The following is a 49,232-nucleotide window of genomic DNA, read 5'->3' on the forward strand; positions in this document are numbered from 1 at the left end:
AGCCTCATGTATGCCTCATTTTTATCTATCGAATAAATGCCAAGATCTGCGATAAATGCCCCCGGTAGATTTGTCTCATAACCTACCTTGGGGATGGGTTGAGAGGGGTGCGGGGTAGCGGTATCGTGAACCGGATAAAAATGTAACCCAGGCAAGGGAGCTAGATATGAGCGAGCAGACCATCGGTACGACATGTGTTCAGGGCGGCTATCACCCGGGAGACGCGGAGCCGCGCCAGGTGCCCATCTACCAGTCCACCACGTGGAAGTATGACACGTCCGAGCACATGGGCAAGCTGTTTGACCTGGAGGAGTCTGGCTATTTCTACAGCCGTCTGCAGAACCCTACGTGCGATCTGGTTGCCGCCAAGATCTGCGAGATGGAGGGCGGCACCGCTGCGATGCTCACGAGCTCGGGCATGGCTGCGAACTTCCTCGCGATCTTTAACGTGGCCGGCGCCGGCGATCATGTGGTCGCAAGCTCGGCCATCTACGGCGGTACCTACAACCTGCTTGCCCATACCATGGGTCGTATGGGCGTTACCTGCACGTTCGTTGCCCCCGATTGCACCGATGGGGAGCTCGAGGCAGCCTTTGAGCCCAATACCAAGCTCGTCTTTGGCGAGACGATCGCCAACCCCGCCCTTGCCGTGCTCGATATAGAGCGCTTTGCCAAGGCCGCGCATGACCACGGCGTGCCGCTGATGGTCGACAACACCTTCCCGACGCCCGTGATGTGCCGTCCCTTTGAGTGGGGGGCCGATATCGTTACGCACTCCACCACCAAGTACATGGATGGCCATGGGGCCTGCCTGGGCGGCGTGATCGTCGACCACGGCCAGTTTGACTGGATGGCCCATGCGGACAAGTTCCCGGGTCTCACCACGCCCGATGAGAGCTACCACGGCGTGACCTATGCCGAGAAGTTCGGTCGCGAGGGCGCCTTCATTACCAAGGCAACCGCTCAGCTCATGCGCGACCTCGGCCCCATGCAGAACCCGCAGGCGGCGTTTTTCCTGAACAGCTCGCTCGAGAGCCTGCATGTGCGCATGCCGCGTCATTGCGAGAACGGCCTGGCTGTTGCCAAGTTCCTGCAGAGCCATCCCAAGGTGCGCTTCGTGAGCTATCCGGGTCTGGAGGGCGATAAGTACTATGACCTGGCTCAAAAGTACATGCCCAACGGCACCTGCGGCGTTGTAAGCTTTGGCTTTAACGGTGGTCGCGCGGCGGCCGAGACCTTTATGAAGAGCCTCAAGCTCGCTCAGATCGCCACGCATGTGGCCGACGCCCGCACTTGCTGCCTGCATCCCGCTAACGCCACGCACCGCCAGATGAACGATGAGGAGCTTATCGCCTGTGGCATCTCTGCCGACATGGTGCGCCTGTCGTGCGGCCTCGAGGACACGGCCGATCTGATTGCCGATCTTGAGCAGGCGCTCGAGCAGTGCTAGGCTAGCGTTCGTGCAAGGCGCCGATGCCGGCAGAAAGCTTCGGCGACCTTTAGCTCCGATACCGTAGGCGGGGCCCCAATCGCGACTGTTTGCAGGCGATTGGGGCCCCGTTTTTGTGTTGCTCCACTCGAAAGGATGGATATGGAGAAAACCGCAGAGCAGCTGCGCCGCGAACACATCGCTCTTGAGGGAGACACCCATGGCAAGAACAAATGGGCGATTCTGTTTACGGTGCTCATCATGACGTTTATGGTGTGTCTGGATTCGGCCGTCGTGACCGTGGCGCTGCCCGTGATGCAAAAGGAGCTGGGCGTGGGCCTCGATCGCATTCAGCTGGTAAGCTCGGTTTATCTGCTTGCGGCTTTGCGGTGCGATGCGGCTTTGTGGTGCGATGCGGCTTGTGGGGCGGGCGGGGGTCGGTCCGTGGTAGACTATCGAACAACGTTTATTAATCGCGCGGTATCGTTGCCGTGAGAAGGGGTTGCGCCATGCAGGAGCTTGAGGACCGTATTCGCCATGACGGCATCGTAAAGGCCGGTAATGTCCTTAAGGTTGATGCTTTCCTCAACCACCAGTGCGACGTTGAGCTGTTTGACCACATGGGCGCCGAGTGGGCCCGTCTGTTCGAGGATGTCGAGATTAACAAGATCCTTACGATCGAGGCTTCGGGCATTGGCATGGCCTGCATCGCAGCCCAGCATTTTGGCGGCGTGCCGGTGGTCTTTGCCAAGAAGGCGCAGTCCATCAACCTCGACGGCGAGCAGTATGCCACGACCATCTACTCCTTTACCAAGCAGAAGGAGTATCCGGTCATCGTTGGCAAGCGCTTCCTGTCCGAGGGCGACAAGGTCCTGATTATCGACGACTTCCTGGCCAACGGATGCGCGCTCGAGGGTCTTATCAAGATCTGCGAGGCTGCGGGTGCCGAGGTGTCCGGCATTGGCATTGCGGTGGAGAAGGGCTTCCAGGGCGGTGGCGATAAGCTCCGCGAGCGCGGCTTCCGTGTTGAGAGCCTGGCCCGTATCGCCGATATGGACTGTGAGAACGGCGAGATCACCTTCGCCTAAGCGCGCAACACAAGCGATTGGTATGCGATGTGACAAAGGGACTGTCCCTTTGTCACATTTTTTGTATGAGGGGAGGTGTTGATATGGATGAGAACAAGATGGGATGGCGTGAGTATGCGCGCTATGCCGAGATGTCGGTCGAGGAGCTGGCGCGCGATTGCGAGATGCAGGTGTTTCTCGCGACGGGTCCGGGTGGGCAAGGCGTGAACACGACGGACTCGGCGGTGCGCATGAAACATATCCCTACGGGGATTACCGTGACGGCGCGCGAGAGTCGCAGTCAGTTCCAAAATCGTAGCTGCTGTTTGCGTAAGCTACGCGCTGAGCTTGAGCGTCGCGGGCATCCACCGCGTCGACGCGTAAAGACCAAAGTGCCTCAGCGCTCTCGCCAGCGCAGACTTAATGATAAGCACTTCAACGCCATTAAAAAGGCCAACCGCCGCAAGCCGGGCGGGGAGGGGTGATGTTCTCGATAAGTTGCGGTGAAATAGGGGCTGTTTTGCGGGTTGGACGCCAGACTTGGAGGGCGCCGGGTAGGATGTCGACTTCGATGCGCGAGGCGATAACAGGTTCGCCGTCGGCCTGGATGGGGTAGTCGGGCTCCTCAAAGGTAAGCTCGGCATGGCGGCAGCGGCGCATGCAAACCGGCGGCAACTTGGTATGGTGGCCGTCCTTGGCCGAAAGGAACATGGGAAGCGCGACCGCGCGCGGAACGGGGCCGCAGGCGTAGCAAACGTCGAGCATGCCGTCGCACGGGTCGGCGTCGGGACAGATACGATAGCCCGAGCCATAGGTGGGGCCCAGCTGAATCGCCATGATGATCGCCCTCACGCGCTCGGCGGGCGCGCCGTCAAAGCTGACTGACATGGGGTAGTTGCGATAGCGCAGGCCAAACTGTTCAAGTCCCGAGAGGGTGTAGAGCGGAGCGCCGGTGAGGCCCGTCTTTTTGCGCAGCTCGGTGGTGCCCAGGCCGATGGCGGCGTCAATACCGACGGAGAGCGTCTGGTCGTAGTACTCAACGGTAGCCTCGCCGCTACCGCTTGCGGGGTTCCATGAGCGAATGCGACCGATGTCCTGACGCTGCAGCTCGCAGGTGAGCAGCGCGCCAAAATCCTTGCCGGAGAAATTTTCTATACCGAGCGTTTGGGCAAAATCGTTGCCGGAACCCACGGCTAGGATGGCAAGAGCGGGGCGGGGGTCCTCCTTTTGTGCCATAAGCCCGTTGACGACCTCGTGGATCACGCCGTCGCCGCCAAGGGCGATAACGGTGCGATAGCCCTGAGCCTGTGCGGCCAGCTCCTTGGCGTGCCCCATACGCTCGGTCAATACCAGGTCAAACTGGGATGCGCGTGCAGTCATGTCCAAAAAGCGTTGCAGGCGCTCGGCAACTTCGCGCGCCGCACCCGATTGGGCGGCTGGGTTGGCGATGATGAGCGTGCGACCAAAATCAGTTGCGTGCATGGGCGACTCCCGGCGTATGGCGTGACGGTGCGGTCGCGCTCGGGTCGAATTGCCCCCCGATTGTGGCTGCACGGCGAATACTTACGTCTACTCTATCAGGTCGTTGTGGCGCTCGATAGCATCCGCTACCGTACCGCCCTCATCCACTATAAGCGAACGGCGCTTGGGTGAGATGATGCGCTGGGCAGGGTACACGCCGCGGTGTCCGCCGGCGAGATAGCTGATAAAGGCCACGATGACAAAGAACCCGGCGGCCGTGCCGTGGAACAGGTCGATGGCCATCATGCAGGTGGTGATGGGCACGTTAAGGCCGGCACAGAACACGCCGAGCATGCCGAGAGCCGCCAGAAAACTGGGGTCGAGCCCGGTAAGGCAACCGATCCAGCCACCGAGTGCCGCACCGATGCCAAACAGGGGCGTGACCTCGCCGCCTTGGAAACCGGCACCCAGGGTGAGTGCCGTTACGACGAGCTTGATGACGGCGTCGGCGAGGGTGGTGTTGCCGGCAAACCCGGCGCCCGAAAGCCACGTGGAAAGGCCGGCGTAGTCCCAGGCGTCGAGGAGGGCATAGACAGCCAAAACCACGAGTGCGCCTATAAGTGCGCGAACGAGGTAATTGGTGATAAAGCGACCGTACAGGCTCTTGACGGTTCGAACCGACCAGGCAAAGAGGCGTGCCGTCAGACCGAAGATAATGGCGCTGATAACAACGATAACGACCGTTTTGGGCGTCATGGCGGGAACGCTGGCGATGGCATTCGCTTCGTACTCGGTACCCAGGGCGAGTGATGTAAAGTAGCCGGTAAACGAGGCGACCAGGCAGTAGATCCCTGCGGTGTAGTCGATCTTGCCGATAAAGCACATCTCCATGCCAAAGAAAGCTCCGGCAAGGGGAGAGCCGAATACGGCGCCAAAGGCCGACGAGATGCCGGCGAGCATGAGGTCGTGGTGGTCATGCTTTTTGAGGTGGGCGAGGCTTGAGATGTTGCTGGCGATGGTGCCGCCAATCTGCACCGCGGCTCCCTCGCGACCGGCCGATCCGCCCGTTAGGTGCGTGAGCGTGGAGCAGACGAAGGTGAGGACGGCCATGCGCTTATGGATGAGGCGTGTGCCCAGAGCGGAGTCGATGACCAGGTTGTTACCGCGTTTGGCGGCAAGACCGTGGTTTTTGTACGCCCATGCGGTGGCAACGCCCACAACGGGAAGCAGCGCGTAAATCCACGTATGGTGCTCGCGATAGTCGGTCGCGATATTCAACGAGGCCAAAAACGCCCAAGCGGCAACGCCCATAGCGAGCGAGACGATGACGACGAGTACGAGCAACTTAGCGCTCGCGAGTAGGTTGTGGGCATTGCGGCGCGTGTCGGCAGCCAAGAGATGCTCGGAGCGGGTGAGCTGTTGCCTGCCTGCCATGATGACGTCGTTCAGGGAGAAAAAGCCGCCGTCGTCGAGCGGCTGGGAATGATCCTGCGCCTCGTTTGCGCTTTCGGGTTTGTCGGTAAAAGCCATACGTTCCTCTTTTAGGTTGCAACACGAGCATTATAGAACGTGCCAAACGTGACAAACCGGCAGGTTGGTTTCGGTTCTGTTTCGCGGCTTGCGGCCGACAGATGTATTCGAGAACGTGGGTCGTTTCGCCGTCGTGCGGCAGGGGATTATACTGAGACAAGCATAAAGAATTGGCGCCCCCGTTGTGCGCTGTGGCATTAAGAGGTGCATATGGCAGAGAAACTCATTCCGCTGGAGGACGCGCAGTCGATTGTTCTGTCGCACGTTGCTCCGACCGATCTCGTCGAGATTCCCGTGTGGCAGGCCGCCGGTCTTCCCTTGGCCGAGGACGCGGTGGCCGATATCGACATTTCGCCGTTTGCCAACAGCGCTATGGACGGATATGCCGTGCGCTCGGCGGACTTGGTGCAGGCATCTGGCGAGGCGCCCGTGACGCTTTCTGTCGTGGGGCACGAGGCGGCGGGCCATGTCTTTGAGGGCGCAATCGGCGCGGGCGACACGGTTCGTATCATGACGGGCGCGCCGGTACCCGAAGGTGCCGATGCCGTGGTGAAGTACGAGATCGTCGATGTGCTCGACGGTGACGGCAACGAGGGTTCGCGTGTGAGATTCTCGGCGCCGGCCAAGGTGGGGGAGAACGTTCGATCGGCTGCTGAGGAAGCGCATACTGGCGACGTCGTGATGTACGCTGGAGAGGTTGTGGCTCCGGCGGGCGCCGGCTTGCTGGCGAGCGCCGGGTATGCGAGCGTGAAGGTGCATGCCACGCCGCGCGTGGGCATTATCTCGCTGGGGACGGAACTGGTCGCACCGAGTAACGTGCCGGCGCGCGGGCAGATTCGCGACTCCAACTCGTCGGCGTTGATGGCCGAGGCGCTCGATGCAGGAGCCGAGCCCGTGTTCTACGGCATTGCGCCCGATGATGAGCAGGCGATTGCCGAGTTGGTGCATCGCGCCGCGCAGGAGTGCGATTTTGTCATTACGAGTGGTGGCGCCTCTGCGGGTGATTACGACTATGTGACGGCGCTCGTTCGGCGCGAGGGCGAGGTGCTGTTCGACCGCATCTCGATGCGTCCCGGCAAGGCCATCACGTTTGGCCTGCTGGGGGGCAAGCCATATTTGGGACTTTCGGGCAATCCCGCGGCGGCGTATGTGGGCTTTGAGATGCTCGCCCGCCCGGCGATCCGCAAGATGCGCGGCTTTGCCGAGGGCCTGCGTCCCGTGCAGCAGGCGAAGCTCACACACGGCGTGAAGAAGCGACAGCATCGCCGCTTCTTCGATCGTGCCACGGTTTTGCGCGACCCCGAGACCGGTGAGCTGTTGGTGACCGAGGCCAAGACGCAGAATTCGGCGCTGCTCGGCACGATGCAGCGGGCCAACTGCCTGCTGCGTATTGACGAAGGCCCGTGTGACCTCAAGGCGGGCGACGTCGTGGATGTCGTGCGTGTCGACTTGCCTGAGGGCACGGTGCTATAGGAGGAATGCTATGGAGCTGAAGATATCGATTGTGACGTGCTCGGATACGCGCGATCTTGCCCAGGACGAGGCGGGTGCTGCGCTCGAGGAACTCATCGCGGCGCAGGGCTGGACGGTCGCCTCACATGTGGTCGTGCGCGACGACGTCAGCGAGATCGGTGATGCCATTGTGGAAGCGGCCGATGAGTGCCACGCCAATGTCGTGCTCACCTGCGGCGGCACGGGCCTTTCGATGCGCGACGTGACGCCCGAGGCGACGCGTGCCGTCTGCGACCGCGATGTACCGGGTATTGCAGAGGCAATCCGTGCGTACTCTATGACCAAGACGCGCCGCGCTATGCTTTCGCGCGCCGTGTGCATGCAGCGTGGGCATACGCTTGTCATCAACTTTCCGGGATCAACGAAAGCGGCCCGCGAAAGCTGGGAGGCTGTGAGCGACCAGCTGGAGCACGCAGCTCAAATGACGGCGGGCGGCGGGCACGCCAAATAAGCGCATTACCTGCGGCGGAGTGACCTTACGGGCTGCTCCGCCTTTTTTATGCAGCGACAGTGCGGGCCGTCTCGTGGTTATCGGTAAAAGAAAGTTATTAGACGAGAAATATTTATCACAAACACTATTCGCGCAAAAGTATAATCTAGTAACAGAATAAAGCTTGCGGCGGGGTGCCCGGGCGTAGCGTTCGAAAGGGTTGAACATGTTCGATACGGTTTCTCGTCGCGGGTTCGTTTCACTTTCCGCTGTCGCCGCTGCCGGCCTTGGGCTTGCCGGCTGTTCCGGCAACAAGACGTCTGGGCCGACTGGCTCCGATGCCGGCTCCGCCAAGATTTCGTCCAAGAAGGCTGTCGAGCTGCAGGTCTTTGCTGCCAACTCGCTCGAGAAGGCCCTGCCCGAGGTTCAGAAGCTCTATACCGACCAGACCGGCACCACGTTTGCCGACACGCAGTTTAAGGCTTCCGGCGACCTTGTCGAGCAGATGCGCGCCGGTGCCGCGGTCGACGTGCTCATCACCGCTTCCAAGGGCACCATGGACGACGCCGAGGCTGCCGAGCTCGTCGACGCCGACACGCGTGAGGACATGTTCGTCAATGACCTCGTGATCATTCGCGCCGAGGGCTCCGACACCAGGGTCGAGGCCATCGCCGACGTCGCGAACCTGGACGGCAAGATTGCCATCGGCGACGCCAAGACCGTTCCCGCCGGCAAGTACGCCAACCAGGCCCTGGCCTCCGTGGGCCTCTACACCGGCACCGAGGGCGACGACGGCGAGTATACACCCGATCTCGCCGACAAGGTGGCTCTGGCCGACAAGGTCGGCACCGCTGCGTCTTACGTCTCTACGGGCGACTGCGTGGCCGGTTTTGTCTACAGCTCCGATATCTTCCGCTACGACGGCATCGAGGAGACCTTCGTGTGCCCCGAGGACTCGCACAAGCCCATCGTGTATCCCGGCGCTGTCGCCGATAGCTCCGAGCACGCCGACGAGGCCAAGGCGTTCATCGACTTCTGCCTGACCAACAAGAAAGCCCAGAAGATTTGGGCTAAGTACGGCTTTGAGCTTTCCGCGTAGTTCGCAACATCGCTGCATAACGATATGCTTGAGGGCGGGCGTTCTCGCGATCGCCCGCCCTTTTGATTGAACCGGCGTGTCCGCGCGCCGTTGCCCTGTGTTTGAGGAGTCGCCCGTGCCAAGGAAAACGATTCGCCTGCTCGCCGTGCTGGCTGCGGTTCTGTGCGTGCTGACCGCACCGCCCGGGGTTGCTCGGGCCGAGGCACTCTTCACCACCGCCGATGGCTGCCAGGCGACCGAAGATTCCGCGCTTATCGATGGCGTCGGGTTTGGCCTCAACGCGTTTGAGCGCAATGCCAAGGGCACGGCCCGTTCGTTTGCGGGTCAGCCCGAGGGTTACCGTTTTCCTATCTACAAGAAGACGACCCTCGTGACGGTGACGACGCCTGAGAGCATCGTGGTCTGGCTCGACGCCCATGCCGTCAAAGACGCGGGGCTCGATATCTCAAAGGCAGATGACCAAAAGGCGCTCAAGAAGATGCTCGTGGGGCTCGACAAGTCGCACTCCATGGGTGGTGCGTTGCTGGAGGACTCTAATCTCGAATGGGTCTTTACCTCGGATAACGCGCTGGTGCAGAGCGATTACCGCTATCAGTTTAAGGTGAAGGGCGGCAACGGCGATTACTACACGGTAGTGAATGCCGCCGACGCCGCGAATGCCGAGCTAGATTTGGGTGACGGCGTCCTGTGGAGCGATAACGCCGCCCTCGTGCGGTATGCGGACTTGTCGACGACGGTGCCGCCGTCGCTGGCGGAGCGCGCCGCAGCCTTCTTTGGCGACATCGACTATCGCCCGTTTTGGGTGTCCATAAAAACGAGCGGCCTTGCCCTGCTGATCTCCTTTGCGCTGGGGCTGTTCGCCGCGTGGAAGACTATGGGTACCTCGAGTCGCATCAAGGGCCTGCTCGATTCGGTTTTTACGATTCCTATGGTGCTGCCGCCCACGGTCTGCGGCTTTCTGCTCCTCATGCTGTTTGGCCGCTCGACCGGGGTGGGCCAGTGGCTTATCGCGCACGGCATCTCGATCGTCTTTACGTGGCCGGCGGCGGTGATATCTGCCGTGGTGGTGTCGTTCCCGCTCGTCTATCGTACGGCACTCGGTGCCTTCGAGAGCCTCGACACGCAGATGCTCGATGCGGCGCGCACGCTGGGATGGTCCGAGCGTCGCATCTTTACCAAGCTCATGATGCCGCTCGGCTGGCCCTCCATCGCCGCCGGCACGGTGCTCGCCTTTGCCCGCGCAATGGGTGAGTTTGGCTGCACGCTGTTCTTTGCGGGCAACTATGCCGGCATCACGCAGACCATTCCCATCGCCATCTACTTTGAGTGGATGGGCGGCAATACGTCGGTGGCCCTCTTTTGGGTCGTGGTCGTAATCGTGTTTAGTTTCCTAGTTATCCTGTTCATCAACATGTACACGGCGCATTCGCAAAAGTACCGCGAGCGCGGCCTTTCCCGTGCGGAGCGCAAGCAGGCCAAAGATCTCGCCGGACGGGGCGATTCGCTCGATCCGGCGGGCGGCGATGCCTTGCGTATCGATCGCGAGGCACTGGTCGAGCTCATGCGCGATGACGCCGTCTCGAAGGGAGGTCGATAGGCCATGTCGCTCGTTCTGGATATCAAAAAGCACTATCCCGGGTTTACGCTCGACATGCAGCTTGAGGCCGGCGAGGAGCGCGTGGCGCTGCTGGGCGCCTCGGGTTGCGGCAAGAGCTGCACACTTCGCTGCATCGCCGGCGTGGAGACGCCCGACGAGGGCAAGATCGTCGTCAACGGCATGACCTTTTTTGACTCGGCGGCGGGCATCAACCTGTCGCCCCAGGAGCGCAAATGCGCCCTGCTGTTCCAAAACTATCAGCTGTTTCCCAACATGACGGTGGCCGATAACGTATGTGCCGGCGTAAAGGACGCGGGCGACGCCGCGGCGCGCAAAAGGTTGGCGGAGCGCTATCTGGGCATTTTCGGCCTGGCCGATTTTGCCGACCGCTACCCCGCGCGCCTTTCGGGCGGCCAGCAGCAACGCGTGGCGCTCGCCCGCATGGTGGCGGCGCATCCGGGCATCTTTATGTTCGACGAGCCTATGAGCGCGCTCGATTCCTATCTTAAGAGCGCACTCGAGCAGAACATGCTCGACCTGTTCGACGTCTGTAACCGCACCGTGCTCTACGTGAGCCACGACATTGACGAAGCGTGCCGCCTCTGCCAGCGCATCTGCGTGATGCATAACGGGCGCGTCGAGGAGATCGGTTCTGTCGAGGACGTGGTTCGCCGTCCGCAGACGCTGGCGGCGCTGCGCTTGACGGGGTGCAAGAACACAAGCCGCGCACGAAAGATCGGGCCCGAGGAAGTTGAGGCGCTCGACTGGGGCATGACCTTTAACGTGGGTCGCGAGGTTCCCGATAATGTGGTGTACCTGGGCATTCGCGCAAGCTACTTCCATGTTGACAATCGCGCGGAGCGGGGCCGCAACAGCTATGATTTGCACGTGGCCCGAGTGAGCGATTCGCGTTTTGAGCGCCTGGTGCTGCTGGACGTGCCGCGCGTCGATGCGCCCACGCGCCTGCAGTGGAAGGTCAACAAGGTGGGCGTGCCTGTCGACGGGCTGCCGCAAGCGGGCGAGACGCTGCGCATGCATTTTGATGCCAGTAGGATCCATTTGGTCTGTCGATAGCGCCGGGTAATGCCGTCGGGGATATAAGTCTCGGCGGCTTTGTCTTGCCGTTCGGCGAATGAGGGATGACAAACTCTTATCAATCAAGATAATTATTTATTAAACGACGGCACACGATGCTGTCGTACGACGATGCCGCGGGGGCTGCAAGCGTGGCTCTGTGTGGTACGTCCGACGAGGTGATTCCCGAGGGCGAGAAGGTGCTGCCGGCAAATCTGTGTCCGCTCATCAAGTCGACGTACGTCTTTGCCTACTCGCAAAAGTGCCCGTTTACGTACTTTAGCGACATGATCATCGGCGAGACCACCTGCGACGGCAAGAAGAAGATGTACGAGCTGCTGGGGGAGCTCAAGCGCACGCACATTCTGCATCTTCCGCAGGGTCGCGATCGCGCCTACGAGCGTGAAGGCTGGTACGAGGAGTGCCGCCTGCTCAAGGAGGAGCTCGAGGGCTTCTACGGCGGCTAAGGCCGCTGTGGTCGATGGGGTGGATTCAGTGACGTGGACCTGCGTGCAGCCAACCGGGTTCTCCTCGGTCGATGCTTCCGAGCGGCTGCGCGAGGCACTGGCAGCGGCTGGCTATGACGTGGCTGCCGACCTGGCGCGTTCCGGCGAGCCCACCAAGATCAGCAGCATGTGCACGGTGTTTGCCGAGAGCGAGGTCATTAGTCTGATCGGCCGCGGCGAGCCGCGCGAGAACATTGCCCGCGGTGTGATCGAGAGCGTCGTGTCGCGTGTGGCGACCATGGCCTCGCAAGCCGCGGGCGCCCCGTACTATCTGACCGGTGGTCTGTGCGAAAACGCCTATGTCGTCGAGCGTCTTGGCGCATTGGTGGGCTCGCCAGTCACTACCTCGCCCCAGGCCCGCTTTGCCGGTGCCATCGGCGCGGCCATTCGCGCACAAGCGCTCAATTAATGCATCCGTCGTAGGCTCGCATTCATGCGTATACTGGGAGGAACTGATTGACCGATGAGAGGAGGTATCGATGGCTGACGATCTCATGAAGCTCACGCAGATGACTGCCGCGAGCGGTTGAGCCGCTAAGTTGGCTCCTGGAGCCCTCGCCCAGGTCCTGGGCGACTTACCCAATGTGCATAACGACAACCTGCTCGTGGGGTTCGATACCTCCGACGATGCGAGCGTCTTCCGCGTTGGCGATAACTTGGGCCTCGTGCAGTCCATCGACTTCTTCCCACCGATGGTCGACGACCCGTTCCTGTTTGGCCAGATCGCCGCGGCAAACTCGCTGTCGGACATATACGCCATGGGCGGACGGCCGAGCCATGCCATGAACCTGCTTTGCATACCCAGTTGCCTGGGCGTTGAGGTTGCCGGCCAGATTCTGGCGGGTGGCGCCGACAAGTGCGTCGAGGCCTGCTGTGCCATCGCGGGCGGCCACACCATCAACGACGACGAGCCCAAGTACGGCCTGTCCGTGAGTGGCTTTGTCGCGCTTGACCGTATGCTCACCAACAGCGGCGCACGCGTGGGCGATGTTCTGCTGCTGACCAAGGCGATCGGCTCGGGCATCATCACTACGGCCATTAAGGGCGAGCTCATCGAACAGGACGAGGCCGCAGCTATGTTCGACTCGATGCGGACCCTCAACGAGGCTCCGATTCGTCTGGCCGAGGACCTCGAGCTTCATGGCTGCACCGACATCACGGGCTTTGGCCTGATCGGACATGCGTGCGAGATGGCCGAGGGCTCGGGCGTGCAGATTGAGCTTGTGTCGGGGGCGGTGCCGCTCTTTGACCAGGTGCTCGACATGGCACGCCTTGGCATTATCCCTGCCGGCGCCTACCGCAACCAGGACTTCTTTGGCCCGCGCGTGGCAGTCGACGATGGTCTGGAGCCGGGGATGCTCGACGCGCTGTACGATCCGCAGACTTCGGGCGGCCTGCTTATCGCGGCACCTGCTGCCGATGTGGATGAGCTTGCGCGCCGTCTGCATGCCGAGGGGCGCGTTGCCTCCGTCGTCGGCCGCGTGTGCGAGCCGGTGCCAGGTGGTTCTGCCGTCCTCGTTGTCCGCTAGCCCGCACGTTTATGTAACTGTTTACCGTTCTCTAGAACGGTTCTTTCGAAAGGAAAAGCTATGTCTACCAAGATTGAAGTCAACGCCATGGGCGATGCCTGCCCGCTGCCCGTCGTCAAGACGCTTAAGGCGCTCAAGCAACTCGATGGCGAGGGCGTTGTCGTGACCTCGGTCGATAACGAGACCGCCGTCAAGAACATCTCCAAGATGGCGCAGGAGAAGGGCTGCACGGCCTCGGTCGAGAAGGTTTCTGACGCCGAGTGGCACGTGACCGTGGCGACCGCCGGTGCCGTGGCCGTTGCGGACCCCGAGCAGGACGGTGCTGCTTTCTGCGACGCCAGCGCCGGCAAGGGCAAACTCGTCATTTCCGTCTACACCGACTGCATGGGCCGCGGCGACGACGAGCTGGGCCACAAGCTCATGAAGGCCTTCATCTTTGCCGTGACGCAGCAGGAGGAGCTGCCCGCGACCATGCTGTTCTACAACGGCGGCGCCAAGCTCACCGTCGAGGGTTCTCCGGTGCTCGATGACCTGAAGGGCCTGGCCGAGCAGGGCGTCGAGATTCTCACCTGCGGTACCTGCCTGGACCACTTTGGCATCAAAGACCAGCTTGCGGTGGGCGAGGTCACCAACATGTACGTGATCGTGGAGAAGATGGAGCAGGCCGTGCGCGTCGTGCGCCCGTAGCGTATTGGTTGGAGTTGCCATGAGGGAGAAGCGCCCGGCGCTTGTCATCACGTTTCCCACCACGGCGGCCGCCATGGGGTGCGAGACCCTATGCATCGAGCGCGGCCTTCCCGGGCGCACGATTCCCGTGCCCGGGGAGGTCGCTGCCGGCTGCGGTCTGGCGTGGAAGGCGTTGCCTGCCGATGAGGAGCTGCTGCGCTCCGAGCTTGCCGCAGCTGGTGTTCCCACCGAGGGCTTTACGGTGATTGACATGTGGGAGGTCGTGCGATGATCTATCTGGATAACGCGGCGACGACCATGCATAAGCCGCAGACGGTCATCGATGCCGTGACGCAGGCGATGTGCTCGCTCGGCAATGCCGGGCGCGGCGCCACGTCGGGTGCTCTCGATGCGGCTCGTACGATTCACGGTTGCCGTGCTAAGCTCGCGCGCCTTTTGGGTTGCCCGAGAGCGGACCATGTGTGCTTTACGCCCAACTCCACGGCTGCGCTCAACACCGCCATCTGTGGCGTGGTGCGCCCCGGCGACCGTGTGGTCACGACGGTGCTCGAGCACAACTCGGTGTTACGCCCGCTCAACCGCCTGGCGGCGGAACAGGGTGTGGCGGTTGAGCATGCGGGCTGCGACGCGAACGGCGCGCTCGACTACGACGAGCTCGAGCGGTTGGTGACGCCGGGCACGCGCGCTGTGGTGGTGACGCACGCCTCCAATGTGACCGGCAACGCGGTCGACATTGCGCGCGTAGCGGCCATGGCCCATGCGGCAGGTGCGCTGGTGATCGTCGATGCCTCGCAGTCTGCCGGCACGGCGCATATCGATATGCACGCCATGGGGCTCGACGTGGTGTGCTTTACCGGCCACAAGGGGCTCATGGGACCTCAAGGCACCGGCGGCCTGGCCGTGGCGGAGGGCATTGACGTGGCGCCGTGGGCCATGGGCGGCACCGGTGTACACAGCTTCGATGCGCTGCAGCCGCTTGAGTGGCCCACGTGCCTGGAGGCCGGTACGCTCAACGGCCATGGCATCGCGGGCCTTTCTGCCGGCCTCGACTTTATCGAGGCACAAGGCGGGGTCGAGGCGATTGCGGCGCATGAGCGCTCGCTTGCAGAGCGCTTCCTCGCCGGTGTTCGCGAAATCCCCGGCATTGCGCTCTACGGTGCCTTTGACCAGCCCGTGCGCTCGGCGATCGTCTCACTCAACGTGGGCGATATCGACTCTGCCCAGATCTCGGATGCGCTCATGCAAGGGTGGGGGATTGCGACGCGCCCCGGTGCCCATTGCGCCCCGCTCATGCACCGCGCGCTCGGGACTGAGCGTCAGGGTGTCGTTCGTTTCTCGTTTGGGTATTTTAACACGGACGAGGAAGTCGACACCGCGATTGACGCTTTGCGCGATTTAGCCTGCTAGAGCGTATATACTTGCGGGACGGGTCTTTTGCCCGTCCCGTTTTGTTTCGACCCGAAAGGTGGTCCCATGGCCTCATCCGCCCCGCGCGGCCTGCGCTCCGACCATGTCGTTACCGTCGGTATCGCCCTGTTCTCGATGCTCTTTGGCGCCGGCAACCTCATTATTCCGCCGCTGTTGGCGCTGCAGGCAGGTTCTGCCACGCCGCTCGCCATGCTCGGCTTTCTGATTGCCGCTATCGGCCTGCCCGTCATGGGCTTTATCGCCGTGGCGCTTGCCGGAACGGCGCGCGAGCTGGCCGGGCGTGTGCATCCTAAGTTTGGCGAATTTTTCGTTGCGGCGGTGTATCTAGCCATCGGCCCGTGCCTGGCTATTCCGCGCACGAGCTCCACGGCCTTCGAGATGCTGGTGCCGCTGCTGCCGGAGGGCGTCTCGCTCGGCACGGCTCGCCTGGTGTTTGCCGTTGGCTTCTTTGTCGTCGCGTTTGCGCTCACGCTGCGTCCGGGCGTTATCACGCGCGTGCTCGGCCGCATTACGGGACCCGCGCTCATTGCGCTCATCGTGCTGGTCGTGGGTGCCGCCGTGGTCTCGCCGTTGGGACCGGCTGCCGCGCCTCAGGCTCCCTACGATGCAGGCGCTGCCGTGCAGGGCTTTTTGACCGGCTATCAAACCATGGACCTGCTTGCGTCGCTCGCCTTTGGCATTATCATCGCCGAGACCATCCACGAGCTGGGCGTGACCGATGACAAGCGCGTGGCCTTCGAGATTTCGCGTTCCGGCGTGATCGCCGGCGTGCTCATGGCCATCATCTACTGCGGCCTGGCGCTTGCCGGCATGCAGCTCGGCACGGTTATACCCGACGCTACCAACGGCGCCGCCATCCTTGCCCGCTCTGCCTCCATACACTTTGGTCTTGCCGGCACGATCGTGGTCTTTGCGATCTTTTTCCTCGCCTGCATGAACGTGTGCATCGGCCTCATCAGCTGCTGCTCGCGCTACTTCTGCGAGACGTATGTGGTCGAAGGGGGAGCGGAGGCTTCCGAGGAGGCTTTGCGCCGTCCCTTTGCGGTTCTCGCCTTTGTGTTCGCGGCGTTTTCTTGCGTGCTCTCCAACGTGGGTCTCGACGCGATCCTCATGTTCTCGGTGCCCATGCTCAACGCCTTGTATCCCGTTGCCATCGTGCTGGTACTTATGGGCCTGGTGCACGGTTTTTGCGATGCGCATCCGCGGGTGTGGGTTTGGGTCGGCGGCGTCGTCGCGGTGCAGAGCGTGATCACCTCGGTCCGCGACGCGTTCTTTGCGGACGCGTGGCTGCCGTTCGATGCACTGCCGTTTGCAGACATTGGAGCCGCGTGGGCGCCGGCCGCCGTTGTGGCGTTTGTGATTGGTCTGCTCCATAGCCAGTTTGTCACACATTCGAGGAGCTAGGGTATCGCCGCTTGCACAAGCGGGAAGTCTCCCCTATAATTTCCTTCGCTTTGGGACACGCAAGGTTTAGACCTTAGCTGCTCAACACCTTCGGGACGTGGCGCAGTTTGGTAGCGCGCCTGCTTTGGGAGCAGGATGTCGCAGGTTCAAATCCTGTCGTCCCGACCATATCTTGCGGGCGTAGTTCAATGGTAGAACCCCAGCCTTCCAAGCTGATGACGCGGGTTCGATTCCCGTCGCCCGCTCCATAGGATAGTTTTAACGGCTTTGGCTCTATTTGGTGCCAGAGCCGTTTTCATAAGCGTGCCGGGCGACGGGGATCGAACCCGGCAGGGTGCGAAGCTGAGAAAATGCGTGAGCATTTTCCAGCGCAGCACGCAAGGGCCAATGGCCCGCAGCGAAACAAGGGTTTGCGAAGCAAACCCTTGGACTTCCCGTCGCCCGCTCCATAAGATTGATGAATGGCTCTGCTTCCTTTTGGAAGCAGAGCATTTTCATATACATGCCGGAGACCCCACATCCCCTCCTAAGTTGCGGTGAAATACGGACTGTTTTCCGGCTTTTATGGCCCATGTAGTCCGTATTTCACCGCAACTTGCACCTGAGCTTCAGGTTGAGATTGCTCGGCCAGGAAACGCCGGCTATTATCTGGCAGATTATGGTTGGCACGTGCCGTCGCTACTCGAGGCCTGCGATGCGCTGCTCGACGAGCGCGGTTTTCGCGGGTCGGCCAAGGCCGGCATCTCGGTGTTTGACGACGACTTTGGCCTGCATGCTCAGCAGGTGGCACCATCCGCCTGCTCGACAAACGTGACGTAGCGCGCAAGTCGATGTTCACCGCGCATTCGCTCCCTTTGTCGATTCTGATCGAAGAAATCGAGCAATCGTGCGATGATATCTTCTTCATAGGGATTCAGCCGGGCGACACGGAGTTCTACAACCCCATGTCCCCGGAAGTCTTTGACGCCGTTGACGCCGTGTACGACGCCGTGGCCGCTAACGACTTTTCCCACTTTGTCCGCTTGGGACAGGAGCTGTAGCAGCGCTTGTCCCTGGTGATTAGGAAAGAAGTGATTGACATGGCAGATTTCAAGGTGGAGTACCCTGCTCCCGATTGCCTGGCGCCCGCCGCGATCGAGGCCAAGACCGAGGCCGCCGGCGTGACCAAGGCTAACCTGCCGGTCGATAAGGCCTTTCTGTTGGCAATGTTCGCCGGTGCGTTTATCGCCTTCGGCGGTCTGTTCTTTACGGTGTTTTTGAGCGACAGCGCGCTGGGCTGGGGTGCCCAGCGCGTCGTGGGCGGCCTGTGCTTTTGCCTGGGCCTGGTGCTGGTGCTGGTGTGTGGCGCCGAGTTGTTCACCGGTAATTCGCTTATGGTCTGCGCGCTCAAGAGCAAAAAGATCACCCTGGTCCAGATGCTCAAGGCTTGGGTCGTTGTATGGCTTGGCAACTTTGCCGGTGCCTTGTTCATCGTCTTTTTGGTGTACATGGCCGGCATTTACAAGCTCAACGGCGAGGCGGTCGCCAATTCCATGGTGAGTGTCGCCGCCGGCAAGGTGACGATCGACTGGCTGACGATCTTCTTCCGCGGCATCCTGTGTAACATCTTTGTGTGCCTGGCCGTGTGGATCGGTACCGCCGGCAAGACCGTGGTCGATAAGGTTGTGGGCATTCTGCTGCCCATCGCCGCCTTTGTGGCCTGCGGTTTTGAGCACTGCGTTGCCAATATGTACTTTTTGCCCATGGGTGCCGTGATGCACGCGTGCGGCTATGGTGCCGACGTCGCCGGCGCCGATGCGCTCAACGCCGCGGGCATTGCGTTTAACCTGTCCGCCGCCACGCTGGGCAACATCGTGGGCGGTGCGGTTCTGGTCGCGCTCGGCTACTGGTTTATCTACGCCAAGAAGTCTGAGGCGTAGGGTACCGTCTGTTTGACGTTGGACCTCCCGCGGGGCGTCGCCGTGCGAGGATAATAGCGATTGATTGATTCAGCCGATCTAATCGGCTGATAGCTTGACGTTCGAACGATTGATTCACCTTTGGTTTTGAAAGGCCGCACATGAGCGATAGCCAGAACATGTCCGATGAGGTTCGCGCCCGCCTGCGCGCCATTCCCTCCGTCAACGAGCTGCTCGCCGAGTGGCCGGTAGTGAAGGCGGCGGGGGAGACCTGCGACGCGGTGGTGCATGCCGCCGTCACGGCCGAGCTCGACGAGGAACGCGCCGCCATTCGCGCCGGTGCCGCCCCGCGCTCTAAGCGCGACCTGGCCTTGGCAATTGAGTGGCGTGCGCACCGCTCCGCGCTGCCGAGCCTGCGCCCTGCCGTCAACGCCACGGGCGTGGTCATCCATACCAACTTGGGCCGCGCCCCGCTCGCGGAGTCGGCGGCAAAGGCCGTGGCCGAGGTTGCGCGCGGGTACAGTACGCTCGAGTACAGCGTGGACACCTGCTCGCGCGGGTCGCGCAAGGAACACGCCGCGCAGCTGATCCGCTCGCTCACCGGTGCCGAGGACGCGCTTGTGGTCAACAACAACGCCGCCGCGGTGCTGCTGGTGCTGGCTACCCATGCCGCAGGCAAGGAGGTCATCGTTAGCCGCGGCGAGCTTGTCGAGATCGGCGGCAGCTTTCGCATCCCCGATGTCATGGCGTCTTCGGGCGCCAAGCTCGTTGAGGTCGGCGCCACCAACCGCACGCACCTAGCAGATTATGAGCAAGCCATCACGCCCGATACGGCCATGATTCTCAAGGTCCATCCTTCCAACTATCGCATCGAGGGCTTTCACGAGGAGGTGAGCTCTCGGGAGCTTGCGGCGCTTGCTCACAAGCATGGCCTGCTGTTCTATGAGGACCAGGGTTCGGGCGCGCTCCTGCCCGATGACATCCTGGTGCGCGGTGGCGAGGAACCCACGCCGGCTTCGGTCGCGGCGGGGCTCGATATCGTGTCGTGCTCGGGCGATAAGCTGCTGGGCGCGGCGCAGGCGGGCATCATCATGGGCCGTCGCGATCTGGTCCAGGCCTGCGGCGCACATCCGCTCATGCGCGCTCTGCGTCCGGGCAAGTTGGCGCTTACGGCGCTCGAGGCCACGCTGCGTATCTACATGGACGGCGCCGATGTTGCCCATCGCGATATTCCGGTGCTCAGCATGCTTACGCTGCCGCAGGCCCATTTGGAGCGACGTGCCCGCAAGCTGCGCGATCGTATGGTCGCCGGGCTCGATAAGGCCGGTTGCCCGTGCGCCGTTCAGGTGGAGATCGTCGAGGAATCGTCGACCCCCGGTGGCGGCTCGCTGCCTACCATGGAGTTGCCCACGATGTGCGTTGCCGTGCGTCTTGTTGACGCGCGCCTGACGGTCGATGCGCTCAAGCGCTCGCTTGTCCAGGACTTCGACACGCCGGTCGTCACGCGAACCTCGCACGATCGCATTTTGTTTGACGTTCGTACGCTCGTGGGCGACCGCGATATCGAGACGGCGGCGTCGACGCTTGCCGCATGCGTTGAGAAGGCGATTGCTCGATGAGTGAGGTCCAGGCGCTGGTGGAGTGTCCCGTTATCGTTGGCACGGCGGGCCACGTCGACCACGGTAAGTCGGCATTGATCGAGGCACTGACCGGCAAGAATCCCGACCGTCTGGAGGTTGAGCGTCGTCGAGGTATGACCGTTGAGCTTGGCTTTGGCGAGCTGGCGCTGCCGAGTGGCAAGATTGTCGGCCTGGTCGACGTGCCTGGACATGCCCACTACTTGCGCGCCATGGTGCAGGGCGCCACGGGTATCGACGTGGCCGTGCTGGTGGTTTCGGCCGTCGAGGGCGTGATGCCGCAGACCCGCGAGCACGTGCATGTGCTGGAGCTGCTGGGCGTTACGCATATGGTGGTCGCGCTGACGATGTGCGACCTGGCCGATGCCGAGATGACCGAGCTTGCCGAGCTCGATGTCGATGACTTTTTGTCGGGTACCGTGTTTGCGGGCGCGCCGGTTGTGCCCGTGTCGTCCAAGACGGGCGAGGGGATCGACGGGCTGCTTGCGGTGGTCGACGAGCAGGTAAGTGCCTGCTGGGATGCTTGCCGCGACCGTTCCGATCGGAGCGATGCCTCGTCCCGCCTGCCGATTGACCGCTGCTTTACGATCAAGGGTGTCGGCACCGTCGTTACGGGAACGCTGCACGATGCGCCGGTTGCGGTGGGCGACGAGCTGATGGCTTTGCCGTCGCGTACGGTCTGTCGTGTGCGCGGGATTCAGGTGCATGGCGATACGCCGCGCGCGCTGCCTGGGCAACGCGTGGCGCTCAACCTGGTCGGTGACGGTGTCGCGGCGCTTGACCGTGGTGAGATGCTGGGCGTGGCGGGTCGCTTTGTTCAGACGTTGCGCTTTATGATGACGTTTACCTACCTGGGCCGCGAGGGCGCCAAGCCGCGCGTGCTCGAGTCGGGCGCGCGCGTGCACGTGATGGCCGGCACGGCCGAGGTCATCGGCCGCGTCATGCTTTTGGAGGGCGAGGCCCCCATGGCGGTGGGCGAGACCCGTACCGTGCAGGTGCGCCTGGAGGAGCCATTGCCGCTGCGCGCCGGAGACCATGCCGTGGTGCTGTCGTATTCGCCCGTTATGCTCATCGGCGGCGGGCGTGTGCTGCTTTCGCGCTGCCGTCGCTCGCGCGAGCTTTCGGCCGGCGAGCGTGCGCTGTTTGCGGCGCTTGAAGCCGGCGATGCCGTTGCTGGCGTAGACGCGTGGCTGGCGCTGCAGGCGCTGCCGGTTGCGGCGGCTGATGTTGCCGAGGCGCTCGATCTTGTTGCCGGTGAGGCTGAGGCAGCATTGCGTGAGTTGGTGGCGCGAGGTGTTGTTTGCGAGCTTGCCGGCTCGGGCGGCACGTTGTATGCGAATGGCGCCGTGCTCGATGCCGCCATGGACGTGCTGGCGGCGACCCTGTCTGCCATGCACGCGGCGGCTCCCAAGGAGACGGGCTTTACGCCCGGCGCCATTGCCCATGCTGCGTGGCCTGCCGCCGATGAAGGCGTTGCCGCGGCTCTGATTGCCGAGGGCTGCTCGCGTGGCGTGTGCGCCGCCGAGGGCACCGAGGTGTTCGACCCGCACTCCGCTGCTGCCGCGGCGCGTGTGGTGCGCGAGGCGTGTGAGCGCATTGTGGCGCTGCTCGACGGGGCCGGCCTCGATGCGCCGACGCTGCCCGAGGTGGGTGAGCGACTGCAGCTCGACCGCGACACCATGACGCGCGCCCTGCGCGAGCTTTCGCTCAACCGCTCGATCGTTAAGGTCGAGCGCGACGTTGCCCTGTCTGCCATCTCGGAAGCCCATGCGCGCGAGCTTGTCGCCGCTGCCATTGAGGCAGCCGGCGGCGCAGCCACCACGAGCGTGCTGCGCGAGGCGCTGGGTGTGTCGCGCAATCGTGCCATCAGCATCTTGGAGCACCTGGATGCCGTGCGCTTTACGGTGCTCGACAAGGAAGCCGGCGGCCTGAGGTCCCTGCGCTAGTGGCTTCCGCAAAACTGTTCGCCAGGAAACCGGGGTAGTCTTTTTGGGACGGGGCTTTTTTAGCTGCCCTATGTCAAATATGTCTTAAGCTTTGAGGGCTCCGGATAGGGCAGCTAAAAAAGCCCCGTCCCAAAAAGACTGCCCTGCTAGTTTGGTAAAATACCGCCGCACTTGGGAACGGATGGGCTCCGGTGGGCTCCGCGGTCCTCAAAACCGTTGCGAGGCGTGCAAAACGTCTTGGATGTGTTCGATTCACATACGTTCCCGCCACACGCTACCAGCGCTTTTGTGCTCGCGGTCTTGCTGCGTGCCGCAAAGGCGCTGTTTTGTGCGGGTCCGCCGTGTCGTCTGTCTTGCCGCCGGTGTGCCCGGGCGCATCATGTGTCCCCAATGTGGTGGTTTGGAACATGTGGACGAAACAGCTTCGAAACACGCGATTTGTACGTCGGGCGCTCAAAAACGCTTCTACCTGCATCGTAATCAAAACGAAACATCTGCTCGTCGGCTTATGCGAAACTTTGCTGCAACAGTGCGATATTATCCATACACGATAAAGTTCGCGGCGCATAGGGTGCCGTGACCGACATTTTCGTTTCCCATCATTGGAGGAAGCATGAGCTACACGCAGAAAGTTCTCGAAGAGCTCAAGGCCCGCTATCCCGAGCAGCCTGAGTTCATCCAGGCCGCGACCGAGATCCTCGGCACCATCCAGCCGGCGCTCGACGCCCACCCCGAGTACGAGGAGGCCGCCCTGCTGGAGCGCCTCGTCGAGCCCGAGCGCATCGTCATGTTCCGTGTTCCCTGGGTCGACGATCAGGGCAAGGTTCAGGTCAACCGCGGTTACCGCGTCGAGTTCAACTCTGCCATTGGACCCTACAAGGGCGGCCTGCGCTTTAACCCGACGGTCACCCTGGGTATGCTCAAGTTCCTGGGTCTGGAGCAGATCCTCAAGAACAGCCTGACCACCCTTCCCATGGGCGGCGGCAAGGGCGGCTCCGACTTTGACCCCAAGGGCAAGTCCAACAACGAGATCATGCACTTCTGCCAGTCCTTCATGACCGAGCTCTATCGCCACATTGGCCCCAACACCGACGTTCCCGCCGGCGACCTGGGCGTTGGCGGCCGCGAGGTTGCCTACATGTTCGGTCAGTACAAGCGCCTGACCAACGAGTGGACCGGCGTCCTTACCGGCAAGGGCCTCTCCTTTGGCGGCTCGCTCGCCCGTACCGAGGCCACCGGTTACGGTCTGGTCTACTTTGTGGACGAGTACCTCAAGAGCCGCGGCGACTCCTTCGAGGGCAAGAACGTTGTCGTTCACGGCTCCGGTAACGTCGCTATCTACGCGGTCCAAAAGGTCGCCCAGCTCGGCGGCAAGGTGCTCGCCTGCTCCGATACCCACGGCTGGGTCGAGGATCCCGACGGCATCGACTACACCGTGCTCGAGCACGTCTACAACAAGAAGCGCTCCGGCCACGACAAGGGCGTCACGCTCGCCATGTATGTTGACGAGAAGCCCAACGCCGTGTGGCACGAGGGAGACGGCCGCGGCGTGTGGCAGCTGCCCTGCGACATCGCGCTGCCCTGCGCTCGCGAGAACACGCTGCTGCTCGAGGACGCCCAGGCGCTCGTCGCCAACGGCTGCAAGGTGGTCGGCGAGGGCGCGAACATGCCCACGACCATCGAGGCCACGACTTACTTCCAGGAGAACGGCGTCGCCTTTATGCCCGGTAAGGCTGCCAACGCCGGCGGCGTGCTCGTGTCCGGCCTGGAGATGAGCCAGAACGCCGAGCACCTGTCATGGACCTTCGAGGAGGTCGACGGCAAGCTCGAGCAGCTCATGCGCGGCATGTTCCACAACGTGGACGACACCGCCAAGGAGTACGGCCAGGAGGGCAACTTTGTCATGGGCGCTAACATCGCCGGCTTCCTGAAGGTCGCCGACGCCATGCTCGCCCAGGGCGTCTGCTAAATCTTCGCTCGACATAGCATGTGATGAGGCTCCCAGCCATCCGGCTGGGAGCCTTTTTCTATGGTGGCGAGGGCTGTGCGCCCTCGTTTGGTACACTTAGAGGTACTGGACAAGTGAAGAGATGGGGGAGAACGTGCTCAAGTTCGGTACCTACGTTCGCGTTGGAAACGCGGCCGAAGCCTATGAGCTCTTACAGAGGAACCGCAACAACAAGATTGTGGGCGGCGGCATCTGGATGCGCCTGGGTTCGCGTCGCGTGGCGACGGCGATTGACCTTTCGGCCTGCGGACTCGATCAGATCGAGGAGACCGAGACCGAGTTTCGCATCGGTGCCATGTGCACCCTGCGCCAGCTCGAGCGCCATGCCGAGCTCAACGCGCTTGTCAACCATGTCTTTGAGTTCGCCGTCCACGATATCGTGGGCGTGCAGCTGCGCAACACCGCCACGGTGGGCGGCAGCATCTACGGTCGCTTTGGTTTCTCGGACGTGCTCTCGGCCTTTTTGGCGCTCGATTCGTACGTTGAGCTGACGGGTGCCGGCCGCGTGCCGCTCGCCGAGTTCGTGGATATGGGCTACGTGCGCGACGTGATCGAGCACGTGGTGGTCGTTAAGCACGATTACCGCGCAAGCTACGAGGCCGTGCGCAAGGCCGCGACCGACTTCCCCTCCTTAAACGTCACCGCTGCCTGGTGGGACAACAGCTGGCATGTCACCGTGGGCGCACGCCCGCTGCGCGCGACCCTGCTGCAGGGCGAGGCGTGCGGCCTGGTGAGCGAGCAGCCTTCCGAGGACGAGCTGCGCGCCCTGGCCGCGTCCGTACGCGCACTGAGCTACGGCACCAACCTGTGGGGCTCGGCCGACTATCGCCGTTGCATCTCGGCGCCGCTTGCCGTGCAGGCCGTGCGCCGCGCCGCCGGCATCGAGCTTTCGGCCTCGCTTGCCCGCGAGCTCGAGGGCGTGCAAGTGCCTAAGTTTGCCACGGACGAGTATTCCTGCCGCCGCGTGCCCGGCGTCGATTCTAGCGAGGTGCGCTAATGGCTGCCAAACTCATCGATCTTTCCTTTACGCTCAACGGCCGCAAGGTCAAGGTTCAGATTGCCCCCGACACCATGCTCTTTGCGCTGCTGCGCGAGCAGGGCTGCGCGTCGGTGCGCTGCGCCTGCGAAACCACCAACTGCGGCCTGTGCACGGTGTGGCTCGACGGCGACCCGGTGCTGAGCTGCTCGGTTCCCGCTGCGCGCGTTGAGGGCCGCTCCGTCACCACGCTCGAGGGCCTCAAGGCCGAGTCCGAGGCGCTCGCCCACGCAATGGCTGCCGAAGGTGCCGAGCAGTGCGGTTTTTGCGCCCCCGGCCTCATCATGAACGTGCTGGCGCTTGCCCGCGCCGCCAAGGAGGACCCGAGCCTCGTCGCCACGCGCGAGGAGCTCTCGCGCCAGCTCGCCGGCAACCTCTGCCGTTGCAGCGGCTACGAGAGCCAGCTGCGCGCCATCGTCCGCTTCCTTAACGAGTCCGGCGTGCAGGTGGGCTTTGAGATGCCCGAGCTTCCGGTCAACGACACCAGCTGCGATGGTGTCTCGTACAAGCAGATCACCCATAAGCAGCCCAAGAAGGACTCGAAGGCCCTGCTCGAGGGGCGTCCCGTCTACACAGGAGACCTGGTGCCCGCCGGCGCCCTTATCGTCAAGCTCAAGCGCAGCCCGTATGCCCGTGCCAAGATCCGCTCCATCGATACGTCGCGCGCCCTGAAGGTGCCCGGCGTGGTGGGCGTCTACACCTACGAGGACGTGCCCAAGCGCCGCTTTACCATCGCCGGCCAGAGCTATCCGCAGCCGAGCCCCTACGACCGCCTGATCCTCGAGAACCTGGTGCGCTACCAAAACGAGGAGGTGGCGATCGTCGCCGCCGAGACCGAGGAGGCCGCCGACAAGGCACTCAAGCTCATCAAGGTCGACTACGAGGTGCTCGAGCCCCTGCTCGACTTTACCCAGGCGCTCGATAACGACATCGTGGTCCACCCCGAGGGCGACGTGACCTTTATGTTCCCGCAGGGCGGCGACGTTGCTCGCAACCTGGTGTGCAGCGGTACCAGCGATTTTGGCGACCTGGACGAGGCCTTCGCCCAGAGCGACATCGTCTTTGAGCGCACTTACACCAGCCAGGCCACGCAGACCGCGCCCATGGAGACCTTCCGTGCCTTCGCGACGACCGACGCGTTCGGCCGCATCTCGGTGACCACCTCCACGCAGGTGCCCTTTCATGTACGCCGCATGGTCGCGCAGTCGCTCGACATTCCGCAGTCGCAGGTGCAGGTTATTAAGCCGCGCATCGGCGGCGGCTTTGGCTCCAAGCAGACGGGCTGCTGCGAGATCTTCGTGGCGTTCGTGACGCAGCAGACTGGCCGTCCGAGCTATTGCTGCTACACCCGCGAGGAGACCATCACTGCGGGCAACTCGCGTCACCAGATGCAGATGACCGTCAAGCTGGGCGCCATGAAAGACGGCACCATCACGGCCATCGACCTGCACACGTTGTCCAACGCCGGCGCGTATGGCGAACATGCCACCACGACGATCGGCCTCTCGGGCCACAAGAGCCTGCCCATCTACAACCACGTGAAGGCGAGCCGCTTTAGGTGGGACGCCGTCTACACCAACACCAACCGCGGCGGTGCGTATCGCGGCTACGGCGCCACCCAGGGCCAGTTTGCCGTGGAGAGCGCCGTCAACGAGCTCGCCGACATGCTGCACATGGATCCCGCCGACCTGCGTCTTAAGAACATCGTGCGCGAGGGCGAGATTATGCCGCAGTACTACAACGAAAAGCTCAACGCCTGCGCGCTCGACCGCTGCCTGCTGCGTGCGATGGACATGATCGGCTGGCGCGACAAGCCGCTGGCCGTGGACCTGGGCGACCGCGTGCGTGCTCTGGGCTGCGCGCTCACCATGCAGGGCTCGGGCATTTCCAATGTGGATATCGCCGGCATCGACATGCGCCTGGAAGAGGACGGCTTCATTACCATCGGCACCGGAGCCACCGATAACGGCATGGGCGTCGACACGATCCTGGCGCAGATTGCCGCCGAGGAGCTGGGCGTGGAGAGCTCGCTTATCGTGGTGCGCGGCGTGGACACCGACGTCTCGCCGTTCGATGCCGGCTCGTACGCGAGCTCGGGTACGTACGTGACGGGCCTGGCAGCCAAGAATGCCGCGACCGAGCTGCGCGAGAAGATCTGCGCCAAGGCCGCCCAGATGTGGGACGTGGACGCCGCCGACGTGGTCTTCGACGGCCAGTACGTGCGTCTGTCTGACGAGCGCGCCGCTCGCGAGTGCGGCCGCTACCTCACGCTGCGCGACTTTGCCAACCTGTGCGTCAAGAACATCGCGGGCGGCGACGCGCTCACCTCGCATGCTTCTGCCTGCCTGCCCGTTTCGCCTCCGCCGTTTATGGCCGGCATTGCCGAGGTCGAGGTCGACAAGGCCACCGGCAAGGTGACTGTGGTGGACTATGCGGCGGCTGTGGACTGCGGCACCGTGATCAACGAGGCACTCGCGCGCGTTCAGGCCGAGGGCGGCATTGCCCAGGGCATCGGTCACGCGCTCTACGAGATTGTCGAGCACGACGACCGCGGTCGCCTGCGCACCGGTAACTTTATGAGCTACAAGCTGCCCACGCGCCTGGATATCGGCAGCATTCGCGTGGCCTTTGAGCCGAGCTACGAGCCGACGGGCCCGTTTGGAGCCAAGTCGATCGGCGAGGTCGTCATCAACACACCGCTCGCCGCCGTTGCCTCGGCCGTGGCGCACGCCACCGGCCACCAGGTTCGCTCGCTGCCGATCACGCCCGAGAAGGCCCTGCTGGGGGAGTAGGCGAGGCGCGGCAGCCGCCGCTCTTTGGCAAGCCCGAGGAAACTGCAGCCCACTTTTCAACCGAATTGTGGGCTGCGTGAGATAGCCGATGGGGGTAGCTAATTTGGGACGGGGCTTTTTTAGCTACCCCCATAAGCGGGGTAGCTAAAAAAGCCCCGTCCCAAATTAGCTACCCTGTTCCGCTGTAACTCGTGGTGAGGTCGTGGGCCTAAAAAGGAGTGCGTGCGCTTGCCGTTCGTATCTGCTATCATTCCTAGTCTGTGCGCTCATGCGGGCGTGGCGGAATTGGTAGACGCGCCAGATTTAGGTTCTGGTGGGATTCCCGTGAAGGTTCGAGTCCTTTCGCCCGCACCAACGCACCTGCGTCGGCCTCGGCCGTCGCGACACTTTGTTGCATAAAGGTACCAGCACCTCAGATAAGCTGGGCAGTATGAGGAGGAACGTGTTGAACATCACCGCTTCTGACGTCAAGGACGCCAAGCTCACCGCTACGGTCACCATCCCGGCCGCCGACGTCGACGCCGCGATCAAGAAGGCCTACAAGGACACCGCCAAGAAGTACCGCTTCCCGGGCTTCCGTGCCGGCAAGGCCCCCCGTCCGGTCATCGACGCTGCTCTTGGCGCCGAGGCCACCCTCGCTCAGGCCACCAACGATCTGATCGCCGCCAACGAGCCCGCCGTCCTCAACGAGCTGGACATCGTCCCCACCAAGAACGGTGACTACAAGGAGCTCGACCTCGCCAAGGATCACGAGGACTACACCTACACCGTCGAGTTCTCTCTGCGTCCTGCCGCCGAGCTCTCCTCCTACGACGCCGTCGAGATCGAGATGCCTCCCGCGGAGGTCACCGAGTCCGAGATCAACAACCAGGTCGAGATGCTCCTCAACTACCGTGCCACCTTCGAGGACGTCGAGGATCGTGCCGTCGAGGCCGAGGACTACGTTACCGTCGACCTCAAGGCCGTCGAGAACGCCGACAACTTCGCTGCCGAGGGCCGCATGCTCATCGCCGGTAGCGACAGCAACCCCAAGGAGTTCAACGAGGCTCTGATCGGTGCTAACGTCGACAACGTCAAGACCGTCACCTGGACCGACGAGGTCGAGGATGGCGAGGAGGCCGAGACCCACACCGTCGAGGTCACCGTCAAGGGCATCAAGGTCCGCAACACCCCCGAGCTCACCGACGAGCTTGTCAAGTCCGACTTTGGCTTCGACAGCATCGACGCTATGCGCGACGCCATCAAGCTCGAGATCGAGCAGGACAAGGCTTCCCGCCTTCCGGCCGAGAAGGAGAACCGTTGCGTCGCCGCTCTCGCCGAGCGTCTGCAGCTCGAGGAGATGGACGCCGACTACGAGCAGTCTGTCTTTGAGGAGCTTGGCCAGAACTTCCTGTCCAACCTCGCTGCCCGCGGCATGACGCTGGACACCTGGCTGCCCGCTTCCGGCCTGACCATGGAGCAGTTCATCGGCGACCTGCACAAGCAGGCCAACGACGTTGCCCGCGAGTCCCTGGCGCTCGACGCCCTCGCCCGTGAGCTCAAGATCGAGGTCACCGAGGACGACGTCAACGCCGAGTTCGAGAAGGCCGGCGTCAAGGACGTCGAGGCTTCCAAGGCCGAATTCATCGCCGATGGACGCATGCCTGCCGTCCGCGAGTCCATCCGTCGCTCCAAGGCCGTCGACCACCTGGTCGAGAACGCCAAGGTGACCGAGGTCGACGAGACCGCCAAGGACGCCGAGTAATTCTCGCCACCTTTCCCGCGAGCGCATGCAGGCGCCCGTGATGGGGTAAAGTTATAAACCGGTTATTCGGTTGCTTCGTACGGTGCCAGCCAATGCATAGCATGCGGGCACCGTACGTTTATCTAGAACCAATTTGGTCCGCAAGAGAGAAATGGAGATGCGTATGATCGCTAAGTTCGATTCCGCCCTCGTGCCATACGTTATCGAGCAGACGCCGCGCGGCGAGCGCAGCTACGATATCTATTCGCGCCTGCTCAACGACCGCATCATCTTCTTGGGCGAGGAGATCAACTCCGTCAGCGCCAACCTGGTCGTTGCCCAGCTGCTGCATCTTGAGAGCCAGGATGCCGAGAAGGATATCTCGCTCTACATCAATTCGCCCGGTGGCGAGGTCTACTCCGGCCTGGCGATTCTGGACACTATGAACTTTATCAAGCCGCAGGTCTCCACCATTTGCGTCGGTATGGCCGCGTCTATGGCCGCCGTGCTGCTTTCGGCCGGCGCCAAGGGCAAGCGCTTCTGCCTGCCGCACTCCAAGGTCATGATTCACCAGCCCAGTGGCGGTGCCCAGGGTCAGCAGACCGAGATCGAGATCGTGGCCGAGGAGATCAAGAAGACCCGTCGCGAGCTCAACCAGATCTTGTCCGACGCCTCGGGCCAGCCGATCGAGAAGGTCCAGGCCGATACCGAGCGCGACAACTACCTGACCGCTGCCGAGGCCCTCGACTATGGCCTGATCGACCGTATCGTCACCTCGCGCGATCTTGCCGCGAAGGACGCCTAGGATGGCCGGTAACATGCAGGACAACTTTGACGAGAACGGCAACCCCATCCGCTGCTCCTTCTGCGGAAAAGAGCAGGGTCAGGTGCGCCGCCTTGTAAAGGGCCCTACCAACATCTTTATCTGCGACGAGTGCGTTGCCGCCTGCTCCGAGATCTTGGAGGAGTCGCTGGCTTCGGACTTTATGGATGCCGCCTGCAACGGCAAGCTGCCGGGCTTCCTCAACGACCACGGTCAGGCTGCCGGGCAGCCTGCCATGGATCCCGAGGCCGAGGGCTTTGAGCTCGAGGACGACGTGCGTCAGGTCATTACGCACGTGCCGACCCCGCATGAGATCTATGACGAGCTTTCGGCCTATGTCATGGGTCAGGAAGACGCCAAGCGCGCCATGTCGGTTGCCGTGTACAACCACTACCGTCGCGTGATCGAGGGCGGCGCCGCGCTTTCGGCCTTTGACGAGGCCTCGGGTGCGGGTTCGCGGCTCGACGACGATATGGACGAGGTGGAGCTCGCCAAGTCTAACATCTTGCTGCTCGGTCCCACCGGTACCGGTAAGACCTTGCTCGCCCAGACGCTCGCGCGCATCCTCGAGGTGCCGTTTGCCATCGCCGACGCCACCGCACTCACCGAGGCCGGTTACGTGGGCGAGGACGTGGAGAACATCCTGCTCAAGCTCATCAATGCTGCCGATGGCGATATTGAGCGTGCGCAGGTCGGCATCATCTACGTGGACGAGATCGACAAGATCGCCCGCAAGGCCGAGAACCTCTCCATCACCCGCGACGTTTCGGGCGAGGGCGTTCAGCAGGCGTTGCTTAAGATCCTTGAGGGCACGGTGGCAAGCGTTCCGCCCACCGGCGGCCGTAAGCACCCCCAGCAGGAGCTGCTGCAGATCGACACGACCAATATCTTGTTTATCTGCGGCGGCGCCTTTGTGGGTCTGGACAAGATTATCGCCGATCGCGTGGGCAACAAGGGCGTGGGCTTTAACTCCGAGATCGCCGGCCCCACCTCGGTCGACGAGAACGACCTGCTGCGTCAGGTGCTCCCGCAGGACCTCAACGCCTTTGGTATGATCCCCGAGTTTGTGGGACGTACGCCCGTCGTCACCCAGACACAGGCGCTCGACGAGGACGACCTGGTGTCGATCCTGACCGAGCCAAAGAACGCCGTTGTGCGTCAGTACCGCAAGATGTTCCAGCTCGAGGACGTTGAGCTTGAGTTTGAGGACGCCGCCCTGCACGAGATTGCCCGCATGGCGCTTGCCCGCAAGACCGGCGCCCGCGGCCTGCGCTCCATCTGCGAGGACGTGCTGCAGCAGACGATGTTCGACCTGCCGAGCGAGGAAGGAGTCGCCAAGGTCATCGTGACCGAAGCCTCCGTAAAGGGCACCGAACAGCCCCAGCGCATCTACGGCTAAACCTGCCAAAAAGGGACAGGTTTATTTTGGCAGGTTTTATCAGGGAGAATGATGTTTGCCCATATAAAACCGACCAAAATAAACCTGTCCCTAAATGGTAGGTTTCGCAAATGTGAATTTGAATAGCCTCCGACCACCCGCGGTCGGAGGCTATTTTATATATACGCAATAACCCCAACTACCTGTGTTATTCTGTGTGTTTGTTTAAGCCTCAGCGAAGTCGTATCAGACTGAAGTAATCGATACCTAAGGGGAGGAATGCAGACCCTGGCGGGCCTCCATTCCTCCCCGGTGGGACGGGAGAGATATATGGAAGAGATGCCCAAAAACTACGATCCGTCGACCAACGAGCCGGCGATCCTGCAGAAGTGGCTCGACGGCGGCTACTACAAGCGCCGTGAGGGCGTGGGCGACTGCACTGTCACCATTCCGCCTCCCAACGTGACCGGCAAGCTCCACATGGGTCACGCCACCGACGACTCCATCCAGGATGCCATCATCCGCATGGCCCGCATGCGCGGCAGGTCCACCCGCTGGGTGCTCGGTACCGACCACGCCGGCATCGCCACGCAGACCAAGGTCGACAAGAAGCTCAAGAGCGAGGGCATCAGCCGCCTGGAGATCGGCCGCGATAAGTTTGTCGACGCCTGCTGGGATTGGACCCACGAGTACGGCGGCATCATCGTCGAGCAGATCAAGCGTATGGGCTGCTCCGTCGACTTTGATAACGAGCGCTTTACCATGGACGAGGACTACGCCCAGGCCGTGCGCAAGGTGTTCTGCGACTGGTACCACGACGGCCTGATCTACCGCGGCAAGCGCATCGTCAACTGGTGCCCCAACTGCACCACCGCCATCTCGGACGACGAGGCCGAGTACAAGGACGAGAAGGGTCACCTGTGGCACCTGCGCTACCCGCTGACCGAGCCGGTCAACGGCCAGGACTACATCGTCGTCGCCACTACGCGCCCCGAGACCATGCTCGGCGACACGGGCGTGGCCGTCTCCCCGAAGGACCCCGAGAAGGCCGCCTTTGTGGGTAAGACCGTCAAGCTCCCCATCGTCGACCGTGAGATCCCCATCTTTGAGGATTGGCATGTCGACGCCAACTTTGGCTCCGGCTTTGTCAAGGTCACCCCGGCCCACGACCCCAACGACTACGCCATGGGTCAGGCCCACGACTTGCCGCAGATCAACATCTTTGACGAGCATGCGGTGGTCGTCGAGGGCTACGGCGAGTTTACCGGCATGACCCGCGAGGAGTGCCGCGAGGCCGTCATCAAGTGGTTTGAGGAGCACGACCTGCTCGATCACGTCGAGGATCACGATCACTCCGTCATGCACTGCTACCGTTGCGACTCCGCACTGGAGCCGTGGCTGTCCGAGCAGTGGTTTGTGGCCGTCGACAAGCTCAAGGGGCCGGCGCTCGATGCCGTCAACTCCGGCAAGGTGACCTTCCACCCCGCGCGTTGGACGCAGACCTATACCACCTGGATGGAGAACCTCAAGGACTGGTGCATCAGCCGCCAGCTGTGGTGGGGCCACCGTATTCCCGTGTTCTACTGCGAGGACTGCGGCTGGGAGGATGCCCTTACCGAGGACACCGACGTGTGCCCTAAGTGCGGCGGTCATCACGTGCATCAGGACGAGAACGTGCTGGACACCTGGTTCAGCTCGCAGCTGTGGACTTTCGCCACGCAGGGCTGGCCCCAAAAGCCGGAGCTGCTCGAGGGACATCACCCTACGACGGCACTCGTCACCGCGCGCGACATCATCGCGCTGTGGGTCGCCCGCATGGTCATGAGCTCGCTGTACTTCCTGGACGAGGTGCCGTTTAAGGACGTCGTCATCTACCCGACGATTCTTGCCAAGGACGGCAGCCGCATGTCCAAGTCCAAGGGCAACGGCGTTGACCCCATGGACCTCATTGGCATGTACGGTGCCGACGCCATGCGCTTCAACCTGCTGACGCTCTGCACCAACAACCAGGACGTCAAGTTTGACGCGAACATCGATAAGAAGACCAAGAAGCTTATCGACAGCCCGCGTACCGAGCAGGCCAAGTCGTTTGTGACCAAGATCTGGAACGCCAGCCGCTTCCTGCTTATGAACATGGAGGGCTACACGCCCGGCGAGCCCGTCGTGGAGACGCCGGCCGACGCCTGGATGTTCAGCCGTCTGGCCAAGGCCGTCAAGATGGTTACCGAGGGCATCGAGAACTACACCTTTGGCGACATGGCCCGCGGCGTGCAGCAGTTCTTCTGGAACGAGGTCTGCGACTGGTACGTCGAAGTCACCAAGGCGCGCCTGAAGGGCGAGGGCCGTCTCCAGGCGCAGCGAAACCTGATCTTTGTGCTCGATACCTCTATTCGTCTGATGCACCCGCTCATGCCGTTTGTCACCGAGGAGATCTGGGACAACATGCCGGCGAGCGTGCTCGACCTGGACGCCGAGGGCAACGTGGACCGCGCCGAGGCGCTCATGATCGCCAAGTGGCCCGAGCCTGCCGACTATGTCAAGTATGTCGACGAGGACGCCGAGCGCGCGTTTGAGCTGTGTCGCACCGTCGTTTCTGCCGCCCGCGCCACGCGTTCGCGTTATCGCTTGAGCCCCAAGGCCGAGCTCGACGTGGTCGTGCGTGCCGGTGCCGAGGACATCGAGAAGCTCGAGAGCCTGCGCTCGACCATCGAGCCGCTGGCCAATACCGCCTCGCTGGTCATGGGTACCGATGTTGAGAAGCCGGCCGCGAGCATCGCCGTGGTCGACAGCGGCGTCGAGGTCTTTGTGGTGCTCGAGGGCAAGGTTGACCTTTCGGCCGAGAAGGCACGTCTGGAGAAGGAGATTGCCGCGGCCCAGAAGGAGCTCGCCGGCTGCGAGAAGACGCTCGCCAACGAGGGCTTTGTGGCCAAGGCCGCGCCCGCGGTGGTTCAGAAGAAGAGGGACCGTGCAGCTGAGCTCAAGGAGATCCTGGGGGCGCTGACTGCTCAGGTTGCTGACTTCTCGTAGGCGTTACTGGGGGACGCGGTTTGGGGCATTGCTCGCTACTGCGGACAGTCCTGCTCGCACGAAGGCCACATTAAGTGGCCTTCGGCTCGTGCGGAACTTGTATCGAGCAAAGCCCCAAACCGCTCCCAGGTCGTTTACGTGGTTGTTTGCAACTGGTGGGTTAGGCCACTTGGCTGTGGCCTTGATTCTGCTGCAAAGCGGTGTTTGGCTGATATTTTGAATGGGAGGGGCTCGTTGTTGATTCGGGCCTCTTTTTATGTTGAGGGGACTTTGGGTTATGGCTAAGCGTTCTGGGTCGTATGTCGTTCCTTTCTCGTTTGAGTTGCTTTCGTTTGATGAGGCTGTGGGGCTTGCTGCCGATACGGGGCGGATTTCTGGGGATGCTGGTCCTCTGCTCGAGACGGTTGTCGATATGCTCGATGAGCTGGGGCGGCCGGACGAGTACTTTGATTGCATTCAGGTTGCCGGTACCAATGGCAAGACTTCGACGGCGCGTTTTTCGGCTGCTATCCTTCGCGGCGAGGGGCTCAAGGCTGCGCTTTATACGTCGCCGCAGCTTGTTCGCTATCCCGAGCGCATGGAGGTCGATGGGCACGTCGTGAGCGATGAGGCGTTTGCCCGTGGCGTTTCTGCTGCTGTTGAGGCGGGGCATCGAGTGAATGCGCGCCGCGTGGTGGCGGGGGAGCGTGCCTATACCATCACGCCGTTTGACCTGCTGACGGCCGCCGCGCTTGTGGTGTTTGCCGAGGCTCGCGTGGATGTTGCCGTGCTCGAGGTCGGCATGGGCGGTCGCTGGGACGCCACGAGCGCGACCGATCCCGTTGCCGTTGCCATCACGGGCATCGGACTCGATCACACGCGCATTCTGGGCGATACGCTCGAGGCCATTGCGGGGGAGAAGGCCGCCGTCATTAAGCCCGGACGCCTGGTTGTGCTGGGCGAGGGCACGCATGAGCCGAGCGTTCAGCGCGTTATGGACAACCGTTGTCGCGAGTGTGGTGTGGTGCCGCTGGTGGTGAGCCACGCCACGACCAAGGTGCCGGCGCATGTGGGCGATACGGTTGAGTTTAGCTGTACCACGCCGCGTGCGATTTATACGTCGAGCATGGTTAAGTCGGCGTATCAGCCGCAGAATGCCGCGTGCGCGATTATGCTCTGCGAGGGGTATCTGGGTCGCGAGCTCGACCATGAGGCGCTTGATGCTTCGCTTATGGGCTGCCCCACGCCGGGCCGTTTTGATGTGTTGGGAACCGACCCGCTCAAGCTGATCGACGCCTGCCATAACCCCCAGAGCTGCGAGAACTTTGTGAGCGCCTTGGACGAGATCGATCCGTGCGTAGAGAATCGCCCCACGTTGCTGTGCGCCGCGCTGGCAGACAAGGACGTGGCGGGTATCGTCGACGTGCTGATCCCGGCCTTCCCGCGCGTGGTCGTCACACAGACCGATTCCGATCGCGCCCTGCCGGCGGAGGAGCTTGCTGCCCTGGTGGATTCCGATAAGCTCGCAGGCGTGTACCCCAGCGTGTCCGAGGCCCTCGCAGCCTTTGAGGCCGCAGGCGAGCCCTTCGTAGCAGCAGGTACCATCACCCTGGCCGGCGAAGTTGCCGGTCTGCTCCGCTAGATCCCTTCCGCAGGGTAGCTAGTTTGCCTGCTCGCCACGAAATGGGCCTATCTACTACGTTTGACCGGCTACCCTCAACCATGCCGAGAATCGCAAAATCAAAACCGCAGGTAGAAGGCTTGCCAATTTTCAAAAAATACCCGCATGGTCGCCCCATGCGGGTTAAACGTAGTAGATAGGCCCATATCGTGGCGGCATTCATGTGATGCGGCAAAGGGGCTGTCCCTTTGCCGCATTGCCTAGTCTAGGCGGACCGGATCGTGGGGGTAGGCGTTGAGAATCTCGACGCCGCTCTCGGTGACCAGGGCAAGGTCCTCGATGCGGACGCCGGTGCGGCCGGGGAGGTAGATGCCCGGCTCGATGGAAAACGTCATGCCCGTCTCCACGACCTGCTCGTTGACGAGCGAGACGTCACCCGGCTCGTGGTCTTGCAGGCCGATCGAGTGTCCCAGACGGTGCGTAAAGTACTTGCCATAACCCGCGTCCTCAATCACGTCGCGCGCGGCACGGTCCAGATCGCACATACGCACGCCCGGGGCGATGAGCGCCTCAGCGGCCTCGTTGGCGCGGCGCACGATGTCGTAGATGCGCGCCGTCTCCTCGTCCGGCTCGCCCCAAAAGAACGTTCGCGTCATGTCCGAGCAATAGTTGCGGCGACGCCCGCCAATGTCGAACAGCACCACGTCGCCACGCTTGAGTACCGTATCGTCTGGCTCGTGGTGCGGGTCGCCGGCGTTGGCGCCAAAGCTCACGATGGGCGGAAAGCTAAAGCCCTCGCAATCGTGCTTGCGATACAGGCCAAGCATCTGGTCGGCGATCTCGCGCTCCGTCACGCCTTCGTGGACGAGCTCGATCGCGTCGGCCATCACGGCGTCGTTAGCGGCCGAGGACACGCGCATAAGCTCCTGCTCGGCGGCGTCTTTGTAGGTTCGCGCGGCGGTCACGGCAAAATCGCCTAGGAAGAATTCGCTCGCGGCATGGCGCTCCATGAGGGGCATCAAGAAGCCGGAGCGCATGACGGTGTCGATGCCGAGCGGTTTGGTCGGATCAACCTCGCGAGCGATGGCGTCGGCCACGACGTCGGTATCGGTGTGGTACGCGACGCGGGCATTGTCATACTCGGGCAACTGATGCAGCGCGTTGACCAAGATCACGGGCTCGCTACCGCGTGCGAGCAGTACGCCGCAAAAACGCTCGAACATATCGGCATAAAAGCCGGTCAGGTAATAAATCGACCACGGGTCGTTTACGAGCAGCTGCGCGCCGGGGTGCTGAGCCTCGAGCGCATCGAGCACGCGTGCCACGCGCTGGTCATCGACATGTGCCATACATCGTCCTTTCGTTAGGTTGCCACCATGGTATCCCCAATGCCAGGGTAGTCAATTTGGGACGGGGCTATTTTAGCTGCGTCAAACATGCGAGCTGATAGGTAAAAGTAGTCAATATGGTCCCGTCCCAAATGGGCTGGTTTCAAAACTATGGCGGATTACGGGGCTGGACCTGTATTACTTGACCATGGGAAAAATCGCGAAATTAAAACCGCAGGTAGAAGGCTTATCAAAAATCGAAAATTGCCGGTATGGGTGGGGGTCTCCGAATCAGCCCCGTAATCCGGCATAGTTTTGAAATGGCACTAAAGTAGGCACAAGCTAAATACCGATCCCAAGGCAAGTTGCGGTGGAATCGTTCCTTGATGCCGGGGTTTTGGCGGAAATCGGGAATTATTTCACCGCAATTGAGGAGGGGCGGGGCGGATGCGGGGTAGCTAAAAGAGCACCGTCCCAAACGAGCTGCTTAGGCCGGGTCGATGTCCATGCTGGCGATGAGGTCGGTACCGGTGTCTAGGAGGTTGGGGAGGACTACATCGCCCATGCGGATGGGGGCTTTGACCACTAGGCCGCGGATGAGGTCCATGGTCTGGGCATGGAGTTCGAGCGGGATGGCTTCGGCCGTGCGGACGGGCAGCAGCGCCTCGTCGCCGCCTGATACCGCCACGGTGGTAGTGAGGACGCGCATGGGGCAGGTGAGCTCCTGATGTGCGAACTTATCGCCGCGCGGGCAGCTGTTGCCGGTCACGGCGCGCACCGTCGCCACGCGGTCGTCGGCCCCGCGCTCCACTTCCACCGTAAGGAGGCACTCGGATGGGCAGGTGGTGCAGTTGAACTGTAGCGTCTCGATCGCATTTGTGCTCATGGCTATGCCTCCTCGACGGGCTCGACGGAAAGGATAATCTCGCTGGCACCCAGGTCGAGCGCTCGCTGTATCACCTTTGCCGGCAGCGGGAAGCTTTCCATAACGCTCGGTTTAAACGCGCGGACCTTGCCCGTAAGCAGTTCCTCGTCGCCCGCCAGAATGCGCACGCGGGCGGCATCGACCGGCCGGCGCACGCGGAAGTTGAGCCTGGTGAGTGCCACGGCCGTAATGCGTCCCGGCAGCGCGTAGCCGGCAATGTCGGCAGGGGAGACCGTGAGCTGGCAGCCAGCGCCCGTCTCGACATCCGTGCCGGTCCCCAGCGCGTACGTCGCTGCAGCCGCACCGGCACGCTCGGACTCGGCCGTCACGTTATCGGCCAGGTCGTGCACGTGCAGCACGTTGCCGCAGGCAAAGATGCCTGGCACGCCCGTCTGCAGGCTCTGGTCCACCACGGCGCCGCGCGTGCGCGGGTCAAGCTCAACACCCGCGCCTACCGAAAGCTCGTTCTCGGGAATCAAACCCACCGAAAGCAGCAGTGTGTCGCACGGAACGATGCGCTCGGTCCCCGGAATGGGCGCCAGATTTTCGTCGACCTGGCTCACCTCGACGGCCTCCACGCGGTCGTGCCCAATCACGCGTGTGACGGTGGTGGACAGGTGCAGCGGAATGCCAAAATCGTCCAGGCAGTTCTTCACATTGCGGCGCAGGCCGTTGGCGTATGGCATAAGCTCGTACACGCCCTCGACCGAAATCCCCTCGAGCGTGCAGCGACGCGCCATGATGAGCCCAATGTCGCCCGAGCCTAAAATGACGGCGCGCGAGCCGGGCTTGAGGTTGTCGATGTTGATGTATCGCTGCGCCAGGCCGGCGGTAAACACGCCGGCGGGGCGGCTGCCGGGAATCTTGATCTCGCTGCGCGTGCGCTCGCGACACCCCATGGCAAGGACGACGGCGCGCCCGGTGAGCTGCAACACGCCGGCGGGGCTCATGAGCGTGACGGTGTGTGCCGAGGCATCGCTCGCCGCGCCACTTGCGCCCGTGCCTGCGACTTTGTCCTCGCTTGAGTCGATCCCAATCACCATACTGTCCAGGAACAGTGCGATATCGGTTTCGCGCACCTGGTCGATTAAGCGCTGTGCGTACTCGGGACCGGTCAGTTCCTGCTTAAAGTGTGAGAGGCCAAAGCCCGGGTGGATGCACTGGCGCAGGATGCCGCCCAGGTGCTGTTCGCGCTCAACGATGGCCACGCGCGCTCCGGCCTTGTGTGCGGCAAGTGCGGCCGCCATGCCGGCAGGTCCGCCGCCGATAACGACTACGTCGAACGCCTGCGTCTGCACGGCGCCGGCAGCAATTGATACCCTGTCGGCATCTGCGCAAGTGCACTCGACGCCCGATACCGCACCCATATCGATACTCGTCGCCATCCTAGCGCACCCCCTTCAAAGGTCCCTCAACGAGCCACGAGCCAGTGTCCTCCAGCAGCACCTCGCTGGGATCGCAGCCCAGCTCGCGGGCCAGAATCCGCACCACTCGGCTCTGGCAAAAGCCGCTCTGGCACCGACCCATGCCGGCGCGGCAACGGCGTTTGACGCCCTCGACCGAGACCGCACCCGGGCGGTGTCGAATCGCGGCCACGATTTCGGCTTCGGGCACCGTCTCGCAGCGGCAGACAATCTGCCCCCACGCGGGGTCGGACTCGATCAGCTCTTCCTTGCGCGCAAGCGGCGCACGGTCGAAGTCGTCCGGCGCGCGGCGAATCGGATCCCAATCGGCCCGCTCGCGCAAAGCAACACCCGCCTCGCGCATCACGTGCTCCATGCGCTCGGCAATGGCCGGAGCGCTCGCTACGCCCGGCGACTGAATGCCCGCCGCCTGGAACAGCCACGGTACCACGGCGGACTGTCCAATAAAAAAGTCGTTCGTTCCCTTAATGACCGGACGCCCGCCGGCAAACGCTCGCACCACGCGGCGCGTGTCCAGGTCGGGCACCAGCTTGCGCGCGCCGCTCAGCAGAGCGTCGACATCGCTCGCATAGGTCTGCGTGTCGCCCGCCTCGCGCACAGCGGCCGTCGCGGTGATCACCGTGTTGCCGTGGACGGTGCCCGTGACGATGACGCCCTTGGAAACCGGCGTGGGAACGGGGTAGAGCGGCATGAGTGCACGCGGCTCCTTGTCCAGCACCACAATGTTACCCTGGCGCCAGACCATCTGGAACTCCTCGGCGCCCGCCATATGCGAGATGTCTGCGGCGCCGTTGCCCGCCGCGTTAATCAAATAGCGGCAGCGCACATCACCGGCCGGTGTCACCAGCGTAAAACGAGCGGTCCCGTCACCGCTCATGTCGCCAGCGCCGGGAGCTACCTCGATCGTCTCCACCGGTGCGGAGCGCACAAACGTCACGCCGTTGGCGACCGCGTTCTCCATCGCGGCGATGGCGACCTCAAACGGATCGACATAGCCGGTCGAGGGACACCACAGCGCGCACGTGGCCTGGGCGCTGGCGCGCGGCTCCAACTCGTGGATGCGCTCGGCCCCGATGATCGCCAACTCGGGTACGCCGTTTGCCAGCCCGTTGCTTTGCAGCTGCTCCAGCTGCGCGCGGTCTTGGTCGCTAAAGCCCAGCACCATGGACCCGGTGCGGCAAAACAAAAAGCCCAGCTCCTGGGCCCACGTGCCATATAGCTCGCAGCCGCGGGCGTTGACCTGCGCCTTTACGGTGCCCGGCGCCGGATCGTAGCCGGCGTGCACCAGGCCGCCGTTGGCCTTCGACGCGCCCAGGGCAATGTCGTTGGCCGCCTCGACCACGCAGATGGACAGGTCATAGCGTGCGAGCTGCCGCGCGATGGCGCATCCGGTGATGCCCGCGCCCACAATCGCGATATCAAACGTTTCCGTCACAGTGCCTCCAAGACGAGTTGACAGGCTGTCAATAAGGCTATCCTACGGTGTGCGCATCCCCCGCGCAGTGGCAATGCGGCGAACAGCCCCGCTGCATCCGCCAACGGCAGGCGAGGGGAGACTCAGGTCAATCGGTGACCTCGTCTGGCACCCCTGTTGTCAAAGGTTTGTCTCGTTCTGTAACGGTAAGCAGAAGAGTTGGGTTCCAGATGTTACAGATCGAGACGTTTGCCAGGCGGGCCTTCTGTTTGTCTTGATTTGTAACAGTAAGAGTAGAAAATCGGTCCTATGTGTTACAGATTGAGATTTAAAGTCAGGGAGAGGTCATCTGTCTCGATCTGTAACATCTCGGGACCGTTTTGGGGTCTAGATGTTACAGATTTAGATGAACCCATCAGTCGGTTTCGAATGTCTAAATCTGTAACAGTTAGACCTGTTTTTGCCGAGTTGTTGTTACAGATTGAGATATTGAGATTGGACATTTTCCTTTGTCTTGATCTGTAACAGATAGAAGGATTTCTGGCCCCTAGTTGTTACAGATTGAGATATTTAACGGAGGGCTCACCGTTCATCTTGATCGGTAACAGTAGGGACTGATTTTGGAGTCAAGATGTTACAGATCGAGATTGTAGTCGGGGAGAGAACGGTTTATCTAATTCTGTAACATCTGGACCCGGATTCCGCTCTCACCTGTTACAGATTGAGATGTTTCTATCCGCCCATGCCTACGACCTGCCAAATCGTTAACCCCCGTGTTACACTAACTCGAGTTGTAACTACCCCGAAAGGTATCCGTAATGTCCAAGTACATCTCCGAGCTCATGTCGCCGCAGCTTATGGGCGTCATCTATGCCTTTGTTGGCTTTATCATCGCCCTGTACGTGCTGTCGGTCGTCTATGTGTTTATTGACGCCCGTCGCCGCGGCGCCAGCGCTTACGTGGCATGGGGCATCATTGCCCTCATCCCGTTTGTAGGCCTCATCGCCTACCTGGTCCTGCGCCCGCACTCCTATGCGGCCGACCGCGAGGAGCAGGAGCTGGACATGGCCTTGCGCGAGCGTCAGCTTGCCCAGTACGGCACCTGCCCGCAGTGCGGTGCGCCCATCGAGAAGGACTTTGTGGTCTGCCCGGTGTGCGACACCCAGGTTCGCAACGTGTGCCCCAGCTGCCATCGCCCGCTCGACGCGCACTGGAAGGTCTGCCCCTACTGCCGAACTCGCATTCAGTAGCGCATCCATCGCCGGGCCGGCCGCAAGCCACGGGCCCCGCGCGCCACGCGAACGCCGCGCGCCCTGCACCCGCCCCACGCGATGAAGCATGCGTAGAAATTCGCCCGCCGTGCCATTCAGGTGCGGCGGGCGCTTGTATACCTAGGTAACCTGCCTATAATGATGCAAGTCAAAACGCACGCGCCGGCAAGCGCAATGCACACCGCACGGCGCCAAGCAGCACTTGCACAAGGCATCCGAGAGGAGAAAACATACCCATGAAGGCACTCTACAATGACGGTTCGGTGGCCGAGCTCCCGCAGGACGAGGTCACGCACGTCATCCGCCACTCCGCCGCGCATATCATGGCGCAGGCCATCAAGCGCCTGTACCCCCAGGCCGATTTTGCCTACGGCCCCGCGACCGACAACGGCTTTTACTACGACGTCGACCTGCCCGAGGGCGTCAAGATCAGCGAGGACGACTTCCCCGCGATCGAGGCCGAGATGAAAAAGATCGTCAAGGAGAACCTCAAGTTCTCCGTGTACGAGAAGTCCCGTGCCGAGGCCATCGCCCTTATGGAGGAGCGCGGCGAGAAGTACAAGGTCGAGCACATCGGCGATCTGGACGACGACGCCCGCATCACCTTCTACCAGCAGGGCGACTACATCGACATGTGCGTCGGCCCTCACATCTGCTACACCAAGGCCCTCAAGGCCTTTAAGCTTACCGGCGTCTCGGGCGCCTACTGGAAGGGCGACAAGGACAACAAGATGCTCACCCGCATCAACGGCGTCGCCTTTGCCACCAAGGAAGAGCTCGACGAGCACATGCGCATGCTGGAGGAGGCCAAGAAGCGCGACCACCGCAAGATCGGCCGCGAGATGGACCTCTTTATGATGCGCGACGAGGCCCCCGGCTTCCCGTTCTTCCTGCCCAACGGCATGATCCTTAAGAACACGCTGCTGGACTACTGGCGCGAGATCCACCACAAGGCCGGCTACGTGGAGATCTCCACGCCGCTCATCATGAACAAGCAGCTGTGGAAGACCTCGGGCCATTGGGACCACTACAAGGACAACATGTACTCCACCGTCATCGACGACGAAGAGTACTGCATTAAGCCCATGAACTGCCCGGGCGGTGTGCTGGTGTACGCCTCCAAGCCGCACTCCTACCGCGAGCTGCCCATCCGCGCCGGCGAGATTGGCCTGGTGCACCGCCACGAGCTGCGCGGAGCCCTGCACGGCCTGTTCCGCGTGCGCTGCTTTAACCAGGACGACGCCCACCTGTTTGTGCGCCCCGACCAGCTGACCGACGAGATTGTGGGCGTGGTCAACCTTATCGACTCCGTATACCAGAAGTTTGGCTTTAAGTATCACGTTGAGCTTTCCACCCGCCCCGAGGACTCCATGGGTTCTGACGAGGACTGGGCACGAGCCGAAGAGGGCCTGCGCACCGCTCTGGAGCAGCTGCACATGGACTACGAGGTCAACGAGGGCGACGGCGCCTTCTACGGCCCCAAGATCGACTTCCACCTGGAGGACTCGCTCGGCCGTACCTGGCAGTGCGGTACCGTGCAGCTCGACTTCCAGATGCCGCTCAACTTTGATCTGGAGTACGTGGACGCCGACGGCACCAAGAAGCGCCCCATTATGCTGCACCGCGTGTGCTTTGGCTCCATCGAGCGCTTTATTGGCATTCTGATCGAGCACTTTGCGGGCAAGTTCCCCACCTGGCTGGCTCCCGTGCAGGTCAAGGCGCTTCCGGTCTCCGAGAAGAGCCGCGACTACGCCCACGAGGTGTGCGCCAAGCTTGAGGAGGCCGGCATTCGCGTGGTCTGCGACGACCGCGACGAGAAGATCGGCTACAAGATCCGCGAGGCCCGCAGCATCGACCGCGTGCCCTATATGCTCATCCTGGGCGAGAAGGAGGTCGAGGCCGGCAACATCTCCGTCCGCGATCGCTCCAACGAGACCGTTCAGATGAGTGTTGACGAGTTTGTGGCCAAGGTGACCGAGGAGATTAAGACTCGCGCCTAAGGCAAACTACACAACAACTAAAGGCGACCGTGCACAAAGGGCGGTCGCCTTTTTTAATGCCCAAACGAGAAAAAGCCGCTGATACAGCGGCTTTTTTTGTTGCACAAAAAGGTACAGGTTTCTGTAGAGGCGTATGGAGATGTGTCTACCGGCAGTACATTTTGCGTAATCTGCGCAAACGTTAATAAATTGCTCGTATAATGGCCTGTATCGAAAGATACAAAAACCTGTACTTTTGCGACTGCGCCTAGCTGCGAGCGAGAAGCCTGTTCTAAACGCCCCTGCATTTGCGTGCATCGCAAAGCAAGAGAAGGGGGCGAGAGATGGAACAGACGGCACGGCGCCAAGAGCAGCTGCCGGGCGCATTTAACGGCGCCACCACCAATAGCCAGCACGGCCGCGTCCGCTGGTATCTGGTCCACACCCCCAACGGTAAAGAGCGCGAGACCTGCGAAAAGGTCCGCCGCATTATCCCGCACGAGTTGATGCAGGACGCTTTTGTGATGCAAAAGGAGTTCTGGTTTAAGCGGGACGGCGCTTGGTCGCTCCAAACCAAACCTATGTACAAGGAATACTTCTTCGTCGCCACGCGCGATGCCGCCGCGCTCGATAGGGCTTTGGCCCAGTTGAGCTTTGGCTGTCGCATCGCCGGCAGTAGGGAGCGGGCGTACATGCCCATGCCGGACGATGCGCAGGACTGGTACCGCAGCGTACTGGACGACGACGGCGTGGTGCGCAACAGCGTAGCCCGCATAGAAGACGGTGTGCTGCACATAGAGCAGGGGCCCTTGGTAGGGCAAGAAGCCCGGGTTAAGAAGATCGACCGTCATAAGCGCTGGTGCCTGGTAGACGTGGGCGAAGGCGACTCCGCTTTTAGGGAGCTGCTTCCGTTAGACGTGCCCAGTAAGACGTAAGGGGACGTCGCACTGGCAATTCATTCGCAATTTGAATTCATCGATTGGGGGATCCCTGGGGGCAGGGACGTGGATTTGAACTTGACTAGTAAAGAAGTGACAGGGCAAAACGCGCCGGTGGGGGCTGCGCTTGTTGCCCAGGCAATGAGCGGCGGTGACGCGAGCATGCGCTACAAGGCCATGCAGGCCGTGAAGGACTGGGACCGCACGCACCTGGCCTACCGCACCGTCAAGCGCGCCTTCGACATCGTGTTCAGCGGCTGCGTGCTGGTAGTCATCGCCATACCCAGCCTGGTGCTGGCCGCGGCCATCCGCCTGGAGAGCGAGGGCAACCCGTTCTACAGCCAGATCCGCGTGGGCCAGACCCACCGCGACGGCAGCCTGTCCACCTTCCGCATGTGGAAGTTCCGCAGCATGTACAAAGACGCCGACGAGCGCCTCGCCGAGCTCAAGGAGCAGAACGAGATCGCCGGCGCCATGTTCAAGATGAAGGAAGACCCGCGCGTCACCAAGATCGGCAAGTTCATCCGCAAGCACTCCATCGACGAGTTCCCGCAGTTCCTGAACGTGTTCCTGGGCCAGATGTCGGTCGTGGGCCCGCGCCCGCCTCTGCCCAACGAGGTTGCGGAGTACACCGAGTACGACCTGCAGCGCCTGGCCGTGAAGCCCGGGATCACCGGCTGGTGGCAGGTTACCGATCGAAACTCAACTGGTTTTGATGGCATGGTGCAGCGCGATCTTGAGTACATCGTTAATCGAGGCATTTTGACCGACCTCAAGATTATTGTCTTGACGGTTATTGAGGTCATCACCGGCAAGGGTGCGTGCTAGATGCGCATCGCGATGATCGGACATAAGAGATACGGCTCCCGCGAGGGTGGCGTGGAGGTCGTCGTGACCGAGCTCGCCCGCCGCATGGCGGCGCTCGGCCACGAGGTCACCTGTTATGACCGTTCCGGTGCGGACGTCATGACCGGCGACGCCGCGGACTGCCACGAGCGCACCGTCGACGGCGTGCGCGTCGTCCCCGTGAGGACGATAGACAAGAAGGGGCTCGCCGCGCTGAGCTCCTCGTACTTCGCCACCCTGGCGGCCATCAAGAACAGGCCCGACGTGATCCACTACCACGCCGAGGGTCCCTGCGTGCCACTGCCTCTGGTCAGGCACGCCGGCATCCGCACCGTCGCCACCATCCACGGCCTGGACTGGCAGCGCGCCAAGTGGGGGAAGCTCGCCAGCACGTACATCAAGATGGGGGAGAGGGCGGCCGCCACCAAGGCCGACGGCCTCGTCGTCCTGTCCAAATCGGCCCAGTTCTATTTTCAGGACGCCTACGGCCGCACGGCGACGTTCATCCCCAACGGTATCGAGGTAAAACAGCCGAGACCGGTCAATCAGATAAAGGAGGAGTGGGGGCTCGACGAGGGCTCCTACCTGCTGTACCTGGGCCGGCTCGTTCCCGAGAAGCGCCCCGAGCTCCTGATCGATGCCTTCAAGGGACTTGATACAGATAAGAAACTTGTCATCGCCGGCGGCGGTTCGGACACCTCCGAGTACGAGGTGTCCCTTCGCGAGGCCGCGCAGGGCGACCCCCGCATCCTCTTCACCGGCTTCGTGAACGGCGAGCCCCTGGAGGAGCTTTACTCCAACTGCTACGCCTACGTACTGCCGTCCGATGTCGAGGGCATGCCCATGAGCCTGCTGGAGGCGATGGCATATGGCTGCTGCTGCGTGACGAGCGACATCCCCGAGTGCGCGGACGTCCTCGCCGGCAACGGCGTGACGTTCGAGAAGGGCAGTGCCGATTCCCTGCGGGCCACGCTGCAAGGCCTGCTCGCTGACAGTGTCCGCGGGAGAGTCCTCGGCGGCGCCGCCAAGGCACACGTCGAGAAATCCTACAACTGGGACTCCGTCGTCGAGCGGACCCTCGAATTGTATTCAGCTTGATTTTGAAAGGTTAAATAGATGGTCGAAAAGAAACTCAACGGTACCGTCATCGTCACCTACCGCTGCAACGCGCGCTGCACCATGTGCAACCGCTACAAGGCTCCCAGCCGTCCGGAGGAGGAGCTCTCCCTCGACGTGATCAAGAAGCTCCCACGTATGTACTTCACCAACATCACCGGTGGTGAGCCCTTTATCAGGACCGACCTTGCAGATATCGTGCGCGAGCTGTACAAGAAGTCCGACCGTATCGTCATTTCCACCAATGGCTTCTTTACGGATCGCATCATCGCTCTTGCCGAGGAATTCCCCCAGGTGGGAATTCGCATCTCCATCGAGGGCTTGCAGCAGACCAACGATGAGATCCGTGGTCTCCAGGATGGCTTCAACCGCGGCTACGAGACGCTCAAGAAGCTTGTGGAAATGAAGCACCCGGACGTGGGCTTTGGCATGACGGTGCAGGATCGCAACGCTGCGGACTTGGTGCAGCTGTACAAGCTTTCCGACGAGCTCGGCATGGAGTTCGCCACCGCCAGCCTGCACAACAGCTTCTACTTTGTCGAGGCGAAGAACATCATCAAGGACCGTCCCATGGTGGCCCAGAACTTCGAGGACCTGGTAAACGAGCTCCTCAAGTCCAACGAGCCCAAGAAGTGGTTCCGCGCGTACTTCAACATGGGCCTCATCAACTACATCTATGGGCAGAAGCGCCTGCTCCCGTGCGATATGGCGTTCGACACGTTCTTCATCGACCCCTACGGCGACGTAATGCCCTGCAACGGCACCAAGGAGAAGCTCGTTATGGGCAACCTTAACGACGAGTCCTGGGATGAGCTGTGGGGGAGCGCCCAGGCCGAGAAGGTACGCGGCTGCGTGCGCCACTGCGACCGCAACTGCTGGATGATCGGCTCCGTGTCTCCGGCCATGCACAAGTACATCTGGAAACCCGCGTCGTGGGTGCTGGCGCACAAGCTCAAGCCCGGCAAGAAGTTCGACATGCACGAGCTCCCCATCGTGCGCGACTACGAGTCGGGCAAGGTGACGAAGGAGGAGCTGGACGCTCTTTCCACCTGCGACATGCACGCCGCGATCAACGACGGCCTCTCCGACGCGAGCCGAGCCGACGCCCACGTGTACGAGACCGAGGAGGCGCTGTAGGTGGCCCCGCTCGACCTCATATGCATGGGGCTCGTCCTGGCGCTCATCGCGGCGGTGGGCGTCGGAGGCGCTCGGCGCCATCCTGCTAGGGAGGATTTCTTCAGCAAGGAGGAGTCCAACGCTGTTTGTGTCAAGCTCGGGCTTTCAATTGAGGCAGCGGTTCTTTTCACACGTGGCAAGGAAAGGTTTCAGGTTTGGCAAAGGCGTGCCTCTTTCTCTCTTTGGCTTTGCCT

42 protein-coding genes, 4 tRNA genes and 1 pseudogene are annotated in these 49,232 nt (G+C 62.2%); 41 read left to right on the forward strand and 6 right to left on the reverse strand.

From position 1 onward, the window contains the following. Nucleotides 1–166: 166 nt before the first annotated feature. The 4 genes from ACTQXI_RS05245 (at nt 167) to ACTQXI_RS05260 (ending at nt 2,981) form a co-directional block, all read left to right on the forward strand. Nucleotides 167–1,450, forward strand: coding sequence for an O-acetylhomoserine aminocarboxypropyltransferase/cysteine synthase family protein (locus ACTQXI_RS05245; RefSeq protein WP_441048628.1), 1,284 nt, complete (start codon nt 167–169; stop codon nt 1,448–1,450). Between the two features lie 141 nt (nt 1,451–1,591). Further along, entirely contained in the window at nt 1,592–1,924 is a 333-nt protein-coding gene (locus ACTQXI_RS05250; RefSeq protein ID WP_441048629.1) for a hypothetical protein, read from the forward strand. A gap of 14 nt (nt 1,925–1,938) precedes the next feature. Further along, the gene (locus ACTQXI_RS05255; RefSeq protein ID WP_427727567.1) at nt 1,939–2,517 is read left to right on the forward strand and encodes a xanthine phosphoribosyltransferase; all 579 of its coding nucleotides are present in this window, start codon (nt 1,939–1,941) and stop codon (nt 2,515–2,517) included. Between the two features lie 83 nt (nt 2,518–2,600). Then, entirely contained in the window at nt 2,601–2,981 is a 381-nt protein-coding gene (locus ACTQXI_RS05260; RefSeq protein ID WP_441048630.1) for a peptide chain release factor-like protein, read from the forward strand. On the opposite strand, the gene ACTQXI_RS05265 is transcribed toward ACTQXI_RS05260, so the two are convergent. Next, on the reverse strand, nt 2,941–3,978 hold the full coding sequence (locus ACTQXI_RS05265) for a diacylglycerol/lipid kinase family protein (RefSeq protein ID WP_441048631.1): 1,038 nt from the start codon (nt 3,976–3,978) through the stop codon (nt 2,941–2,943). The two genes, ACTQXI_RS05260 and ACTQXI_RS05265, sit on opposite strands and share 41 nt — an antisense overlap. Before the next feature lie 87 nt (nt 3,979–4,065). Further along, nucleotides 4,066–5,487, reverse strand: a complete 1,422-nt coding sequence (locus ACTQXI_RS05270; RefSeq protein ID WP_441048632.1) for a chloride channel protein — start codon at nt 5,485–5,487, stop codon at nt 4,066–4,068. Between the two features lie 210 nt (nt 5,488–5,697). Between ACTQXI_RS05270 and ACTQXI_RS05275 the strand changes: the two genes are divergently transcribed. From ACTQXI_RS05275 to ACTQXI_RS05420, 30 genes and pseudogenes are all read left to right on the forward strand, one after another. After that, nucleotides 5,698–6,960, forward strand: a complete 1,263-nt coding sequence (locus ACTQXI_RS05275) for a molybdopterin molybdotransferase MoeA (RefSeq protein WP_441048633.1) — start codon at nt 5,698–5,700, stop codon at nt 6,958–6,960. A gap of 10 nt (nt 6,961–6,970) precedes the next feature. After that, nucleotides 6,971–7,450 carry a MogA/MoaB family molybdenum cofactor biosynthesis protein gene (locus tag ACTQXI_RS05280; protein ID WP_427794485.1) on the forward strand — a complete coding sequence of 160 codons (480 nt, stop codon included), beginning with the start codon at nt 6,971–6,973 and terminating at the stop codon, nt 7,448–7,450. A 205-nt stretch (nt 7,451–7,655) separates the two neighbouring features. Beyond that, nucleotides 7,656–8,528 carry a molybdate ABC transporter substrate-binding protein gene (modA, locus tag ACTQXI_RS05285; protein ID WP_441048634.1) on the forward strand — a complete coding sequence of 291 codons (873 nt, stop codon included), beginning with the start codon at nt 7,656–7,658 and terminating at the stop codon, nt 8,526–8,528. A 115-nt stretch (nt 8,529–8,643) separates the two neighbouring features. Further along, a complete protein-coding gene (gene modB, locus ACTQXI_RS05290) occupies nt 8,644–10,125 on the forward strand; it encodes a molybdate ABC transporter permease subunit (RefSeq protein ID WP_441048635.1) in 1,482 nt (493 codons plus the stop codon). Nucleotides 10,126–10,128: 3 nt separating this feature from the next. Then, a complete protein-coding gene (locus ACTQXI_RS05295) occupies nt 10,129–11,199 on the forward strand; it encodes a sulfate/molybdate ABC transporter ATP-binding protein (protein WP_441048636.1) in 1,071 nt (356 codons plus the stop codon). 116 nt (nt 11,200–11,315) lie between these two features. Beyond that, nucleotides 11,316–11,666 carry a 2-hydroxyacyl-CoA dehydratase gene (locus ACTQXI_RS05300; protein WP_441016223.1) on the forward strand — a complete coding sequence of 117 codons (351 nt, stop codon included), beginning with the start codon at nt 11,316–11,318 and terminating at the stop codon, nt 11,664–11,666. A gap of 7 nt (nt 11,667–11,673) precedes the next feature. After that, nucleotides 11,674–12,114: a BadF/BadG/BcrA/BcrD ATPase family protein gene (locus tag ACTQXI_RS05305; RefSeq protein WP_427794464.1), complete on the forward strand. Its 441-nt coding sequence runs from the start codon at nt 11,674–11,676 to the stop codon at nt 12,112–12,114. Between the two features lie 70 nt (nt 12,115–12,184). After that, nucleotides 12,185–13,234, forward strand: a complete 1,050-nt coding sequence (gene selD / locus ACTQXI_RS05310; RefSeq protein WP_441048638.1) for a selenide, water dikinase SelD — start codon at nt 12,185–12,187, stop codon at nt 13,232–13,234. A gap of 60 nt (nt 13,235–13,294) precedes the next feature. Continuing rightward, nucleotides 13,295–13,921: a sulfurtransferase-like selenium metabolism protein YedF gene (gene yedF / locus ACTQXI_RS05315; RefSeq protein WP_154515345.1), complete on the forward strand. Its 627-nt coding sequence runs from the start codon at nt 13,295–13,297 to the stop codon at nt 13,919–13,921. A 19-nt stretch (nt 13,922–13,940) separates the two neighbouring features. Beyond that, nucleotides 13,941–14,192, forward strand: coding sequence for a DUF3343 domain-containing protein (locus ACTQXI_RS05320; protein WP_441048639.1), 252 nt, complete (start codon nt 13,941–13,943; stop codon nt 14,190–14,192). Further along, nucleotides 14,189–15,328 carry an aminotransferase class V-fold PLP-dependent enzyme gene (locus ACTQXI_RS05325; RefSeq protein ID WP_441048640.1) on the forward strand — a complete coding sequence of 380 codons (1,140 nt, stop codon included), beginning with the start codon at nt 14,189–14,191 and terminating at the stop codon, nt 15,326–15,328. Before ACTQXI_RS05320 ends, ACTQXI_RS05325 begins: the two co-directional genes overlap by 4 nt. Nucleotides 15,329–15,394: 66 nt before the next feature. After that, complete coding sequence (gene brnQ / locus ACTQXI_RS05330) at nt 15,395–16,753, forward strand: branched-chain amino acid transport system II carrier protein (protein WP_441048641.1); 1,359 nt, start codon at nt 15,395–15,397, stop codon at nt 16,751–16,753. A 91-nt stretch (nt 16,754–16,844) separates the two neighbouring features. After that, a tRNA-Pro gene (locus ACTQXI_RS05335) sits at nt 16,845–16,921 on the forward strand. 6 nt (nt 16,922–16,927) lie between these two features. Next, nucleotides 16,928–17,001: transfer RNA gene (locus ACTQXI_RS05340), tRNA-Gly, on the forward strand. A gap of 316 nt (nt 17,002–17,317) precedes the next feature. After that, the gene (locus ACTQXI_RS05345; RefSeq protein ID WP_441548405.1) at nt 17,318–17,572 is read left to right on the forward strand and encodes a hypothetical protein; all 255 of its coding nucleotides are present in this window, start codon (nt 17,318–17,320) and stop codon (nt 17,570–17,572) included. Nucleotides 17,573–17,583: 11 nt separating this feature from the next. Beyond that, nucleotides 17,584–17,793: a hypothetical protein gene (locus ACTQXI_RS05350; protein WP_441048643.1), complete on the forward strand. Its 210-nt coding sequence runs from the start codon at nt 17,584–17,586 to the stop codon at nt 17,791–17,793. Nucleotides 17,794–17,832: 39 nt separating this feature from the next. Next, a complete protein-coding gene (locus tag ACTQXI_RS05355) occupies nt 17,833–18,672 on the forward strand; it encodes a formate/nitrite transporter family protein (RefSeq protein WP_441048644.1) in 840 nt (279 codons plus the stop codon). A gap of 140 nt (nt 18,673–18,812) precedes the next feature. Further along, entirely contained in the window at nt 18,813–20,270 is a 1,458-nt protein-coding gene (gene selA / locus ACTQXI_RS05360) for an L-seryl-tRNA(Sec) selenium transferase (RefSeq protein ID WP_441048645.1), read from the forward strand. Next, nucleotides 20,267–22,234 (forward strand): selenocysteine-specific translation elongation factor, encoded by a 1,968-nt coding sequence (gene selB / locus ACTQXI_RS05365; RefSeq protein ID WP_441048646.1) that lies wholly within the window; start codon nt 20,267–20,269, stop codon nt 22,232–22,234. The genes selA and selB overlap by 4 nt, the downstream gene beginning before the upstream one ends. Nucleotides 22,235–22,407: 173 nt before the next feature. Beyond that, nucleotides 22,408–22,504, forward strand: a tRNA-Sec gene (locus ACTQXI_RS05370). 343 nt (nt 22,505–22,847) lie between these two features. Further along, the gene (gdhA, locus tag ACTQXI_RS05375) at nt 22,848–24,203 is read left to right on the forward strand and encodes an NADP-specific glutamate dehydrogenase (RefSeq protein ID WP_154515369.1); all 1,356 of its coding nucleotides are present in this window, start codon (nt 22,848–22,850) and stop codon (nt 24,201–24,203) included. 133 nt (nt 24,204–24,336) lie between these two features. Continuing rightward, nucleotides 24,337–25,239, forward strand: coding sequence for an FAD binding domain-containing protein (locus ACTQXI_RS05380; protein WP_441048647.1), 903 nt, complete (start codon nt 24,337–24,339; stop codon nt 25,237–25,239). Nucleotides 25,240–25,313: 74 nt separating this feature from the next. Continuing rightward, nucleotides 25,314–25,682, forward strand: a pseudogene (locus tag ACTQXI_RS05385) ((2Fe-2S)-binding protein); the annotation flags it as partial. A 180-nt stretch (nt 25,683–25,862) separates the two neighbouring features. Beyond that, complete coding sequence (locus tag ACTQXI_RS05390) at nt 25,863–28,070, forward strand: xanthine dehydrogenase family protein molybdopterin-binding subunit (protein WP_441535911.1); 2,208 nt, start codon at nt 25,863–25,865, stop codon at nt 28,068–28,070. 270 nt (nt 28,071–28,340) lie between these two features. After that, nucleotides 28,341–28,424, forward strand: a tRNA-Leu gene (locus ACTQXI_RS05395). Between the two features lie 88 nt (nt 28,425–28,512). Continuing rightward, on the forward strand, nt 28,513–29,814 hold the full coding sequence (tig, locus tag ACTQXI_RS05400) for a trigger factor (RefSeq protein WP_441548406.1): 1,302 nt from the start codon (nt 28,513–28,515) through the stop codon (nt 29,812–29,814). A 163-nt stretch (nt 29,815–29,977) separates the two neighbouring features. After that, complete coding sequence (locus tag ACTQXI_RS05405; RefSeq protein WP_022095182.1) at nt 29,978–30,598, forward strand: ATP-dependent Clp protease proteolytic subunit; 621 nt, start codon at nt 29,978–29,980, stop codon at nt 30,596–30,598. Nucleotide 30,599: 1 nt separating this feature from the next. Beyond that, nucleotides 30,600–32,015 (forward strand): ATP-dependent Clp protease ATP-binding subunit ClpX, encoded by a 1,416-nt coding sequence (gene clpX, locus ACTQXI_RS05410; RefSeq protein WP_154515377.1) that lies wholly within the window; start codon nt 30,600–30,602, stop codon nt 32,013–32,015. A gap of 309 nt (nt 32,016–32,324) precedes the next feature. Beyond that, the gene (locus tag ACTQXI_RS05415) at nt 32,325–35,021 is read left to right on the forward strand and encodes a valine--tRNA ligase (RefSeq protein ID WP_441548407.1); all 2,697 of its coding nucleotides are present in this window, start codon (nt 32,325–32,327) and stop codon (nt 35,019–35,021) included. A 277-nt stretch (nt 35,022–35,298) separates the two neighbouring features. Next, nucleotides 35,299–36,642: a bifunctional folylpolyglutamate synthase/dihydrofolate synthase gene (locus ACTQXI_RS05420; RefSeq protein WP_441548408.1), complete on the forward strand. Its 1,344-nt coding sequence runs from the start codon at nt 35,299–35,301 to the stop codon at nt 36,640–36,642. Nucleotides 36,643–36,881: 239 nt separating this feature from the next. On the opposite strand, the gene ACTQXI_RS05425 is transcribed toward ACTQXI_RS05420, so the two are convergent. From ACTQXI_RS05425 to ACTQXI_RS05440, 4 genes are all read right to left on the reverse strand, one after another. Continuing rightward, the gene (locus tag ACTQXI_RS05425) at nt 36,882–37,970 is read right to left on the reverse strand and encodes a M24 family metallopeptidase (protein WP_441548409.1); all 1,089 of its coding nucleotides are present in this window, start codon (nt 37,968–37,970) and stop codon (nt 36,882–36,884) included. Nucleotides 37,971–38,436: 466 nt separating this feature from the next. Then, a complete protein-coding gene (locus tag ACTQXI_RS05430; protein WP_427728710.1) occupies nt 38,437–38,835 on the reverse strand; it encodes a DUF1667 domain-containing protein in 399 nt (132 codons plus the stop codon). Nucleotides 38,836–38,837: 2 nt separating this feature from the next. Further along, nucleotides 38,838–40,259: an NAD(P)/FAD-dependent oxidoreductase gene (locus ACTQXI_RS05435; RefSeq protein ID WP_441048652.1), complete on the reverse strand. Its 1,422-nt coding sequence runs from the start codon at nt 40,257–40,259 to the stop codon at nt 38,838–38,840. A 1-nt stretch (nt 40,260) separates the two neighbouring features. Further along, entirely contained in the window at nt 40,261–41,733 is a 1,473-nt protein-coding gene (locus ACTQXI_RS05440; protein ID WP_441048653.1) for an NAD(P)/FAD-dependent oxidoreductase, read from the reverse strand. Nucleotides 41,734–42,530: 797 nt separating this feature from the next. Here ACTQXI_RS05440 and ACTQXI_RS05445 point away from each other — a divergent pair. The 7 genes from ACTQXI_RS05445 to ACTQXI_RS05475 form a co-directional block, all read left to right on the forward strand. Further along, nucleotides 42,531–42,962, forward strand: a complete 432-nt coding sequence (locus tag ACTQXI_RS05445; protein WP_006234085.1) for a double zinc ribbon domain-containing protein — start codon at nt 42,531–42,533, stop codon at nt 42,960–42,962. A gap of 257 nt (nt 42,963–43,219) precedes the next feature. Beyond that, the gene (gene thrS / locus ACTQXI_RS05450; protein WP_441016167.1) at nt 43,220–44,983 is read left to right on the forward strand and encodes a threonine--tRNA ligase; all 1,764 of its coding nucleotides are present in this window, start codon (nt 43,220–43,222) and stop codon (nt 44,981–44,983) included. Between the two features lie 323 nt (nt 44,984–45,306). Further along, nucleotides 45,307–45,897: a hypothetical protein gene (locus ACTQXI_RS05455; RefSeq protein ID WP_441048654.1), complete on the forward strand. Its 591-nt coding sequence runs from the start codon at nt 45,307–45,309 to the stop codon at nt 45,895–45,897. Between the two features lie 81 nt (nt 45,898–45,978). Continuing rightward, nucleotides 45,979–46,728: a sugar transferase gene (locus tag ACTQXI_RS05460; RefSeq protein ID WP_441048655.1), complete on the forward strand. Its 750-nt coding sequence runs from the start codon at nt 45,979–45,981 to the stop codon at nt 46,726–46,728. Beyond that, nucleotides 46,729–47,844, forward strand: a complete 1,116-nt coding sequence (locus tag ACTQXI_RS05465; protein ID WP_441048656.1) for a glycosyltransferase family 4 protein — start codon at nt 46,729–46,731, stop codon at nt 47,842–47,844. A gap of 18 nt (nt 47,845–47,862) precedes the next feature. Continuing rightward, complete coding sequence (locus ACTQXI_RS05470) at nt 47,863–48,999, forward strand: radical SAM/SPASM domain-containing protein (protein ID WP_441048657.1); 1,137 nt, start codon at nt 47,863–47,865, stop codon at nt 48,997–48,999. Beyond that, nucleotides 49,000–49,232 (forward strand): hypothetical protein (locus tag ACTQXI_RS05475; RefSeq protein WP_441548410.1); only part of this gene is annotated, 233 nt, incomplete at its 3' end.

The sequence above is a fragment of the Collinsella sp. LCP19S3_C9 genome (assembly GCF_052121575.1).
Lineage (GTDB): Bacteria > Actinomycetota > Coriobacteriia > Coriobacteriales > Coriobacteriaceae > Collinsella.

Coding starts and splice junctions, on each gene's coding strand:
- ACTQXI_RS05245 (WP_441048628.1), top strand. CDS start 167: ATGAGCGAGCAGACCATCGGTACGACATGTGTTCAGGGCGGCTATCAC.
- ACTQXI_RS05250 (WP_441048629.1), top strand. CDS start 1,592: ATGGAGAAAACCGCAGAGCAGCTGCGCCGCGAACACATCGCTCTTGAG.
- ACTQXI_RS05255 (WP_427727567.1), top strand. CDS start 1,939: ATGCAGGAGCTTGAGGACCGTATTCGCCATGACGGCATCGTAAAGGCC.
- ACTQXI_RS05260 (WP_441048630.1), top strand. CDS start 2,601: ATGGATGAGAACAAGATGGGATGGCGTGAGTATGCGCGCTATGCCGAG.
- ACTQXI_RS05265 (WP_441048631.1), bottom strand. CDS start 3,978: ATGCACGCAACTGATTTTGGTCGCACGCTCATCATCGCCAACCCAGCC.
- ACTQXI_RS05270 (WP_441048632.1), bottom strand. CDS start 5,487: ATGGCTTTTACCGACAAACCCGAAAGCGCAAACGAGGCGCAGGATCAT.
- ACTQXI_RS05275 (WP_441048633.1), top strand. CDS start 5,698: ATGGCAGAGAAACTCATTCCGCTGGAGGACGCGCAGTCGATTGTTCTG.
- ACTQXI_RS05280 (WP_427794485.1), top strand. CDS start 6,971: ATGGAGCTGAAGATATCGATTGTGACGTGCTCGGATACGCGCGATCTT.
- modA (WP_441048634.1), top strand. CDS start 7,656: ATGTTCGATACGGTTTCTCGTCGCGGGTTCGTTTCACTTTCCGCTGTC.
- ACTQXI_RS05295 (WP_441048636.1), top strand. CDS start 10,129: ATGTCGCTCGTTCTGGATATCAAAAAGCACTATCCCGGGTTTACGCTC.
- ACTQXI_RS05300 (WP_441016223.1), top strand. CDS start 11,316: ATGCTGTCGTACGACGATGCCGCGGGGGCTGCAAGCGTGGCTCTGTGT.
- yedF (WP_154515345.1), top strand. CDS start 13,295: ATGTCTACCAAGATTGAAGTCAACGCCATGGGCGATGCCTGCCCGCTG.
- ACTQXI_RS05320 (WP_441048639.1), top strand. CDS start 13,941: ATGAGGGAGAAGCGCCCGGCGCTTGTCATCACGTTTCCCACCACGGCG.
- ACTQXI_RS05325 (WP_441048640.1), top strand. CDS start 14,189: ATGATCTATCTGGATAACGCGGCGACGACCATGCATAAGCCGCAGACG.
- brnQ (WP_441048641.1), top strand. CDS start 15,395: ATGGCCTCATCCGCCCCGCGCGGCCTGCGCTCCGACCATGTCGTTACC.
- ACTQXI_RS05345 (WP_441548405.1), top strand. CDS start 17,318: ATGGCCCATGTAGTCCGTATTTCACCGCAACTTGCACCTGAGCTTCAG.
- ACTQXI_RS05350 (WP_441048643.1), top strand. CDS start 17,584: ATGTTCACCGCGCATTCGCTCCCTTTGTCGATTCTGATCGAAGAAATC.
- ACTQXI_RS05355 (WP_441048644.1), top strand. CDS start 17,833: ATGGCAGATTTCAAGGTGGAGTACCCTGCTCCCGATTGCCTGGCGCCC.
- selA (WP_441048645.1), top strand. CDS start 18,813: ATGAGCGATAGCCAGAACATGTCCGATGAGGTTCGCGCCCGCCTGCGC.
- selB (WP_441048646.1), top strand. CDS start 20,267: ATGAGTGAGGTCCAGGCGCTGGTGGAGTGTCCCGTTATCGTTGGCACG.
- gdhA (WP_154515369.1), top strand. CDS start 22,848: ATGAGCTACACGCAGAAAGTTCTCGAAGAGCTCAAGGCCCGCTATCCC.
- ACTQXI_RS05405 (WP_022095182.1), top strand. CDS start 29,978: ATGATCGCTAAGTTCGATTCCGCCCTCGTGCCATACGTTATCGAGCAG.
- clpX (WP_154515377.1), top strand. CDS start 30,600: ATGGCCGGTAACATGCAGGACAACTTTGACGAGAACGGCAACCCCATC.
- ACTQXI_RS05415 (WP_441548407.1), top strand. CDS start 32,325: ATGGAAGAGATGCCCAAAAACTACGATCCGTCGACCAACGAGCCGGCG.
- ACTQXI_RS05420 (WP_441548408.1), top strand. CDS start 35,299: ATGGCTAAGCGTTCTGGGTCGTATGTCGTTCCTTTCTCGTTTGAGTTG.
- ACTQXI_RS05425 (WP_441548409.1), bottom strand. CDS start 37,970: ATGGCACATGTCGATGACCAGCGCGTGGCACGCGTGCTCGATGCGCTC.
- ACTQXI_RS05430 (WP_427728710.1), bottom strand. CDS start 38,835: ATGAGCACAAATGCGATCGAGACGCTACAGTTCAACTGCACCACCTGC.
- ACTQXI_RS05435 (WP_441048652.1), bottom strand. CDS start 40,259: ATGGCGACGAGTATCGATATGGGTGCGGTATCGGGCGTCGAGTGCACT.
- ACTQXI_RS05445 (WP_006234085.1), top strand. CDS start 42,531: ATGTCCAAGTACATCTCCGAGCTCATGTCGCCGCAGCTTATGGGCGTC.
- thrS (WP_441016167.1), top strand. CDS start 43,220: ATGAAGGCACTCTACAATGACGGTTCGGTGGCCGAGCTCCCGCAGGAC.
- ACTQXI_RS05455 (WP_441048654.1), top strand. CDS start 45,307: ATGGAACAGACGGCACGGCGCCAAGAGCAGCTGCCGGGCGCATTTAAC.
- ACTQXI_RS05465 (WP_441048656.1), top strand. CDS start 46,729: ATGCGCATCGCGATGATCGGACATAAGAGATACGGCTCCCGCGAGGGT.
- ACTQXI_RS05470 (WP_441048657.1), top strand. CDS start 47,863: ATGGTCGAAAAGAAACTCAACGGTACCGTCATCGTCACCTACCGCTGC.